Genomic DNA, 57,671 nt, shown 5'->3' on the forward strand with positions numbered 1-57,671 from the left:
GAGCAAATCCATGGTCACCGTATCCAAGACCACCTGATCAGCGGTTTGGGGGAGTTTTCCCTCTTTCAGCTCCATAAAATTCATTTTATAAAGGATTTCGTCGATCTGGGACACGTTCACCGCCATACGGGTCAGTCTGGGATCGGTTCCGGTCCCTACAAAGCGCATGGCGCCCACATCTTTAAAAGCGGGATTTTCCATGATCTGCTCTGCTTTTTTCTGGGGCATGTACTTGAGAGAAACCATGGCCTGGCTTCCCGATTGGCGGATGGTCTGTTGTTTATAGCAGTACATGCTGCCCTGGAGCACAGTCGCCACGGAAGTAAAGAGCATGGTCGTAAGAATAATGGCGATGACAGCGATGATATTCCGCGAGCGGCTGGCCTTGAGGCAGCTTTGGGAAAGGGTCTTAATAAACCGCTTATTATTATTTTGCAGCATCTTCCCCACCTCCCAGTTTTTTACCAGGCTGCGTCCTTCCGGCGATCCGTCCGTCCTCAATGCGGATCATGCGATCTGCCATCAGCGCGATTTCAGGATTGTGGGTGATCATAACCAAAGTCTGGTGAAACTGTTTGCACGAAAGCTTCATCAGGCGCAGCACATCCTGACTGGTCTTAGAATCCAGATTGCCCGTCGGTTCGTCGGCGAGAATGATAGCCGGTTTGCTGGCTAAAGCTCTGGCAATGGCCACTCTCTGCTGCTGCCCGCCGGACAAATTGCTGGGCAGGTTGGAAAGTTTTTCTTCCAAATGAAGCAAACGGATGATCTGATCGATATGATCCCGATCCACCGGATTGCCGTCCAGCTCAATGGGAAGGATGATGTTTTGATATACATTGAGAACAGGAACCAAATTGTAGTCCTGAAAGATAAAACCGATATTACGGCGGCGGAATACGGTCAGCTGTTCGTCGTTCATATGTTCGATTTCTTTGCCGCGAATGGAAACGCTGCCTGAGGTGGGCGTGTCCAGACCGCCCAGCATATTGAGCAACGTGGATTTTCCCGAACCCGAAGTCCCGACGATGGCGGCGAATTCGCCCTGTTCAATATCCAAGCTGACACCGTCCAGTGCTTTTGTAAGGTTGGGTTCTTTTCCATAATATTTTTTTAAATTCTTTGCCTGTAAAATACAGCTCATTGTGATACCTCTCTTTATTTTAATACCTGTAGTATACAAAAAGATTATCACAAACACTTCTCAACATTGTTACAGGTTTGTGATAATCTTTCCATCATGCCAGGCAGGGCAAATGTATGGAAAAGACGGAACCTTCTCCAACAACAGAGGTTACGTCCAGAAAGCCTCTCTGGCTTTCTATGATCTTCCTGGTCAAAAACAGGCCCAGGCCCACCCCTTCGATCTGGCGAACATCGTTCTCCCGGTAAAAACGCTGGAAGATCTGATTGAAATGGTCCGGCTCAATACCCTTCCCGTCATCTCTGACTGCGATCTTCACAAAGAAATCGGTTTCTGAAACATCGATGTGAATATGCCCGCCTTCCCGGCTGTATTTGACCCCGTTGTCCAGAAGATTGAAAACCGCCTCCAGGGTCCATTTGCTGTCGCAGAGCGCCCGGATCTCTTCGCTGCAATTCACTGTGATATTGATCTTCTTTGCCTCGGCCTTGAGGGCAATATCGCAGACCGCCTGCTGAATCATCGGGTAGATGGAGGAAGGTTTTGGCGAAACATCGATCAGCCCCGTTTCCAGCCGGGAAAGCTTGATCATGCTCTGCATCAGGGAATCCAGTTTTTCCACCTGGGAGTCGGCTGCCTGGAGGAATTCGGTTCGTTTTGCTTCCGGCATTTCCCGGCTCATCAAAATCTGATGATACATACGAATGTTGGATATGGGGGTTTTCACCTGATGTGAGATGTCGGAAACGATTTCCTGCAGCTCGCTTTTCTCCTGGTGAAGCTGCTGTGCACGCATTTCAAAAATTTCGTAAAGCTGCCGCATTTTCACCTGAATCTTGGACATTAAGGTATCGGTTTCTTCTTCTAAAAACAGGTCTTTTTTCCCTGTGATCATCCCTTCCAGGCTCTCCATGATCCGGGACGTATATGTGACAAGCTTTCGACGCATCCAGATGACGATGCCAATGTTGATCAGCAAAAGAAGGATACCAGCAGCCAATAGGATCCGTTCCATCAAAAGCCGCCTCCTGTCCATTGATATCCCATGCCGTACAAGGTTTTGATATAGGAATGGTTCTCATCTTCGATCTTTTTCCGCAGCCGGTTGATGTTCACCGCCACCACATGTTCATCGACAAAATTGCCTTCGCTGTCCCAAATCTTTTCCAGCAGCAACTGTTTGGTCAAAACCCTGTCTTTGCTTGCGATTAAAAGATTCAGTATTTTAAATTCCGTGGGCGTGAGGGATAAAATCCGTCCTTCCTTTTTTAAAACCATCTTTCCGAAATCAATCATCAAATAGCCGTCGCTGTATCGGGTATTCTGGGCCTTGGGCGCATGTTTTCGCAAAGCGACCTGGATCCGCTTGTGTAAAACCTCCATGTTAAAGGGTTTTGTAATATAATCATCGGCGCCGCAGTCAAAGCCTTTCAGCTCGTCCTCATCCAAGTCGCGGGCAGTGAGAAAAATGACCGGTGTACCCATCTGCGCTTTCACGCCCCTGCACAGATCATAACCCTCCCCGTCGGGCAGGTTCACATCCAGGAGAATCAGATCCACTTGATTTTTGTCTAAAAGCTCCATTCCTTCCGCCAGCGAATAAGCCGAATAGACCCGGTAATTTTCCGCCTCCAGGTCATAGGTCAGCCCTGCGTTCAGCGCCTGGTCGTCTTCAATTAGTAATATTTTTTTCATAGGTTCTCGCCATCCTTTTTTGCTCATAACGCATATGCCCCTATACTAACAAAAAAAAGGAGGTTTGTGAACCTCCCCTTTCATGATTCTCCGCACAGCCTTTCCAGGCTCCGGCCGGGTTCTCTTTGCCATCGCCCTACCTTGCAGATTCTGGCGACAATCGCTGCCGGAATCGCGGTCAAAAGGCTCAAAAGGGACCCCATCTTGGCCGCATCCGTCAGCTTTGAATCCATAAAGGCATTTTCTGAGACGAACAGGGCCACGGTCAGGCCGATGCCGCTGATAAAGCCCACTACGGCCACATCTTTAAAGCTCATGCCTTCCGGCAGGGCAGCCTTTAATTTTACAGCCAGCCAGGTGAACAGCATTACGCCTCCGCTCTTGCCTACGAGAAATGCGAGGAAAATAATCAGGCTTAAAGATGACAAGCTTCCCAGTTCTACCCCTGCGTTGGTAAAGCCAAAGAAAAACAGACCATAGTCGACCATGGTGCCGATCCTTTGTTCAAAGGTATGAAGGGCGGATTTTCCCTGGGTATGGTCCGGGCCATGTTCATCATTTTGATGTACGCTGGTTCCTGATTTGGGAAGAAAGGGAATAATGAACACAAGTGCCAGAGCCGGGTGAAGGCCCGATTGGTACATTCCCAGCCAGCTGATGGTTCCGCAAAGGAGAACATATGGTTCGAAGTAACGGACGCGCAGCTTTCGAAGCCCCAGAGCAAGGGCCATTGCCGCCAATACCAGCACCAGCCACAAAGGCTGAACGGAGCTGCCCGGTTCGGGGTAAAAAATGGCGATAATGACCAGGCCGATGGCATCGTCGGCTACTGCCAGGAGCAGCAGAAAGTTGACGGCAGGATGAAGCTTGCCGAAAATTACTCTGGCTGCCAGCCATGCCAGGGCAATATCCGTAGCCGTGCAGATTCCCCATCCCGAAGCGTAAGCGGTGTCGCCGGCCGCCCAGTTGATCAGCAGAAAGACTGCCGCCGGAAACAGCACGCCTCCCGCCGTGGCCATCAAGGGAGCGACGGCTTTTTTCAGTGGATTGAGCGAACCGCCTTTGGACAGGCTGTTGACGATTTCCACTCCCGCGATGGCAAAGAAAAACACCATGAAGATATCATTTACCAGCCAATGGAGACTAACGGTATCTCCCCACAGCGGCTCATGAATCACATGGTGGTATAGATTTGGAAACAGGTTGGCGCAAAGCATCGCGCACGCCACACCCAAGATCAATGGAATTGAAAATTCCCTGCATATGTTGTTCAGTTTTTCTCGCATCTTTAAATGTATTACCTCCCCGCTTACACTTTCTCACATTAAAGCAACAGTTAATTGTATACATTGTACAAGAAAATATTGGTCATTGTCAATATCGGATTATTCAGAATTTAATCTTTTTTCCCGGCAGCCCTATTTGGTGAAGATGAGTTCCTGGGGCTTGAGGATGCCTGACTTATGGGAAACGTAGCTGTAATGGGTGAGTTCCTCTCCATCCTCGCTCTTGCTCCAATCATAAATGCTGCGTTTCTTAATCTCCTTGCCTTTTTGGTCTTTGGCTGTCTCTTCTACGATCACATACTGGGTCTGAGGCTTTAGCTTGAGATGATACCCATCGTCTTTAAACTGAATTTCTGTGGTTTTCACCACCTGGTCACGGCCGTCCATCTCCTTTGCAGCCACGCTGAGGACAGGATCTTCTTCCTCAAAATTCACCTCGTAGGCAAAAGTTTTGGTAATGCGGCTGTTGTTTTCGGTTACAGTCCAGGAAGCTTCCCCGCCGAGGCTGCCTCCTAAAACTGCGTCGATCCCTGCGGTAGCCTGCTCTCCCAGGTAATAGCCTTTCTTGTCTTTGCGGATAAAACAGCAGAGGAATTCACTTTCAGATCCCCTTACAAAATGGACCGTTCCGCAGACGACATTTTTTTGTTCTTCCAGGTTTTCCGCTCCCGTTTGTTCATTTCCTTCCACCCGAAGCCCGCTGTCCGCCATGGCCTCGCTTTTAGTTACGCTTGCGGCGCCGTCCGCCTGCTGAACCAGCAGATATTCACCGTCCACTCCCTCAAAATTGAACAAGGTGCCGTCTCCGGTATTTTTCATCTGCGCGTAATTTTTGATGAAATCTCCTTGTTCATTGTACCGTTTTTTGTCCAGCGCTTCCTGCTGGGACCGGCGGATCACATAAACCCCACAGGCATGATCATCTGCGCTGTCCGCCTGCATGGTTTCGTCGGCCAGGCTGCATCCGCAGAGCGTCCCTGCGGCCAGGAGCAGCGTCAGCAGCAGAGCTGCCTTTATCCTTCTTTTATTCATTTTCTTCCTCCAGTCTTCCGTCACAGCTGAGGATTTCCCCCACATCACACTTTAAATAGCAGCAGATTTTATTCAGCGTTTCAAAACGCACCCCCTTTGCCTTGCCGCTGCGCAAAATGGACAGGTTGGCTTCTGTGATGCCGATCTGCCGCGCAAGCTGCTTGGAGGTCATTTTATTCCGTTTCAAAACTTCATCCAGATGGATCTGTATCGCCATTTCTGACTCCTTAAATGATGGATTGTTTGTCTTCGTACAAAGCATTGTGTTCCTGCATGTATCTTGCCAGGATCATAGCCGCCAGCGCCAGGATCATGGGCAGGAAGGGAAAGTCGATGGTGATTTCCACTTTGCTGATCCAGGTTCCCGCCAGCAGCTGGACTGCTCCGAGAAAAAGGCCGCAGATCACGGATGCGATGACCGTATTTCTGGCGTTTTGCGACAGCCGCCTGGTGTTTTCCACGATGGCTTCACTGTAGGGCTCACCGCTCATGCTGTCCAGGATCGCCACTGCGGCAAATATTGTTTTGAGGATAAACAGGACCGGAATCAATCGCAGCGCGGAAAGGCCGATGGCCAATGCTTCAGATATGGCTTGCCCGCCCATGTCCAGTCCCTCATATCCGTAAGCTGCGTTTGCCCCGGCGGACTGGGCCAGACAGGCAAAGACGGCTCCGTATACGGCGAGAAACGTGTAAAAGACCGCCAATGCCGTCAGAATCCCGCTCATCCATTTCATCAGACTTTCGGACTGCCTGCTCTCTATTTTGTGCATGAGCCGCAGGGCCAGATAGCCGATGAGGAAACTGTAAAGCAAAAGGGATAGGGTGACGCTGCCGGCTGTCTGCATGATGCTTTCCGGGATGGAAAACAGCAGGGTCATTCGCCCTGGGTTGATCATCATATAGAGCAGGAACAGCAGCCATATGCTCATGAAGGCCAGCAGAATGTCGGCAGCAGATGCCCGCTTTTTTATGCAGCGGCGCACCAGAAATCCGCATGGGATCAGGCAGATGACAAGGTAAAGGACGATTGCCGCCACGTTGCCTGCGTCTCCCGATAAAGAGATGGTTCTCAGGCCAGCGGCGATTTTGGTAAAGGGCCAGGCGACCGCTTCCAGTCCGTTTTGGACCCCTGCCCCGTAAATGAGCAGGAGCGCAGCAATCAGAGCAACGATCGCTGCTGCCGCGGTTAGTTTTTTTACACTTCTTTCATTCATAAACACACCTCTTAATTATTGTAAAACGATAATTATATGTTTAATATACTGCGGATATTATCGTTTGTCAATAATTTTTTGGGATTTATGGATGCAGATAAGCGGCCGGGTTGCAAAAAGCTAATCCTTTTTATTTTTTGTATCAAAATTACAGCCTGGCAAGGGCTGCTACTGTGGATTTTTGAGTGGAAAAGGCGCTTTTGATGAATTTTCACAGGTTTTGAGAAAATTAGCCTTTATATGTGTTGAAAACAGATACAGAAAACAAAAATTTTCCAGTTTTTATACCCGCATCAATGAGCCTGATGAGCGGGCCAGCCCCTGGCCCACACTCATCAAGCATTTGCCAGCTCATACATGGCCTGTGCCATGATGCGGGTGTTTTTCAGCAGATTAGGGATGGATATATATTCGTTTTTCTGATGGATCACATTGTCCTGTCCCGGAAAAATCGGGCCAAAGGCAACAATATTTTCCATCGTCTTGGCGTAGGTGCCGCCGCCGATGGCGATGGGCTCGGCCTCAGTCTGGGTCTGCTCCTGGTAAATCCTCTGGAGGGTCCGCACCAAAACGCTTTCCTCCGGCACATACAGCGGCTGTTCCAACCGTTCCAGCTTGGCATGAAGGCCAAAGGATGCTGCTTTTTCTTCCACCTTTTGAAAGTCTTCCTTGAAATCCATTCCGTAGGGATAGCGGCAGTCAAAGGAAACGGCAATGTGTCTTTCATCGCCTTTCAGGAGGCCGGCGTTGACTGTCACTGCGCCGAATTTTCCTTCATCCCGGCCGATGCCCAGATCATGGCCATCCGTTTGGCTTCCTGCGCAAGTATTGAAAAAGTCCACAAATGCCATCAAATCTTCCGGGAGCTGATAATCCGCAAGCTGCTTCATCAACTTTGCAATGGCGTTTTCACCCTCCCAGGGCGTGCTGGCATGGGCCGATTTTCCCCGAGACTCCAGCTGTTTTTCCGTTCCATCTGCAAAGCGCAGTTTCGCTTTTGCAAGAGCCGGCACCTGATTTACTGCCTCTCCCGCATCAGCTGCGGCTAAAACGCCGGAGTCCAGCGGGCATTCGATTCGAAAGCAGGCCAGCCCTTTTTCGGAAAAAATAACCGGATAATCCGCATCGGGCGTAAAGCCCATGACAGGCAGTTCTTCCGTTTCTTTATAGCGGTCCACATCCTCATCTCCGTTTTCCTCATTGGTTCCAAAGATCAGGCGGATTCTGCGCTTCAGAGAAACACCGGATTCCTTGATCGCTCTCAGACCATACAACGCGCCGATCATAGGACCCTTATCATCCAGCGTTCCCCGGCCATAAATGCGGTCCCCGCAAAGCTCGCCTAAAGGAGCATGATCCCAGCCCCCGCCCAGCGGCACTACATCCAGATGGCCGAGAATTCCAATCATTTCACTGCCCTCCCCATATTCGGCGTATCCGATCATATTGTCAAGATTGCAGGTACGAAACCCCATGGATTCCGCCAGATTAAGGGTATATTCCAGCGCTTCCCGGGGTCCTGGGCCGAAGGGCGCTTCAGGTCCTGCCGCTCCACGCACGCTGTTGATAGCCACGCACCCCAGCAAATCTTTGATCAAATCGTCTTTATATTCTTGTATTTTCGCTTCAAACATGAATATTAATTTCCTTTCTCAGTCTCTTTTTTCCCGCTCTTACGTTTGAGGGATATGAACACGCCGGCGGCGCAGATTCCTGCAAAGATTAGAAAAGCAGTATGCATGGTGCGGATCAGAAGCTCCGGCTGTGCATCGGAAAGAGCCTGGCTGCCCATGTATCTGGATACGATCACGGTTACGATAACCATGCTGGAAGTATGGCCAATAGAGCGCATGGTCGCCAGAATGGACGACGCTACCCCGTAATCCTTGGCTTCCACGCAGGCCATGACCGCATTGGTGTTGGGCGACGAAAAGAAAGCAAAGCCGATGCCCGTAATGACCAGCGCTCCGATGATGACCCACAGCGGCGTATTCATACCCACAAAGGCAAAAATCAACACGCCGGCGGCGCACAGACCCATGCCGAAGGAGGCCAGCTTAAAGGGCGATATGCGGTCGGACAGCCTGCCGGTATAGGGCGATAGGATGGCCATCAGGGCCGGCTGGGCAATGAGGATAAATCCGGCAGCCTGCGAGCTGTATCCCATGACCACCTGCAGGTAAATGGACATGAGATAGCCGATGGCAAAGGTCGCTCCGTAGTTGAGCAGCGCCGCCAGGTTTGAAAAGCTGTAAGCAAGGTTGCTCTTAAAGATCCGCACCTGCACGACCGGGTTTTTTATTTTCAGTTCATGGCGCACAAAGAAAACGCCCAGCAGCAGCCCGCAGGCCACCAGCGCGATGGGAAGCAGTTCCATTTTGAAATCGGATAGTCCGTACATGGTGAGGACGATCATTCCGATGTAAAGGAGATTTCCCAGAATGTCGTAGTCGGCCCCTTTGCTCTCGCAGCTGTCTTTTGGCAGCTTGCTCCAGGCAATGATCAAAACAACGAAACCGATGACCGCCGTCAAGGCGAAGATCGACCGCCATCCAAAATTGTGATTGAGAAAGCCGCCGATCACAGGTCCCGCCGAAAGCCCCACATACGTTGAAGCGATGGAGTAGCCCAGAACCTTGCCCCGATCCTTTCCCGGAAAAGCGCTGATGAGGACAGCCGTATTGGTGCTGAAGATCATGGCGCCGCCCAGCCCCTGTAAAATCCGCAGGCCGATCAGCATCCACATGGAAATGCCGAATACCGATGCGGTGGAGCTCAAGCTGAAAATCAGAATCCCGATCACCAGAATGCGCTTGCGGCAAGTCAGGTCAGCGATCCGCCCAAAGGGGACCGACAGAGCGGCCACTGTGAGCATATAGGCCGTCACCAGCCAGCCGACAAAGCTGGCGCTCACGTTGAAATGATGCCCCATATCAGGGATGGACAAGTTGAGCGCGCTGCCGGTAAATGTTGTAATAAACGCTGTAGTAATTACTACAAAGATTGTTGTCCTTTGTTCTTTTTCGTATTTCATAACCTTATTATCTGCCTTTTCCCATAAATATACTGTGTTTTTCTGCATTTTCTAATTATAACAAATCCTGGCTTAAATTGACAATGTTCGCTCCACACTTTATAATTAAGATTAGGGTGAGTGGAGGAAACGTTATGGACAAAAATATTTTCCATGATTTTGAAAATAACAGACAGTACACGGCTGAACTTTTAGATGGAATCACTTATGGAGTCAGCCTTTTCATGTTGTCCGACGAATTGAAGTTCCTTCATTTCAACCGGGCTGCCGACGACATGTTCGGATATGAAAAGGGCGGCCTTTTGGCTTTAACTTGTGATGATTCGCTGAGTATTTTTCACCCTGATTACGTAGATCGCCTTTACAGTCAGATCATCGCTACCATGCGAGACGGAAAATTATTTAATTATGACTGCCGCATCCTCTGCAAAGACGGAACTTATAAATGGACTAATCTATCTGCGGAACTGGTTCAGCAAAAAGAAGGCGGACGCCTTTATTTTTACTGTGTGCTTTCGCCCATCGAAGCGCCTCGTCATTCATTGTTGGAAGGGTGCCATTTCCTCGTTGCTGCCGGCGATTCCTGGGATCGCCATATTCTCACCGATCTGATCGAATCCATGGGCGGAACCTGTGAAACGTCTGTCAACGGGCTGGAGGCTTTGGACTTGTTCAGCGGTTCGGAGGAGGATCCATATTGCGCAATTTTTATCGGCTCCAAACTGACCGGAATGAACGGCTTTGAGCTTTCCAAGGAGATTCGCCATTCGGACCATCCGGCCGGAGGTGAAATTCCTCTGATCTTGTTGATTTCGGAGGACGATCAGGAAACGATCCCCGCCGCAGAGGAAATCGGGATCAATCTCTTTTTGCAAAAGCCTCTGGAGCAGGCGGCAATCCGTTCGTTTTTAAACCATCTGGCTCATTCTGTCTTTTCACACACATAATTATAGCGCGTTTTTTTGTGACCAATTCCTCCCCTTCCGCATAAACTGCAGATAGGAGGGTTGAAGTATGAGCTATTTTTCGCGCCTTGACCGGGCGTTTTCCGATGTACCCCATCTGCCCCTTTCCGATGAAACCAGATATGTTCTTGTCAGCGACTGCCATCGGGGAAACGGCACTTCCAATGATAATTTTCTCAAAAACCAGAATCTTTATTACGCTGCTTTGGAATATTATTTTCGAAAGGGCTATACCTACATAGAATTGGGCGACGGTGATGAGTTGTGGGAAAACCGCGATCTGCGGCAAATCATCCAAATCCACAGCCAGACCTTTGAGCTGCTCTTTCAGTTTTATCAGCAGGGGCGGCTTTATTTTTTATACGGCAATCACGATAAGGTGAACCAGCACCCGGCTCCTATCGGCTTTCCGGCAATCGAGCATTACTCCGGGCTCATCCTCCAGGATTCGGAAGGCGACGGCGATCTCTATCTGATTCACGGCCATCAGGCTGATTTTCTCAACTGCAATCTGTGGCGGCTCTCCCGCCTGATGGTGCGCTATTTGTGGAAACCGCTGGAGCATTTCGGCGTTTTGGATCCCACCAGCGCTGCCAAAAATAATCAGCGCAAGAACAAAACGGAAAAAAAGCTTTCTCTCTGGGCGGAAGAGCGGAGCCGCCTTCTCGTTTCGGGTCACACCCACAGGCCTCGCCTCGGGTCAAAGGATTCGCCTTATTTCAATACGGGCAGCTGCGTCCACCCTTACGGCGTCACCTCTATTGAGGTTACTGGGCGCTGTCTCACTTTGGTCAAGTGGTCCATGCGGACCCGGGAGGATATGAGCCTGTATGTGGCGCGGGAGGAACTTGCCGGGCCCGTGTGCATTGACATAATAAAAGAACAGGCAAAATAAAAAATTTTCGCCATTTCTATTCGAAACCGGCCTTTTAGCTGTCAATGTCCATAGAAAATTAGACTTTTGGAGTCAAAAAAGGGGAAAAAAGAGGAACCCTGGCTAGACGTCAAGGATTTTGGAGTGAGTTAGTGCAAACTTCTCCAGATGAGGCACGTAATATCCAGCAAGCAAATAAGGCCCCTCCCAGCCGGAAGGAAAAATCTTTAATTTTTATATGGACAAGCATTATGATTTTGGCCATTTCGAATATAAATCAGCAAAAAAGTGAAAATAGGACCGCTTTGCCGCGTTGGGCAGCACAGGCTGCGCCGGCCATCATAATGTTTATGAAAACGTTTTAAATTTGATAGTTTTTCCAAGCCCCAGTTTGCTCAGAGCCTGGCGGCGCTGGCCGGACCTGAAATGGTGTGGCCAGGATGGTAAAAAGTCGGATTTCATTCTAATTGTCCTCCATACCGATACCTTCTTCCGGCCGCCTTCTGAAAAGAGACGGAAACGCGCCCGCTTATTGCGAAATCTGACCCTCTTCTATGCAGCCAACCGGTGCATCTTGGCAAATAGCCGTCAAACGATCAGATACCCAAAAAAAGCAGCTTCATTCTGATCGTGTCTCTCCGCAGCCCCGGATTGCCCGAATCTTGCAAACGGCCGCAAGGTTACTTCTGTCAAGGGGCAGACAAAATGAAGAAACCTCTTTTCAATCAAATTTAGAGAGGTTTCTCCGTTTCGTTCCTTTGAGATTTAGATTCGGTTATTTTTCCAAAATAGCTTCAATCCGCTCCTGCGCCTCTTTCACAGATGCGTTGTCTGGAATCACAACATAAAGTTGTCTGCTTCCCATACTGTAAGTCGAATCATAAGTTCCTTTTCCAGTAATTGAAATGCTTTCAATATTCCAATCCCCCAAATCCGAAAGCTGCATTCTGACAAGAGACGAGATATCTTTCTGCGTCAGATTGGTCTGGATTTCGTCTCCAACCGCATTCAACAGCTGGGTATATTTTGTTAAGATCACGCTGCTACCTGTTAGTTTTTCCAAAATTGCGCTTAATACACGCTGCTGGTTCTTAATCCGTTCCTGGTCGCCATCGGAAAAAGACTTTCTTTCTCTAGCAAAGAAAAGAGCCGCTTCGCCGTCCAGATGGTTCTCTCCCTCCTTATAAGAATACTCCGATACGGAGGATTTGAATGCGCGCGGTGAGGTTACGTCAATTCCACCGATGGCATCCACAATATCTTGCAGCGATGTAAAGTTAACCCGGATGTAGTAATTAATGTCCAGATCCATCCAGTCTTCGACTGTAGAAACAGTTTCATCTATTCCATAAATCCCGGAATGGGTCAGCTTATCCAGCTGTCCATAAGAATGGAGCGCTACATAAGTATCCCGCGGAATGGAAGTAAGCAAAATTTGCTTTTTCTGCGGATTTACCGTCATAATCATATTCACGTCGCTTCGCGAAACCTTACCGATTCCTCCATAGGTATCAATGCCGCTGATGTAAACGTTAAACGGTTCTTTGGTTATCCCAACCCGCTTTGCTAGATCTTTATTCTGGATATCGATTTTAACCTGATGAATAATTCTAGTATTATCTTCAAATTCTTTTGCATATTCACAGATCATATCATAATTGCTGCTGCTGAGAAAAATGATCCGGTCATGTTCCTTATCTTTTCCATCAATCAAAGTTGTCTGCAGCTTCATATAACCGCCGACTTCTTTATAATTTACATCCGCCTCTTTTTTCAAGGTTTCCTGCGCTTCCTTATAGACCGAAGAATTACTCTCGTATGTAAAAACGGTCTGCCCCTTAATATCACTGAGTTTTTTATAATCGCCATGCTTCAGCGCCACTACATAAAAGGATTCATATTGTTTGTCCTCATCGCTCATATTGTGAAAGACCGCGTAGGTGGTAAACAAATAAAAGCACCCTATACCAAGAAGCAGAATCAGCAAAACGGATAAAACAGCGCCTGTCTTTCGCTGTTTCGTTCCTTCCTTTCTACTGTTTAACAATTTGAAAATCAAAGCGGTCAGTATGATCACAATCGCAAAGATCGCAATATTGGCCGCCATCGGCAGAATGTCCAGCACTGCCACAAGAGTCAGAAATACGATGTCCGCGATTAAAACAATCAGCTCCAGAATCAGCAGTCCGATTGAGTTTGGCAGGATATGTAGTTTTCGGTTATCGTTTTGCATGGTAGGTTCCTCTTTTCCTGATTAAATTGATTTCAGCACCTCTACGATTCTACGGCTGGCATTGCCATCCCCATAGGGGTTGCTCGCCTGACTCATTTTCTCATATTCAGCCCTGTCGTCCAGAAGCTGTCTGAAATTCCTGTAAATCGTTTCTTCCTCTGTTCCTACAAGGCGCAGGGTTCCGGCTTCGATACCTTCCGGCCGCTCTGTCGTATCCCGCATTACCAGCACGGGCTTTCCAAGAGACGGCGCTTCCTCCTGAACGCCGCCGCTGTCAGTCAGAATCATATAGGAGCGCGCCAGAAAGTTATGAAAATCAATGACCTCCATAGGTTCCGTCAGACGAATTCTGGCATTGTCTCCGAACACGTCCTGCGCCGTTTTTCGCACGACCGGATTCAGGTGTACCGGATAGATGACTTTTACATCCGGCGTTTCATCTACAATCCGTTTGATGGCCCGAAACATGCTGTAAAGATGCTCGCCCAGGTTTTCTCTCCGGTGGGCGGTTAGCATGATCAGGCGGCTGTCTTGGGCCCATGTCAGAAGCTCATGGTGGTATTCTTTCCTTACAGTTGTTTTCAGCGCGTCGATGCCTGTGTTTCCCGTAACATAAATGCGCGAATGATCTTTTCCTTCCCGAAGGAGGTTTTCTTTTGCTGCCAGAGTCGGGGCAAAGTGATAGTCGGCAATGATGCCGGTTGCCTGCCGGTTATATTCCTCCGGGAAGGGAGAGTAGAGGTTGTAGGTCCGCAGGCCTGCCTCAACGTGTCCCACCGCAATCTGCTGATAAAAGCAGGATAGAGCTGCTGCGAAGGTGGTTGTGGTGTCGCCGTGGACAAGAACCACATCCGGCTTTGCCAGCTCCAGTACTTCCTTCATCTTCATCAGTACGCTGTCCGTTACATCATAAAGGGTCTGCTTTTCTTTCATAATGGAAAGATCATAGTCCGGCGTGACTTCAAAAGCATCCAGTACCATATCCAGCATCTGTCTGTGCTGGCCGGTGACGCAGACGATTGTTTCCAATTCTTTTTCTTTTTTTAACTCGTTTACTAAGGGGCACATTTTGATCGCCTCTGGGCGCGTGCCGAAAATTAACATTATTTTTTTCATTGTTTTCTACTTTTTTTATTTTTTATTAAAGGGAAAGGATCCATTGGTAAATTTCTTCTAAAAAAGCCGTCTCTAAGTTGTTGACTGATATCGTCTCCATAATCTTGTCAATATAGTCTGCGATACCTTCCCCCTGATAAGAAAGTTTCTGTATCGCAGACTCGTCCATCTGATTCCACTCTGCTCTGGTCAGCCTGTCTTTAATTTCTCTTGTATATGAAAAATACGGCGTATTGAGCAGCAGGTGCATCGGATGGATATTGATCACCTTCAGCCCTGGCGACAGCAGCTGTTTTTTCATAAGGGAAAAGTCAAAGTCCTTTGAATAATATAAGAAAGCTCCGTCCTCCCAAAAGATCGGAAAACTGATGGTTTTTGAGCGATGAAGAAACGGCGGCACGATATCCATAAGGGTGCATACATTTGATTCGTAAAGAATGCCTCGTTTTGTAAGCTTGTCCATCGTGTCATTAACATCATAGTAACGATGCGCCCTGAAGCAGTCCGCCTCCGGCACTAGTTTGAAACAATAATCAATTACCTCATCATAACTTCTTCCCTGGCTGCTTCCATGCATAAAGTTAGGATGAATGCCCAGCCTGATTGTTCCTTTTTCTGCGTATTCGTCCACTGCAGGGTTGGGGTTGGTCACAAATGCCGTAACTTTCACCTGATTCTCATCAAAGTATTCAAAGGCTTTACGAGCTGCATATTCTGACGCCCAATCCAAATCCGACGTGATGCAGATCATATTTTTGGTTTCTAAAATTTTTCTTGCTTTTTCGAGTTTATGTAATAATTCTTTCATCAAAACTTACCTGCTGCTCTCTCAAATTATAGTAAAAGCACCAATGCTTCTCCATCTAAAACACATTCCTCCAATTGGTTTATACAGTCAAATGCAACCAAACATTGGTTTTTTGCTGGTCGAACCTCTTTGATCTCACAGACGCATTGGATTTCGTCACCAATATAAACCGGTTTTTTGTAATTAATCCGTTCTGTTAATAAGATCGCCCCCTCTCCAGGCAGCTTATTGCCGATCACGTTGGAAACGAGAGCTTGGCAAAACAAGCCGTGTGCAATTCTTTCACCAAAAACCGTTTTTTCCGCATACTTAATATCCATATGAATCGGATTTCTATCTCCAGATAGATCCGCATAATCTTCGATTATCTGTTTTGTCACCTTTTGTTTAATAGCAGCTTTATCGCCAACACGAAAATTCCTGATATCACCCATGCCCCTGCTCCGTTACTCTTGCAGGGACTCCCATAACCGTTGAAGTCTCTGGCACATCTTTTGTCACAACAGCACCTGCGCCAACCACCGCATTCTTGCCAACGGTTACTCCTGGTAAGAGGGTGCTTCCTGACCCTATCTTGCACCCCTTTTTCAGCGTGATGATGGCCGCTTCACCTACTTCGCTTCCCTTTATCCTCATAGTATTATCGTTTGCAGAGCAGACCCCTACACCCACAAACACATCTTCCTCAACAACTGTCCGAGCGGTAATATGTGTCATATCCATTATTTTGGAATTTTCCTTTACTATGACATGATGGTTCGTTGTACATAGCCGCGCGATCAATGCATTGTCACCAATATCCCCATGCTCTCTTAGCTGCGCTCCGTCTCCAATTAGTACATTATTTCCCAGTCTGTTTGCCGCATATATCACTGCATTGCTTCCAATTACGCAGCTTGTCCCTATTTCTACCGGTTCGAAGTTGGATTCCAGTTCATGCACCAGATTCCCGGCACCTTTGGGCGGCCTGCCAATCACGGCGCCGTCAAAAATCTCTGTCCCGGCGCCAACCTTTGTCCCCGGATAGAGTATGACATTGTGGTGTATCACTACATCCTTGCCTATGATGCAGTCTTTTCCTATTTGCGCAGTTGCCGCAACATATGCAGCTTCGTTCTTTTCCATATTGCTTTGCATTAGTCTCTCCTCAGTGTTCTTTTATCATAATCCGCTTAAAGCTATACATTTGATTTTCACCCGAGCCTGTCATAATGTAGTAGCTTACTGTATAACTTCCGGCTTTTTTGAAATAATATGTAAATGTATTCAGATTTTCCGTTAATGTAACAAATTCATATACACCATTTCGATACACGTACCATTTTATTTTGTAGTTGAGAGAATACTCAATATCTACGATAAAGGTATATCCCTCCTCTTCAATTTTTTCTATATGTTGTCCTTTATAAATCAAATTTAAAAATGGATAATTAGAGGTGTCTAGGTAATGTTCTTTTAACTTCGAATCATATTTAATATAAGCTATCATTTTTTTGCATATTTCTTTTCCATTCCTTCTTAGTTTTCCTTTTACTAAGACATCATTTTCTGGCAGTTCCGAGATACATTTATCATTGTTTGAATACACCTTTTTATAAAAAATCAGCCCTGTATCTGCCCGGATCAGTTCATATTCATATTCGCAGCCTTCATCAATGCTCCTCTCCATATCATGAATCATGATCTGACGCTCTGAAATTTTCACTGCGACCGCATCCAAGTTTTTTCGTTTTCTTGCATCAAGCTTGATCTTATTTTCTCCAAACAGCAAACTATGGCTCTCTTCGTTGTAAACAAACTTATCATAGCTAATTTTTTCTATATATTTATCATATGGATTATGATAAATACTCTTACCTTCTTTATCTTCAACCGTAATAACGGTTATAAAGTCCACATTGTCTCCCGAAATAGAGAAATGTAATGTTGTCGCAGCTGTCACCTCATTTTGCGCATAGGATATATATCCTCCCTGTATTTCTCTATCTGCCATGTCTTCATTTTCTTCTCCCCGAATCTCTTCTAACATGCATTTTTGTTTCCCATATTGTTTGATTCGAACCATATATTCTGTATCTTTGATTTGCATCAAAACCTGTCTGTTGCTTTTATCCACAATTTTCATGTGTTCAGATAGGTGAAACACTTGCGTATAGGTGTGCGTTCCTTTTGCCATTATGTTGTCATATAGTACGGTTACATCATGAAGTGAGTAAAAATGCCGGTCTATCGAAACGTCCTCATACATATCGTTATATCCGATGATGTGATCATATTGATCAGTCAGCTCGTAATCATAAACTCCCACTTTATATGTATTTTCATTTTCTGTAGAATAGGAACCACCATCCACAATCACTGTATTATGCGCTTTTGAGGATTTGAAATAATCGCAATAAGCATTCCCGGGATTATAGTTATAGTAGCCAGTATCGGAAAAAATATCATACCCTCTTGAATACATTGCAAACGATAAATCATCCGCATGCTTATGTGTTCTGGAGCTGTATCCCGATTTAAACATTTTCCATGTTGCATCCGTAAACCTTACGCATGAATTATGGTCCTGTTTGTAAAAATAATATCCAGATTTCGGATATATAATAGAAGCACGTTCTGGCGGCTTCCCTTCTTTTCCTTGCGTTGCAGAAAATAAGTAAGATTCGCTCCCAAGTTTTCTGGCACGGATACCATACTTTCTACGATTGTTATCTATACTGGAATCTCCGGTATTTAAAAGATTTCCGGAAGGTCTGCAAAGGTACGCACAAAAATCGGCTGATGCCTTAATATTAGCCCGTACATAAGAGGAAAAATAATCCTTCATATTTTCCAGGAGGTCTGCAATATCATCTAACATATAGAGCAGCGCAATATGATACATTGCTGAATTTTCCACATGTACCTTTTCCTCATTGAAAGCAAATTCAATCTGTCCGCACAATCTTTTTTTTGCGAGATCCGCTAAAGTTCTGTCATTAAGAAAATAGGCACAATATAGTAAGGACTGATCTTGAAAAATACCGTGATTATGATTTTGCGTATAATTCACTTCATCGGCAAGAAATTCACTGTGCTGTCTGACTATTCCGCGAATAAATTCAGCAGTTGCCTCATCCATAATGCCGGCGTCTTCCGCTGTCAAAGCAAAATAGATAATCGTATTTAATCGCAAAGCACTGCCATGATCATGCCACACCATTGTATTTTCATTTGAACGGCGGCTCTCCTCGTACTCAATCCAGCTCAATAGAAATTCGTTCGCTGTTTTTAAATATGTCACACGGGGCTTGAGTTGATATGCCCTTACCAATATTCTTATCATTCCCAAAGATTGCAGCCATAGCTGATAGGTTCCGGGAGATTGGGAAAAAACGATATTCCAGTCCAATCCATCTCTGATGTTGGGCGCTGATTGAAAACTTTTATGTATATATAGATTGCCCTTTACAATTTCATCTGCCCACATCAGATTGGTTTTATCCTCTGGCAAAGCCATGTCACAGTTAAATTGATTTATCGTCATCCCAAACATCCCTTTTTCAAAAAAACCTACACGTACCCCTTTAGTCTTTATGATTTTTTTATATCCTGAAATATCCCTCGCATATATCTGAAAGTAGTACGTACTTTCCGCATCGGACGGTATAAATGAAAAAGTTGGTTCAGGAGAAAACCCTTTGCTCTTATATATAAGATGTCTGTAATCGTTTTCAAATATATACCATGCATATTGGAGTGGGGCATAAGCATCAAAGGTGACATCCACTTTCATTGATATCGTATCGGTTATAAAGCTTACATGTTTTCTGTCCAAGTCGTCTATAGCAAGGCCTTGCACGATCCATTCATGTGAATTGGGAGACCGTTCAATTCTTCCGGCAATCCGGTTGACTCTTTTATTATCATTTGCGAATTTCACATATGCAATTAGCAGGTAACTTGTATCAATTTCTTCCGCCCTGTATTTAAAAGTATTGTCTTCAGACCAGGAACTGCTCTTGAATACATTTTCTATTTTATTTTCTTTTATTGTGTTCACATACCAGGAATATTGTGTCTTTCTCTTTAGTGGTTTAAAATGATTGATCGCTGTAATTATATTGCCGGCAAGTTTTATTTCAACGTCATCCGCAGAGAATTCATCCAGCTCTCTTTTATGAATTTGTTTATCTCCGCCCTCACTCAAAATCTCATTCAACCTATTCAAAGCTTCATAATAATAATCATCCTCATAATGCATGGGGGTTAGCCCCCATAAATGATTTTCATTTATCAAAAACTCCCTTTCGTTGAATAAATTCATTACATGTGCTCCTGGGGTATAGTCATATAGCATTTTATACATATATCTCAGCATGCGGTTTTTCTGTTTTACGTCATTACAAATATGCTGCGGAAACTTTTTTAATTTTCCATCTTTAGATATATAGGTATCTCTCATATAAGCTTCATGTATGATGATTTGCTCTTCTTTATAGCGTGATTTCAGCTCATGCGCAAATGACTTTATATAAGGTTCAATATCTTTCCCTTCAAAGGTATATCCCCATCCCACCGTTTTAGGAACTTTATCTAACAGCTCGAATCCGCGTCCTTCTAATAGTTGGCTGTTCACCAGTTCATTGGAATAAGTCGCATATTTATTATCCAGCTTTGCAATTCGAAATCGTTCATCAATAAAATCAATCATCAAATAATCGGGGTCCTCACTCGCCATATCTGCGTATACATGTTTATTCAAATCACGAATAACTGCTTCTTTTTGGAACTTAGAATCGAGTAAAAGTTGATCCCCCCTCCCGTCTATTTTCCAACTATTCATCTGCAAATTTGATAATAAAGATGAACGTGCAATATATACAGGGACTTCATATTCATTATTCTGATCAAATCGAAAGATATCCCGAGATACACAACTCCCAAATATATTTATCTTTGTCATTTTATTTCCCTTTTTATCAGTTTCAGCTCGCTATTTATTGTATATTCAAAAGAGCACTGACTCCTCACCCTCATCGCAGCCATTTCACTCATTTCCAGGAATTTTTCCGGGTTATGGTACAAATCCTCGATACCTTCAGCCATTTGCAAATAGTCTTCTTCTGGCGCGAGGATACCGCATGTTTCATCTACAAACTCCGGTATGGCAGCTACTGCATTTGTAGCTGGAACAAGTCCGCTGGACATCGCTTCATCTCTTGATACACCTTGTGCATCCATTCTAGTTGGAACGATAAAAATTCCATTTTCTTTATGCAGTCGAGCAATATCGTCTTGATGCAAAAATTTGTTTTCAATCGTTACATTCTCAAATTGATCCAGTTCTTCCGTAAGTGGTTTGAATAAGTCTCCTCTGCCAATTATATGGAAGTTCAGATCTTTGAAGTATGCTTTTTCTGAAAGTTTCTTTATACATTCAACTGTCAAATCATTGGCATATTTCCTTGATCCAAATGGACGTATTGATAGAATATGTTTCCTCGCTTCCACGGACTTTGGTACATAGTTAAATAATTCTGTATTTATGTAATTATGTATGATACTATACTGTTCTTCTGTCAGTTCTATTTTATAATCCTCAAAAATTTCATCCCTAAAGTATTTTGAAACAAAGACAAAATGAATGTCGTATCTACCAATATTTTTAAATACATCTGTCCAAAACTGTACTCTATCTTGCGATAATATTTTCGCCTGCGCCAACTCTTCTTCCGTATTATAGTTAAACTCACGTCTCCACCACGGCTGTATCTCTGACCCATGACACCATACAATAATTCGGAGATGGTCTTTAAACTTGCTCAATACATTCCACATATTTCGATCCAGAAAATGCACACATACTGTATCGATTTTGCCGGATGCGAGGATCATTTCCAGTTTATCCGTAAATCCAGTTATAACGTCAATTCCTTCAAACTCTCTGTATCCCGGCTTATTTACCTTATTGAAACAAAATACATCAACATTTAAGTCTCTTTTCTTGTACTCCTTTACCCTTTGATGCACAAAGGCATTTCTATATAAATCACCATACGCCGGATAAATATTCGTAAGAACCAGGGTATTTGATTTTGACAGGAACAGATTCTGACAATCGATTTGTGAACGATTTATTTTTATTCGGTTGACATTCGCAGTTCCCGATCCTTTTATCCGAAGCGCCAGCTTCATATATTTTGTTCCAACTGGTAACTCTATTTTTTTTGACAGACCGGAGCTTGCATATATGGTTTGTATTGCTTTCATGGACGCATCATGGCATATGATTGCCGCCATCACATCTAAGGTCGTATCTCCTTCAAAGATCAGCCATGCAGGAGCATCCATCTCAATATCATACCGAAGAACCTCTTTCGCATATATATACGTATGAGTATCTTCCGCAAGTTTCGAATGGATTTTAATGCCTCTCTCATTCTTGGAAAGCTCCACCTTTCCGCCATAAGTATCTGCTTTAAAAAATCTGGAAAGCTCTATCATATAACCCCTGTCAGCAGGGTCAATCCGAATTTCTTCAGCCTCCCGCTCCAGGTCACGATACAAAATTCCTGCATCTACAATTGAAATGCATGAATCCGTTTCTTCTAATATCTCACTACCGGTTTCAACATAGTCAAACTCATGTACCGAAACCAGATTCAAATCTTCTCCGCAGATGATCCCATCGCTGTTATAGTCAAGGCATTGTGCCACCTTACTGGAAAATACCGCTCTTCTTGCATTCAATGCAGATACGAAGTGATATACGGGCTCATCAAGCATAAACCCACGTATTCCGTTATAATAGGAAGATTTTCCTATGGCATCATACTCCCCATATCTCAACATGAGCATCAAATCCAGCAGATAGTTCTCACCGTAATAATCCTGCGGATCAAAATAAGCGACAAACCCATCTGCTATGTGTTCTTTTATAAACTGTTCCAGATTCAGTTTGCCTGGCAGAATGTCCTTCCCATCAGCCTGACAGTCATATAAAGGCTCTATATGCAGGCTTATAGGTTCATAGCTCTGATTCTGGAACATCATCCGCACTTTATTAAGCTGGTCCTCATTCTGCACTTTACTTAGTACCGTCACATGTGGTAATTCCCGTTTCAAAGACACTCCAAATACCTTCTGTACAATGTAATCGAGTCTGTCTTCATACAAATGCTCCTGGGTCACTCTTCTATGCCCCTGCAGTCGATATCTGTGCATCTCCATTTCATCCGAGCAGTACGCATTCAAATAATTTGCCGCCTCATCCACGCTATCGGTAGCAATTGTCAGTTCTCCGAGCAGATTCCGCAATCCTCTCGAAAAATTACCTACCGAAACGGTATTGCTAGCCAAAAGTTCGAACACTCTCCTGGCAAACATCGTCTGAGTCCAAGTTCCGGAATTTGCATTGATATTATAAGCATAACCTTTATAGGCTTTATCGATCTCATCTGGTTCCAGAGAACCCAAAATAAATGGTTTGTAGTATTCGGGGAACTGGTGATCCGACTCAGGAGCGTTATAATTTCTATCATAGATGTCCAGTCCTTTTGTCCGCATCGCATAATGGGCAAGATTCTCAAAGCATTTTCTTCTCTCCGGATAGTTGGTATAATATGCCCCTGCAAAGCAAAAGCAGTCTTTCCGTTCCATCGTTTCAATGGGGTTATGTAATACAGGCTGAGCCGCAAAGTGGAGCAGATACACGCTGTCATGTCCCAGACTTCGTTTATACTGTGCAATACAGTCTACTTCTGTGGTAAAGACAACATCACACAGGCCCGCAGCAGCCATAAATGCTTCATTATGGCCCGGGTCTTCTTTGTTCCAGAAAATCACAGGAATCCTATTCTCATGACAATATTCGGTTAACGCACAAAACTGCGGCGCTGTTTTGACAACCATGCCGTACCACAGGCCTTTATTCCCATTCCATGCCGACTCTACAAACAGAAGATCCGGCTGGAATTGTTCCAGTTCTTCCTTCCAATTATCCGGGGTCAACTGCAGCAAATTGCATTCAGGTGAAAAACAGGAGAAGGTAAAGTCATCCATAATACATGCAGCTTTCAGTTCTTTCAGCGTTTTACATTCCGGACGAAGCTCAAAGCTTTTACGCTCTTTCACCTCCAAAGCTCCTGCCACAATAAAATCGCTGAAAAGCATGTCATACTTTATTTCCAGGTCTGATTGCTTTTGGTTTGTTTGGGACTGGTCTGACTGTTCCTCTATTGTAGAAAGATTCTGCACGGGCAAGTCAGCGTCAGCATGATCCCCCTGGGAAGCAATAGTGTCTTCACGCTTTTTTAATTGCCTTGCCCAGTTATACAGCTTGATACTTGGAAATCTTTCATAAGCAGCATTCTGCTTTCTCGCCTGATACAGCAGTGTATTGTACTCATTAAAACGCTTTTGCAGTTCTTCTTTTTCTTGGATCAATCTTTTTTTCTGCTGCGTCTGCTTCTCAAATTTTTCCTCTGATGCCTTTAGCTTTCTATTTCTTGTCTCAATCCCAGCTTTTGTAACTCTTAATTCCTCAGTCAGTTTTTCAATACTTGCAAACGCTTCCTCCAGCTTCTCATTTAGAACATCCTTCGTTTCTGTTGTTTCAGTGTTCTCCGTATCCTCATCTGTCAATATAGCTGCAGCTTTCTGCACTTCCAGAGCTGTCCTTACATCTGACAATTCCTTTGCCATCAGACGAAGCCTTTTTTCAGCCCGCTCCAGTTCTTCATAAAGCCCCGCAAGCTTAACATCCTTTTCCTCTTTATCTTTGTTGAGGTCTTTTATATAAGTTCTTGCCGTTTCCAGTTCTTGATTCATGATCGAAAGAACTGCCTCCTTAGAAGCGCTTTCATTTTTATAATGCTCCGCTTCCCAAGACACTTTTTGTAATTTGGAGGCTAATTCGCTTACAGCTTCCGTTTTTTCGTCTAACTCAGAAGCCTTCTTTTTTAATTGTTCCACCTGTTGATTTGCTGCTGCCAGCTTTACTTTGATTTCATCATACTGCGATGCCAATTGATCAATCCGAATCTGTTTTCTGTTTTCCACGTAAAAAAAGCTGTTCTCCAATTTTCGGACCAAATCACGATTAATGTCTATACTATTACCCTGGATTTTTTTATCTGCAGCAAAACCTATCCATCCGCCAAAAAAGCACACATTATTGCAGAACTTTCAACTTATAACAGTTTTGTTTTTCTGTAAAGTTCCGCTCTGTATCGGAATGTGGAAATCGGCATTCCACATGCTTTTGCTGCTGCACTGCAGGTTATAATACCTTTTTTCCATTGCTGATAGATTTGATGGAAGTTCTCCGGCAGCGCCTGCGGCGGTCTTCCGAATTTGACTCCTCGGGCTTTAGCCGCTGCTATTCCTTCTGCCTGTCTCTGGCGTATATTGTGGCGTTCATTCTCTGCCACAAAGGATAGAATCTGCAGGACAATGTCGCTGAGAAAGGTTCCCATCAGATCTTTTCCTCTGCGTGTGTCCAAAAGCGGCATATCCAGTACGACAATATCAACTCTTTTTTTCTTTGTCAGAATCCGCCACTGCTCCAGAATTTCCGAATAATTGCGGCCAAGCCGGTCAATGCTTTTGATATATAGCAGATCGTCTTTTTTTAACCTGCGAAGCATCTTTTCATACTGAGGACGCTCAAAATCTTTTCCGGACTGTTTGTCCATAAAGATGTTTTTCTTTGGAATCGAAAGTTTGTCCATTGCCATCAATTGTCTGTCCTCATTTTGCTCCCTGGTGCTGACACGAATATAACCATAAAGATTTCCCATACTTCTCCTCCTCGTACTATTCTACTGCTCATCTAATGTGAGGCCTTATCGTATTCCCGCTCATTTCTAAGGCTTCTGTCCTGCGTATTAGTATAATCCACATTTCGCATCCATCCGGGCTGTTTTTTCCCGTTAGTCCGAACAGATTTCGCCAATTGAAGATGATTTTTATAAAATAAAAGAAAAAGATGGCAGCAGGATTCTTGATCCTTGCTGCCAAATATTATGTTTCCTATATGCTTATACCCGCATTCCCATGCATTTAAATCGAAAAACTCTGGTGGGGGTATTTTTTCTGATAGTTTCTCTTCACCAGCCCGGCACCTCCACGGCCTCGGGTCGCCCGTCGGGCTTTGCAGGCGCCCGCAAGGTTGCTGTTTCTAGGGGAAAAGTTTATTGAAAAAGTTTGTTTTTTACGCAAAGTTATGGACTCGCGGGGCCTGATCACGCCAACTTGACGGCCCGCACGGCCTGATTGCGAATTTGAAAGCGCTCGGCCGTTGAAACTTGCGTAAAAAGTGAAATTTTGTTTTACTTTTTTCCCGAACCCCCGCATCCCATTTTCAAACCGCCGCCGGTTACTTTTACCAAATCCGATAATTTTCACCCAGACCCGGGCTCTTTCAGCCCTTTACTCTCTCGCCTTTAAAAATAACCGTATCCACTTTTATTTTTCCGATGTCCATAGGAGCCACGCTGGTGATGTCAGAGTCCAGTATCACCATATCGGCGCACTTGCCCGCCTCGATCGTCCCCGTTATCTCCTCTGCAAACATTTGGTACGCCCCCGAAAGGGTATAACTTTCTATCATTTCTTCAAGCTCCAGGCAATCTGACCGCGGATCCTCTTCCGGCCCGGAGATGATCCCTTTGTACTTTTCATAATCAGGCGCTTCCTTAGGTATGGTCCTGGTCATGCCGATCTGCATTCCCATCATAGGGTTTAGATCGGGAACGATGGGAAAATCCGTGCCCGCAGCTGCAGTTACACCCGCTTTCACCAGCCTTCCGATCGGGTACTGCTCATACGACCGCTTTCTTCCCAGCAAGGGAATCATCAGGCAGTCTGTAAAAGCATCAATCACCGGCCACGTTGGCTGCACAGAACCCACAATATTCAAATCTGCCATACGCTTTATGTCATCTTCTGCGATGCACATAATGTGAGCGATCGTATTTCTTTTTCCGTTCACGCCGTTTTGCTCGATATATTCATAACAGTTGAGAGCCTGTTTTACCGCTCCGTCTCCCATGCAGTGCATATGGATCTGATATCCCCCTTTTGCCAGGACCAAACAGGCCTCTTTCATTTCCTCCTCCGGCCACTGGGGGAACCCGCGGTAATCTTCGGTCAAACCTGCTTCAGCCAGCGCCTCTTTTTCAAAAGGCTCATTCATATAAAAGGTAAAGCCTCCGCCGTCGCAGAAAAATTTCACTGTTTCGATTTTAAAAATATCTCCAACATCGTACTTGCCTTTTTCATCCACCATCTGCTGAAACTGGGAAAAAGGTTTTGATAAATCAGCAAGATGCGCTGTTCGAACCCTTATTTTCAGGCTGCCGTCCATGGCCATACTGCGATACGCTTTTATGGCATTCGGTGTCGCATAAGCATCGAAGATTCCTACGAGCCCGCAGGGGAAAGCATGTTCTTCCTGAAATTTTCCGATTCCTTCGATGTATTCTTCTACGGAAAAGTCGGCTTCTTTCAGCGAATCCAAAAGCAGGCACGTCGCCGAAAGCTCCTGAAAAAGCCCTATCGGCATTCCCTGTTCATCGCGGGGCATTTCTCCCATCCGCGGGGTTGGCGTATGGGCATCGATACCGGCCATTTCTAAGGCTTTTGTATTTACCAGAATGCTGTGGTGATCGTAAGACCGCAAAATGACCGGTCTGTCAGAACAAATTTTGTCCACATCCTCTCTGGTCGGCGGACCCTCCGGATCGGTCTGAAAAAAGGCAGGGTTCCAGCCCGTCGCGCGCACCACCGGCATGTCAGGGTTTTCTTCTGCGTAAGCTTTTACCGGCGCAAGCATTTTCCCAATGTAGGCCTCACGGGATTCTTTTTCTTCTCGCGTAATGTCATAGATCAGCTTTGTCAGATATAGCTCGGCGCACATGGTCGCGTGCAGATGAGAATCGATAAATCCCGGCAAAATACTGTTGCCATGGGCGTCTATCACCTCCGTATCGGGGCCGGCAGATGAGACCGCTTCCGCATCTGTACCGACTGTAAGGATCTTTCCATCAGAAATCACTATGGCTGTATGTTCCCAGAGCGCTTCCTTGTTAAACACTTTTCCATTTTTGATAATCAAATCAGCTTTCATTTTCTGCCCTCTCTTAAATGTTCTTGCTTTTATTATAATGCTTTTTCAAATCCTTCGGTGGAATATTCTTCGCCGGCCTTCTTTTTCTGCAGCGCTTCCTTGATCGCGTCGAACTCTTTCTTATTTATTGGATACTTGGAAAAGATCAGCATACTGATAAAAACGAATACTGCCGGAATAATAGTTGCCATCAAAAGAATCCCATGGATTGCGGTTTCGCTTTCCGCTCCGCTGCCCGTGTATCCGAATGCGGTCAGCATCCAGCCGGTTGCGGAAGTGGCAAATGCTCCGCCTGCTTTTTGGAAAAATTGCGCAACTGCGACAACGCTGCCTTCTCTCTGTTTGCCATTGATGAATTCATCCAGTTCGCAAACATCATATACGGTTGCATAATAAAGACCCCAGAACGCACTCGTGGACAGTGCGATCATAAATCCGTTTATCATGACATGGGTGAAACAAGTCATTCCCAGAAAATACATCACAATGCCATTGGCAACAAAGAGCAAACTGAAAATGAATAATGTGATTTTTTTGCTTCCGATTTTGTTCGCAACGATGATGGATACCGGTGTGCAGCAAATCGCCATGACCGTATAGACCGACCAGAAGGTTGCCTGCTGTCCCGGTGTCAGCTTTGCGCAGTAGGTCATCAGATAGACGCCAACGCCGCTGAACAGCGTGTATCCAATGATGTAGAAAATCCCTGTAAAGATCAGATTTCTGTAAGCTTTGATTTTGAACAGCTCTTTGTATGTCTTTATAACGCTTTCTCTCGGCTTGTTCTTTTCAATATTCTGCAGATAGGTCATATCTTCTCTGCCTTTGGTCGCAAAGTATAAGATGAGTCCACAAAGGATGATAACGACTCCAGCTGCCGCGCCTGCGATCCCCCAGCACGTTTTGACATCAACGCCCTTTGGAGCGAGCGCCGCGATGATCCACATGGGACCGGAATTACATAATGCAACGAATGGATAGGCTGCCAGACCTACGATCATTCTGATGGTGTTTCTCTCGTTGTAGTCACGTGTGATCTCTGCGCCCAAAGCCGCATAAGGTACTGCGTAAGTTGTGTAAAAGGTCCACAGCAGTATGGCCATCAGTATGTAGTATACAGACTGGGCCACGCCGGCAAATTCATTTGGTATGAATAGCAGGAACGTCACGATGGCAAGCGGCCACATGCTCGTGAAGATCCACGGCCTCCTTCTGCCGTTTGGATTTCTTGAATTGTCGGACATAAAGCCCACTGCCGGGTCTGTTACAGCATCCCACATAACTGCTATGAAGGAAATGATACCTGCCAGCGCCGGGTTTACACCGGCTACGTCGGTTAAGAAAAATTAAAAGTACGTAAAAAATAAGTTGTACGGTACAGAATCACCTGCAGTACCGATTCCATAGCCGATTTTCACTAACAATGGTACCTTTTGATCAGCCATAAGTTTTTCCTGTGTCATATCAAGCCTCCCTTTCTCACGATTTTCGAGTATATACATACTATATGCCAATTAGCGTTTTTAGAAAAGTATGAATATTGTTAATTGTATGTCTTGTGTTGCTTTCCTTATTTTTTGCTTTTATAATTAAATCGCAACTAAACCGTTTTCTTATAGCAACTAAAGGAGGGTGTTATGCTACTGAAACAGTCCACCAAGTGCAATCAGCAGACCCCGCTCCACATGGAGCTTCTCAACATAAACGAACATCCATGGCATATGCATGATGACAAAACCATGGAAATCATCTATGTGCTGCAGGGAAGTCTGCGCTGCAGCCTCTCCATATATTCGTCCATTTTGCAGGCAGGAGACATTGCGGTTGTCAACACCGAAACCCTTCACCACTATAATTCAAGCGATGATAATATCGTACTGATCTGTCATTTATATCTCAATCATTTCAGTTCCCTTATGCCTGAAATCGAAAATACGCTCATCATCTGCAACTCCGCTTCCGCTGCGGAGTTTGACAAACATTATGAGCTTCTGAAAAACGCTTTTGCAAAAACTGCGGCTCATTACTTCAATATCAAGCCTCCTGCTCAGGATGAATTAATGGACAGCTGTATAAACTTTCTCTCCACCCTGTATAATCATTTTAACTACCTTGCTCACGACGGAGCTTCCATACGCAATGAAAATACCATGAAAAAAAGGCCGCTTCAGGCGGAACGGATCAAACGTGTCATGCACTACATTTATGAAAACATTGCGGGTAATATCCGCTTAGAAGATATCGCCGCAAAGGAATACATCAGTAAGTATTATCTTTCCCATCTCATTTCCGATTTTTTAAGCATGCCGCTCAGAGATTACCTGGGTATGGTTCGTGCGATTTGCGCGCAGGATTACCTGTATGCTACCGACATGACGTTGGGCGAGATTGCCGCCGCTGTTGGTTTCTCCAGTACCGAAATCTTCCGAAAGGCTTATCTGAAGAACACTGGCTTCACCCCTACAGAGGACAGAAAAAGGGCCTGCGGCCACACACTGAATGATATTCCTTTAAGCGATTCTGACGTACTCACATATATGGATATCTCTGACATTGCGCCTTTCATGCACCTAAAAAACGTTGGCAATGCGTCGGTCAACAGTCTTGAAAACAAATCCTATCATACGGAAGCTGTCTCAATCAGCTTTTGTGAAACAGCCTCTAGGGCAGTAAACGCCTCATGGGATACGGTTTTGATCGAGGACCCCCGTCAGCTGCTCTCTTTTCATACTCTGGGGGCTCTGTCGATGCTGAGGGATCATCATTGTTTTTCAAAGATATGTGTGCCGAAAGACTCCCTGCTTTCTTTTTATTCAGCCTTTGGAAGCTGGGATATGATCGGTACGGTTCTCAAGGTGATCAAAGAAGATGGTTTTTCGCTGCTCATTCACGGCAGCGATGGGAATGAATTCGAAAGCCTGACTGCTTTTTCCAGGCAGTTTGCCGGTCCTGAAATCGTTTTTTCGCCAGAGAGCATGCCATCCCCGGGCAACTTTTCAAATCCTGCTTGTCCAATTTCAATCACAGCGGATCATTTGCAAAACACAGTGTCGTATCCGACTTTATATCAAAATAAGCTCAACGTGCCATTCATGTTTGACAGCAACAACCTGAAAACCAGCGCATTTTATGCATACACCTTTCTTAACCGCATGCTCCCGGAATTCCTGTACGCTGATGATGGCTGTTATGTGACCCGTGCGGAAAATAAAGCCGCGATATTATTGTACAACAACCGTTCTGCCGGCGAGGATGGGAATGGTATTCAAAAATATATGTTCAACTTAAAGCACTTGGAAAAGAAGTACTTGTATAAATCCTTTATCATCGACGACACCTACGAAAGCGCCTCTGCAATTTTCCAAAATCTCGCTCTGGGCAAACCTGCGGATTTGAAGCTTCAGCGTCAGCTCAACATCGCTGCGGAGCCTGCCATGGAAGTGGATGTCATTGAATCCCTGCTGGAGTATAACCTTTTTCTTTCCTCCATACCAAAAACAATCCGGCTGATCGAAATCGAATAGGCCGTGTTTATGCAGCGGCCCGGCTTCTGGTGCCTGGGAGGCATTGGCACCGGGGCCGGGCCTAGCCGGACTAGCAAGGATCGGTATCGGGTCCTGCCGGGCCTGGCCAGCAGGGATCAGCACCGGGGTCTGTCGAGTCAGCCCGGCAGAGATCTGCATCGGAGGGGCTGCCGATCCGGCCAGGCAGAGATATGCGCCCGGCCCGGTTGGAAAAAAACTTTTTTTGCTGATTTCTATTCGAAACGGCCTGATTTGGAAGCAAAGTCCATAGAAAAACAGAGCATTTTGCTGTTTTCGCAACAAGGGAGGTCGAGAAGAAGGATTTATTTGCTGTATATATATACTTTTTCGTATTTATATGCGGTTAGTTGGATGTAACAATCGAATTAAACTGGTCCGCCGCACCCTTTTACGTGACCTTTACGTGATTTTATATGGACATTGACCGTCAAAAGGCCGGTTTCGAATAGGTTTTGCGAAAATTTTTGTTTTGGGGAGTTGTGTGGAGCTTCAAGCCCCAAAATAAACCTCTTCATTCTGATGGTTTCGCACCACCAGCCTGGCCGCTACACGGCCTCGGGCCGCCTGAACCTGGCAAACAACCACAAGGTTGCTGCTGTCACGGGGTAGACGAAGTTTAACTCCGCTCACCGTTTCACATCCGGCAGCACGCCCCGCTCGCAAAGCGACCGTATCTGTCCATTCAGCATTTTCGCATGGTCCATCGGTTTTGGAGGTATGTACTTATACGCAGAATACCGTTTTCCTGAGCGCAGGTGGAAGATATAGCGGTTCGAATTTTCACGGATTTGGAAAATCGCACCCGCTTTCAAGTGAACCGCTTTTCCACTATAAAAAAGTTTCCTCTGGAAACGTTATTCGCGCTTCGCGCTCACTTTCACAAGGTAAACTTTTTTGAAATACAGGAAATGCTACGCAATCGATATTTCCTGTATTATAAAAACAGATGCTCAACCGATCTTCATCTTCCGATATGCTCACAATCTGCCGATTAAAAAATACATATAGACTAAGGCCCACCACAAGAATGAGAACCCCTGGTACAGCAAAAAACATGCTCTCCCCAAAACTGAGGGCTTCCGGTTCTCCGAACAAGAAAAATCCGCACATCCATATAATCAAAAATACAATGACGAAGATATAAAAACCGTTTACAAACCGCTTCTTCTTACCTAAATATGGCTGTTTCATAAATCCGCTTTCCTAATTATCTCAGCAGCGCCGCATTTTCGGATAAGGTGTTTTCCCATTCCTCGCTTGTGGCGTAATCGTAAGGTGTTTTTCCATTGCTGTCTTTGTCATTTTCCGTTTGCAGGTTCTGGCTTTTGGGGAAGCATCCCATCATCAAAAATGTCATGGCAATCACACCTCCTAGTAAGAGTCCCTTTATCATGATACCGGTTTTCCTTTCTTCTGAACTTATTTCTGTCTCCTGTTTCGGCCGGGTTCCAAAGTGTATGCGCCTTAAAATGCTGATTCTATTCAGCCGAACGCTGTTCGGTGCTGCAATTATGGTCACCAAACTTTGTCTTTTATTTTAGCATGCGGAAACATTTGCCGGATCTCCTGTTCGACCAGCGGCTTTTGCTTTTTGAATACCGCTGTTGGAGAAGAATGCTGGTAATAAGAAATTCGTTTTCCTTCTCTGGTAACAAACACATATCGGCTGGGTGCTCTCACAATTTCTGTGACATCGCTTATCTCGCATCTATAGGTTGTCCCGCCTGAGAGAACAAACTCAACTTTTGTGTTTTCTATCGCATTTATCTGGACCACTTGCCTTTGAAAAAAGAGAAATAGCGCTATTGCAATTGTAAAAAAGATCGCCACGCCGAGGGCCAGCAGCCCGATTTCCAGTATCGACAGCCCTTCCTGTGATTCCAATACCAGAAACCCAATTATCCAAAAAACTGCAAATATCGCTACAAGGGAAAGTAATATTCGCTTTAGCATGCGCTCCTCCTTTTATGTAAAGCCTCTATTCATTTCCATTATACCGGATCGCCCGCGCCTTACAAGCGGCGACAGGGCTGCTGCTGTCATGGGAAAATTTTATTAAACAATTTTATTTTTTACGCAAATTTATAGGTTTGCGAGGCACGATCACGCCAACTTGGCGGCCTGCACGGCCTCATTACGAATTTGAGAGTGCTCGACCGTTGAAACTTGTATAAAAAGTGAAATATTGTTTCAGTTTTTTCCCGAAACCCCACGTTCTTTCTTCCAACCGCAGCCACCTCGCATTCCGGTAGGCTTCTGTAAAACGCTATACCGCCTGGAATTACACTAATTTCGCAGCTTTGCGCGAGATGTAACCCTGCTGCTCCATCCAGGTCAGCCGAACAGTTTTTTTATCCTGCGGCGGGAGATATTCCAACTAACTATGGTCGCGATTAATACAAGACCGCCCGTTAAAAGCAGGAAAGGCAATGTAACCGCAGACCAATACTTGAGGCATTCATCCAGAATCAGCTTATATGCAATCGTTCCTATGAAAATGGCTGCAGCCCATATTCCCCATCGCCATGGGTTATAGAGCAATACCAACGGAATAGATAAAAACCAGAACAGCAAGAATACACTTTCTTTTGCAATAAACTGCGGCCCTATTTCTCCCCATTGATTGATTACTTTCGAAGCCTCGCCTATTACCATAGCAATGAAATTCCAACCGTAAAGATAACCTATTAAGCTGGTACATCGTTTTTTTAATTTGTTGTTTACATAGGCACGATTATGGAATGACCGCATAGAAATTATCATCCCGGCTCCTAGAAATATTGCCGTCCTTGAGCTGGGACTCAATATTTCGTCTGCAAACACAATATCAAAAAGCACAATGATTCCAACGAACCATATAATCCAGATAGTTAAAACTGGATGTTTTGGGATCGGAGTATCATCACCAGTAGATGAGAATTCTTTTATTGTAGAAAATATGGATTTCATAGCTGGCCTCCAAATCGGATTTCTGGGCATCTGGATAGAAGATCAGAGAAGTTTATCCCCTTCTGCTCCGCCCCAAAAGTCACTTCTTCATTCTCCTGTGATTTATTTTCCTGACCGCTGAACCTGCCAATATAAATCGGTAATATAACTGAAAATGCAACGAATAAACCTAATTGTAAGGTTTGGTCAGTAATAAGCAGCAATCTGCTTTGGAGGCCCTCCGGCCACAAATACATAGATAAGCCTACGGCACATGAAATGGGAAGCATCCAAATGGTTCTGTTACAATTTTTCAAGGAAAATTTTTTGCCCGCAGCTTTTCCGATATATGCCAACAAAATAATGCACAAAATCACAAGTGCAGAAAATTGCACATAGGATCTAAACAGCACCGCTTTGTCTGCCTGTGGTGTTAGCAATCCTAATAATAGAAATACTATGAGGCATGGAATCAAAATTGGACCTCTGCAAGCTAAAGCAAAGTTCTTGAGAGCCATTATTACAATTGTCAGAATCACGCCAGCAGCAAATCCTGCTTCTATATCGCCAATATCCGCACAAATATAGTCCAGGCATCCTAATAAAAACAGTCCGCCCAACCAGCTCACGATTTCTACAAATCGCATTTTTCTGGAACTCCATCCTTGCATTTTTTGTCCTTTCACCTAAGATTCTGTTGCAAATAATTTCTGCGTAATTGTATTTGATTCATCATTCCTCTGCAGTATCATGCAAATCCAGCTCGTATTTGTAATACTCTGTCTTATCCGCCCATTTAGAAATTGCATTTTCCAGCGATGCTGCACATTCTTCCCTTGCAAAAACCTCAATTATCTCGCCTTCAGAAATGCTGACGAGTTTTACTATTTGCTTCTTTTGCAGATACAAAAAGACGTTTTTGACTTTATGCATCGCTGCATCTTTTATCTTATCATTAAGCGTATAAAGCGTTTTCATTTTTTCATTTTCATAAATTCTTTTATACCTATATGGCTTGAATCTAAAAATTAAATCTTCATCGCCTTCTTTAAGAGCCCATAATAGCTTAGCTACTTCTTCAGGGTAATCAACAAAAGTAAAAGATGTCTTGATTTCCCACAAACTTTTTTCGCTGAAGCGCTCCTGTGCATCGCCGATATTTATTTGGACCCAATGCTCCAGATTTAATCTGCATAGTTCTTTCTGCTCTTCACTTTGAAATATGCAGCTGGTCGGAACATAATAAAATTCTAATTTATACATCAAATAGTACCCTCTACATAACAAACTGTTTAATGGGGCCAGGAATTGGTGTGGCCCTGCCGGCCGCTTTCACGGCCTCGGATCGCCCGTGCCTTACAAGCGGCTATAAGGCTGCTGCTGTCATGGGAAAATTTCATTAAACAATTTTATTTTTTACGCAAAGTTGCAGGTTTGCGGGATACGATCACGCCAACTTGGCGGCCCGCACGGCCTCATTGCGAATTTAAGAGTGCTCGACCGTTGAAACTTGCGTAAAAAGTGAAATTTTGTTTCAGTTTTTTCCCGAAATCCCACATCCTTTCTTCCAACCGCAGCTGCCTCGCATTCCGGTAAACTTCTGTAAAAAGCTATACTGCTTTGAAATACACTAATTTCGCAGCCTTGTGCAAGATGTTACCCTGCTGCTTCATCCAGGTCTGCCGAACAGTTTTCTATCCTACGGCGGGAGATATTCCAACTAACTACTGCCGCGATTCATACAATCCCTACTGTTGAAAGCAAACTATATGCATATCAAACATCGATCCATGTTCCCTCTTCCAAATCTAAGATCAATAATTGCTCTGTATCCTGAAAATACAGCGGCGGTGAGAAAGTCAGGTCTATACGTACAGCAGCTTTAACTTCAAACGCAAGCTCCTTTATACTAAATATGACGATCTTTTTCGTGTGCTCCAGCGCCAGGCACTCACACTCCGGGATCAAAGTCGCTTCCATAGGACAATATCGATTAGGAGCCGGTATCCGTTTTATGATTTCGTTTGAATGATTGTCCACAAACACATACTGCATTTTAAAATGAGTATCTTCCATGACCAAAGAGAACCTTTCATTTGGATCAACATAATACAGCACTCCCGGTTTACGAACCATCATCTGATCCGCACGAAAGATTGAAATTGCAATCTCAACCGAAAAAACATCGGAATAAAACTGTTTTCTTTCACAGGAGATCGTATTTTTGTCACTTTTCGGCCGGTACTCGTCGTTTTTGATAATTCGCAGCCCACCGCACTTATCGAACCACATTGAATGATCTGTATCTTCTCTATACACCAGATCCATATAGGCAGAATCCGAATCATATAAAAAGGCGTAACGATCACCGTCGTCTCCCAGTACGAGAATTATTAACAGGAACAGATGCCCTTCCAGATGATAACATCTCTTAAGTTCCCATTCATCATATTCCTCCGGAAGCCGTATTGTCACAATGTCTATGATGTCAAAAGATTTCAGTTCCACTAAATAAATCGACTCTGCATTAAATCCATACAGGATCTCCTCTTTCTCGTCTAATTCCAACCCAATTATTTCTTTTGCCGTCAACCTCTTTAGCGGTTCGTCCGTCCGCAAATCGTATTTTATCAAACACTGATCTTCTGCAATGACAAAAGAATTTTGTTTGTTCGATACGACTCCTGTTATTCCCGAGGTTTTTAAGGTGTGTTTTTTCTCCATATCATTCGCCTCCTGCACCATTTATCTTATCATTTCAAGCATAAATCAGCACTCATCAGAAAACAAAGTCTTCATCCTCTTCTTGGATAATTCATAGCTGGAAACTGCAGAAGCTACCACTCCACCCACAGTCAAACATAGTGAAACTAAGGAAATTTCATCCCAGCTTCCTATATACCATTTCAGAAAATAATAGTACCCAGCTGTGATACCTATGATGCCCACAGCCTGTATTCCCCACAACCATGGTTTATAGACCAGCACTAAGGAAATTGACAAAAACCAAAAGGATAGAAATACGCACTGCACTGCTAAATAAGATGACGTTACGTTTCCATAAATGGGATCGTTTTCATATGAGGCTCGATTATCTCCATATAACAATGCCCACCGACAAAGAAGTTCTCCAATGACGTACAGGATTATCCAAATCAAATTCAAACGGTAGAGCCACCGCATTAAATTTCTCACAGATTTCTTTAACGATTTAACATATTCTTTACTACAAAATATCCAAATGGACGGCACCATCCCAACTACAATTAGCATAATAGTTGGTGCTCCTTTCGTTAAAAATTCACCTGTCATTAGTTTTTTAAATGCTAAAATCGCTCCTACAATCCATACAGACCATATAATGGTAAATTGACGTTTTGGAATAGGTGGATCCGGTACATCTTCCAGAATAAAAAGATTTTTCTTTATTATAGATATAGCCCTAAATAAGACTCGTTTCATGTTTGCTCCATTCTCCTCAGGGACCAATTGAATTCCACACCTCGCACTTCATCTTCTGCAAACCAATCACTCTCATTTATCTTTTCAAATTAGGAAATGCTCCCGCCTGTTTTAATTTATCAATTTTATTGCCCAGCAGGTCATCTTTTTTGCAGGGAACCATTGACATATGCTTGTAAGCTGACAGTTTTTTGCCCCCGCACAGGATAAAGACATATCGGGCTGCGGTACTGTTGATCTCTTGCACGTCTTCGCATGCGACACGATGCGCTTTTCCACCATTTGAAACAAAGACCAGCCCCTCTTCCTCCCATCTTATGTCTACGATCTGTTTATTGAAGAAACTATATAAGCAGGCGCCGATTGTCAAAACAAATATCATGCAGGCCAATCCCCAGTAAAGATTCGCTTCGTTGTCAGGGTCCTCTCCTTCCCCAAACAAAACGATTGCAAGGCAAATTGCTGTGAACACTATGACGTATCCGAAGAAAAATTTGTAAGAGCGGTTTTGGGGAGTCAGCGAATCTTTTTTCTCATTTCAGGTTCCTCCTCTGGAGTTTTCTATTATTCTCATCCTATTTTGGACTGCGGCGGCCTCATTACAAATCCGGAATCGTTAAAAGATCAGACTGTCATTTCGCTTTTTGCATACCTTGATCCCAGCTATGGATAAGCCACCCCTTCATAGTAATACCATTTGCCTTCGATTTTCTCCGTATAATATCTGGAATATTTTTTATCTGAAATATATGACCACCCTATTCCATCTTTTTTCAATAACTTTCCTTGAAAACCTTCCACGATCAGAGGCTTTCCTCCCAACGCGTAATAAACTCCACAAAACACTTCCCCATTGGGCTCCGTCAATCCACCAGCTTTAAAAACGACTGCCTTATCTGCCTTTTGAATTTCCGTAATGCCTTCCAGTTCAAACGCCTTGCGAATCAACCTGCTTTCAACCGGCTCTTCTCTATAGTTGTCTGGATCCTTATCCGTATTGTAGACAGCATATAATCTTCCTGTCATTTCGCTGTTCAAGTCTGCACCTGTGCTTGATAAATAGAAACTTGTGTTGGCGTCATAGTCCTGTAAGTGTACTGCTATGTCCTCTAAGTCCCTATAATTCTCGGACACTTCCTTTACTAGTCTGTCTTTGTTCTTAAACATATCACTTTTTTCAGAAGCTAATATACATAGTACAACTATACTGCTGATTAGTATTAAGGAAATCAATACGACCTTTTTTCTCATATTGCCGGACTCCTTCCAGTTAGTGCTTTAATGACATCTAAAAAATATCCTTTATATACGCTTTACAATTGCGTATCTAATTTTTTTATAGTTTTCTTTATAATGCGGAACCCACCCATTTTTTTGTCCATCTGTTCCGACATTCGTAAGCCACGCAGAGTAATCTCTAGTATGCTGTGTTATTTCTAAATTATAGACCTTTCTCCCCTTTACGATCCTCTTTTTACCACTCTTATTTGAAACATATCCAACATGGTCCCATGAACCATCACCAGTTCTATCATATGCAATAAAATCACCTTTTTGAGCTTTCTTTGTCATCCTATATAGTTGCGTTGTCTTTTGATTTTTCTTCCTTTTGAAAATTTTATATGTTCCCCACTGTTTAACAAACTTGTCTGCAAGCAACCAAGCTTTAGAAGCTTTAGCTTTTCCTACTGACCACCAAGTCTTATCTTGTTGTACTCCTCCTGCAAGTAAGATTTGTGAAGCGAAATTCGTACAGTCATGATCACAGGATTTGAATAGTGGGTTTCGTTTCGTCGCGTGTCTCTTTGCATACTTTGTTCCTTTAGCAACATCAAAACTTCTATGCCCACTCGGATCCGTATAATTCACCGGATCATTCGCACAATACGTATACAAATTCCAAGTCCCCGGATCCATCTGCTCCCCACGATACGTATCCTGGCTCACAAACCGACCATCCTCCGGATCATAAAACCGCGCGTTATAGCATTTTTATCGACTTATACGGCGTTGCCGTAATGTAAAAAATGCTGAAAGATGCTCGACACAGCTCGCATCTTATAGTAATACAACCCCGTACTCTGATCATACACCTGCCCAGTATAGCAAATTTCATTGTCAAAGCTTTCTTCGGCCCGGATCGTCGTATTTCCGAATTCATCGTACTCGTAGGCGGCCGCCAGTTTTCCTGAGCTGCCCATCATGCTGGAGGTGTTTTCTGGATGTCCTTGTTGTACAGGTTCTAATACCGAGTCCCCTGCATCTGCAAGAGACTCGGTTCTCATAGACAGTACTCTCCTTCCTCAGTCATATTCTCCCTTCCAAGGATCCACAGGTGCCTTTATATACTCCGGAGGCTCATCCAGAAATATAGGGATCGTCCGTTTCATCACACTGGGGACCTTTTCTCGGATTAACTGAAACAGTTCAGGGTTGATAATCGTGCTGCGTATGTTACCCATTGCTTCGAAACTGTCGCTGACATAGCTCAAAACATCTAACCCCTCTTTTGTGATCGTAAGGATTTGGAACTCCATCTGCTCCCCACGATACATATCCTGGGTCACAACAACCGCATTGTCTTTCTTGGCCTCATACTTGCTGAGACGGCCTGCGGCGTCATACGTGAGCGCCGCCGATTCTCCCGTGACACTGTCGCTTTGGCGGATCTGATATATCGCCTCTTACCTTTCCACATTTCAAGCCACGGACACCTTACATGCTATCCGTTTCTTTGTGCACAGAAATATCAACTAATTTTGATTCTTCATCAAACCCATAATAAACGATCACTGTTTTGTAACGAATAAAGAGTATTCCATAGTCTCCCATGTAAATGCATATTGATTTCTTTCCGATTTCATCATAGAAGTCATCGTAGTAACCACTGGGATAACCGTCCTTCCCCATGCCATAACCAAACTCATCGTTTATCCACACAAGCTCCCATGAATGTTCTTTTATGGTTTTTTCCACATCCGCCATGCTTGTGTCAATGGGCGTGAGAGCCAGCATATTCTCTCTTATCTCTTCATTTGAACTTCGCAGAGGGTTTAAGATATCCATGATTATGGCACCACAAGCAATCACAATTATAGCGATTAGAATAATCTTCTTCATCATTTCCTCCATTAAACCCCAAAATATTTTTTAGGAAGCGGTTTATCCCAACCGGGAACAAAGAAACCTGCAAACCCGCCCATATCTGGTGTATAAAATCCAGAAGCATTTAATAGTCTGGTGTAAACGAATTGAAATGCTTATATGTTGCTCCATATTTTTTCTTTTTGGTGGAATTAGAGAATCTCCCATCTCTATAATACTTGTTCCTATAATTCACAAATATCAGTATGCTGGTGTGAAGAAATGGGGTTACGTTACCAACCAGCTTATGATTTCTGCAAATCGCATTTTTTTGGCATTCCATCCTCGCATTTTTTCCTTTCACTTAAAGCCCTGTTGCTCATTGCCTCTGTTCATGGTATTTAATTTAGCTCCTATTTCTTTCATTTTTCTTCTGCAGTATTGCGAATCAAAACATCCGTCGCATCTTCATCTTGAAGATCATATATAGCTGCTCCTTCTAAAAAATCTTTGATAATTTCACCATTTTGGGGCATTAGGATTTTATTGTTCTCTCCTAAAATAAGGTTCTCTTCTGCGCTTAAGGCCAGGATATCCTTCGTGTCTTCAACTTGTAAACTTCCGCCGGGCTTCAGATTGATCGTGATCTTTCCCATTGCCCAAATTCTGGCTATTGACGGTTCCTTTGTTTGACCAGACATTCTCTTGGCTGTGATGACAGATGCGCCAGTAAGGTTGATATCCTTATTCGCTGAAAAGCGTGCTGCGGTAACATTGGCCTGGTCAATATTTAAAATTTCCCCTGACACATGATCATGAAGCAAAAGCTGGGCGTCCTTCTCTGCACCACGTATTGTCATTGACTCCAGCCCTTTGATGGAAGCAAGTTCACTGTTTCCCATCAAGTTCAGAGTAAAATCTTCATATGCTAAGATGTACATCTGATTTTCGCCTTGTTTTAGATCCGAAATCGTTAATTGGGAAGCATCCGTACATTCGATCTTCAAGTCCGCTTCAGCAATTCCACGAATGGTTATTTGATCGCCCATAATTAAAAGAATTCGCGAATTTTCATACGCCCAATCCTTTCCTTTTTCCCCTCCGGAAATAATGAGACCCTTTTCATGGTACTCTTGGCCCGTATCTGACTGCGAACGGTCACCGCATGCCGAAAGCACGATGCCGATCACAAGTATCAACATTGTAAATCTACAGATTTTTTTTCTCAAGAACTGCTCCTTTCCTAACGCTTTGAAAAGCTTACTTAGGGCACAGAAATCAACTGTGCCCTAATATTCACTGTTCTACGTCTCTGCCTTATCCAAAGATTTAAGTTTCTTTTATAAAATTATTCAGTACTTTTTCCCATATTTTTTTATTGTTTCATAGTATTTTTTTACCACTCCATATTGAAGGTTCCAAATCTCCGCATAGTCCGCCAACTTTTTTCTTTTTTGATACGCTAATCCTGCAATCTCTATTGCTGCATCCCCCCCACCTACATAAAGCCAAAATAAGGGAACCAGTTGTATATATTCCCGTATCGTACAATAGCCATTGCATTTCATTGAGGTAATTATTACAAACACTAATAGCATTCCTGTAAACATTACAATTATATTTTTTCTTTTTACTCAATTTCCAATATTTTATGTAATATTTTGCTTTACATCCAATTCTGAAATATTTACGTATTTTCGTTTTCTTTGATTTTTTTTGCTTAAATATTTTTTCCCTATCTGGCTCCAATACTTTCCCTTTAGCTCTTCATATACTTTCTTCCCCCATTTAATTTTTGCATGCCCACTCGGATCCGTATAGTTCACCGGATCATTCGCACAATACGTATACAAATTCCAAGTCCCCGGTTCCATCTGCTCCCCACGATACGTATCCTGGCTCACAAACCGGCCATCCTCCGGATCATAGTACCTTGCATTGTAGCATTTTTATCGATTTATACGGCGTTGCCGTAATGTAAAAAATGCTGAAAGATGCTCGACACAGCTCGCATCTTATAGTAATACAGCCCCGTACTCTAATCATACACCTGTCCTGTTTAAAATTTTTTTATCATATTCCTGCAATGAATTTCATTAAATATTCACTTTATCTTAATTCTTTTACAAATTTTCCATTATAATCAAATACCCGTATTTTTCTTTCTTTTTTGTATTGATAAATGCAGACAATATAATCCTTACAAAAAGTAACATAGGAAAAGGCTTCGTCCTGTTCTTCTTTGTTTTTATAAGGATCTTCCTCGATCCCATCTAGAATCAATTCTTTTTTTCCAGATTTTAATTCCAATTTATAAAGTTTCGGATACCAGCCTTTATCACAAAAATACAAGTTTCCATCATGTGTGGTTGCTTCATACCACTGATCCATTCCATCTGTATTTTTATTTATTACACCTGAATCACTAAAACTTATAATTGTTTTTTGCTTACCTGTTTCGATATCTAAGCTCAGTATCCTCTCATTTAAAATAATGACTGCGAGATTTTTATTATCGGGTTGTACCACATTAATATCTTCCTGATTATCGGCCATATGGATTTTCCATTTTTCCATTTTTCCATCTTTTATTGAAATTTTAACTAATTCTGTATTTTTCTGATCAAACAAATATAAATATTTGTCAATAACTGTTAAATTCCCCCACAATCTCCCTTCTACAATTTTCTCTTGGCTCCCTTTTTTTAAATCATAACAATAAACATTTCTTTCTTTTGCATCTGCGTGAGTTTGATAGTAATATAAATGTTCTCCGGCGATCCCATATGTGATATCCTCTCTTTCATCAGATATTTCATTCCACTCACCTTTCTTGCTTTTCAAATTAATCGATTTTAGGGAACCATCAGTTTGTTCACCTAAAAATTGTCTATAATACAGTACGTTATTTCCTATTATCGCTGATTCACTCACGCCTCTAAATGGGTTAATGTCCTCCATTATGATTTGCTTTGTTTCATCTTCAATGGACTGCAAAATAACTTTGCAGCCCATTATAAAAGGGATATCCTTTATTCCGTTCTCTTCACGGTAACAGATGTAATTATCCTGGGAAGTCTCGCCCATATTTACAGGGTCATTTACCTTCTCCCAGTCAATATTGATTGGGTACCATCGTGTTATAGCGTACTGCCCTATATTTATCAGCATAATTGCTATAAGAACAGCCCCGCTGATGAGGATTATCTTTCGTCTTTTTTTCATTTTATGTCCTTCACTTTTGCACTAAGAATATTGGCAACCGGCTTATATATATCATTCGGTATCAATGTGCGTTTATACTTTTGTTTTCCTCTTGCTGTCTTACCCCATTGTAAACTATATAATCTTTTTTTTAAGCTTTACTTATTTTTCCCTTACGCAAAAGCTGAATTGTAATCCAAACACAATTAACAGATGTAAGTTTATACTTCTTGTAATGCTTTCCGGCCCGTATCGTCGTATTTCCGAATTCATCGTACCCGTAGGCGGCCGCAAGTCCTCCTGTGCTGCCCACCATGCTGAAGGTGTTTTTCCGGATGTCCTTGTTGTACAGATTTCTAATACCGAGCCTCCTACATTTGCAAGAGACTCGGTTCTCACAAACAGCTCTCTTCTTCCTCAGTCATATTCTCCCTTCCAAGGAGCCACAGGTGCCTTTATATACTCCGGAGGCTCTCCCAGAAATATAGGGATCGTATACTTCATCACACTTGGCACTTTTTCCTGAATTAAATCAAACAGTTTTGGGCTGATAATCGTGCTGCGTATGTTCCCCATTGCTTCGAAACTATCGTTAACGTAAGTCAGGGCCTCCACTCCTTTTTTTGTAATTATAGGGAACAATGGTTCGAGTTGTCCGTTAAAGCAAAACTCCCAATGTTCCATATCTTCACCATCGTCATCTTCATCACGGACCCACTTCACATATCCTGTATCCGGATCATAACACCAGGCATCATCATAATCTTTATTAAATGGGAAGAAGCTTTCTGCTGGAAGCACATGCTCCCTTCCCCACAGCCTATATGCCACAATCTCATGTTCTTTACCCTTTTTATACGCTTCTTTGAAATACTCCGCGCTTATACCACAACTTATCAAATACTCATACAGTTTTGGTGAAATGTAGTTTTCAAGAGCGGGGGTGTTCGCCCCTTCCATGCGATCAAACGCTTTTCGTGTTTTAGTTGGAAGTTTAATATAAATTGGCGACATGGGATACCATTGCCCCAACGCAGCACTTTCAAGTTTCATGCAGTCGTATTTCTCACAGTCATAGCCTTCATCATAATAATAGCATTGGTTTTTAAATCGAAGTTCAAACGCAACTGCATTCACATAGTCCTGTTCTTCATACTCTGTATATGCGTAGACTACAATATCTAATTTCCTCTTATAGGTTTCATGGAACTCCATAAACCGTTCATAGTCCTCGTCTGTATTCTTTATTTTATAGGAATAGTAATGGCGTCTGCGGACTCGATACTTGTTAAATTCTATATCAAACTCATCAACGACTTTTCTCATTGACCTGGAGAACCTGTCCATTTCGTCATCGTCAAGGGCATATTGGGGTCTTATCTCAATATCTAATAGCACATACATAACTGCCTCCTTTACCGCCGTCCTTTCTTTTTGTTATATAATGGGTTTTCAGAACTTTTAACATAGTAATTGTCTATTTGTTTTAAAGCGACCGTTCTCAAAATAGACATATCACGATACACTGCTTTTACAATGTTTCTCATCTTTATTTTGCTTAAATCATAATGTTTGCTAGAATTCTTATAATTATAACCATGCGCTTTCCTAAAACAATTCGTTATCGTCCGATGCACAGGTTTTGACATAGCAACTGCTGGCCAGTAATCAGGAGAGATTCTAAATATTGGTCGAAACCGCTTTTCAATAACATGATGAATTTCAATGTTACTTCTTCTGTAGCACTTTTTCATCAGTTTTGTCATTGCCCTATATTTTCCCACCGTTAATAATTCTTTCTTCTGCAGATCTCGAACAGAGGTCGGGGTCTTTCCCGCAGGGACAATTGGCAGGCGCCCTTGACTTACAATTCTTTAACAAATTCCCCATTATAGTTATACACGTCAATGCGGGTGGATTTTTTATATTGGTAGATGCAGGCGATATAATCGCGGCAAAAGGTCACATAGGATGAAAACTCGTCTTTAGCTTTATAATGCGCATCTTTACTTCCATCTACAATCAATTCTGTTTTTCTTGTCTCCAGATTTAACCTATAAACATATAGGTATCGTTCATTCTCATACACATACAAACTGCCCCCACGTGCCATAGCACCATACCATCGATCATCATTCTCCTTTTGTTGTTTTGCGCTTTCCAGGTTATTTAAACTCAGTATCGTTTCTTGTTCTCCAGTTTCAATATCCAATTTCACTATTTTCTCATTGAAAATAATGACTGCCAGATTCTGTTCATCCAAATTTGTAATATCTACAAGTTCCTGAGGATTTTCCATTTGAAGAAGCCACGTTTTCCTTTGCCGATCGTTTATTGAAATGGCGACCAACTCACTCTTTTCCTGATCGAACAAGTACACGTATTCCCCGAGGACTTTCAGAGTTTCCCACTGCCTTCCTTCAGCAATCTTTTCCTGCTCCCCTGTTTTCAAATTGTAACAATAGACCTCTCTTTCTTTTGGGCTATTATTACTCTCGTAATAATAGAGATGGTGTCCCTCAATTCCGTAATTGATTAAGTCAATATCTTCTGGTAGTGTCTTCCATTCACTTTTTTTGCTTTTCAAATTCATTGCTTGCGGCGGTCCATCATACTGCTCACCCATAAACTGTTTGTAATACAAGATGTTATCACCTATGATGGCCGATTCCGCTACGCCTTTTAGTGGATTTATATCTTCCAAAACAACATGCTTTTTCCCGGTTTCAATGGACTGCAAAATAATTTTGCAGCCCATCATAAAAGGAATATTTGTTATCCCGTTCTCTTTCCCATAGCAGATGTAATTGTCCTGAGATACCTCTTCCGAATTGACAGAATCGTTTATTGTCTCCCAGTCAATATTGATTGGGTACCATCGTGTTATGGCGTACTGCCCTATATTTATCAGCATAATTGCTATAAGAACAGCCCCGCTGATGAGGATTATCTTTCGTCTTTTTTTCATTTTATGTCCTTTACTTTTGCATTGAGAATATTGGCAACCGGTTTAAATTCATCGTACTCGTAGGCGGCCGCCAGTTCTCCTGAGCTGCCCGCTATGCTGGAGGTGCTTTTCTGATTCCTTTATTGTACTGAAGCCTTTATATCAATTCTTACATCTCTATCCATGCAGATGCAAAATTACTTGTAAGCAAATAAAAATGCATTACGACATATAGTTCAATCCCCCATAATTATAAACGAGCGTGCTAAATCACTTTTTTCCATGCAATATAATTTAATTCCGCCACATAGAAAGATAATGCTTAATATTGATATGATTATAAGAGGACAAAGCGAATAGACTGTCGCTACCGCTGGAAAAACCGAAAAGATTTGCAGCATCATTCCAAATTTTTCTGCTTTTTTAAGCCTAACACCCTCTCTTTTAATTTGTTTCACATAATCTTTATTTAGAGAAATCACTAAAAACAGAATCGTGAATATAGCCGTCTGATACAATAACAGCATTGGGAAAACGTGAAAATTTATCGCCTCTAATTCCATACTTGAGAGTACAATTCTAAATTCAAAATACGATAGTACAATTGATGTCAGCCCTCCCAACAGCAAGAACACAAATATCCTTTTTAATGCGTAATGCTTCATTTTATTTCGGCTCCTATTTTCTATATGGATACTGTCGGATAACGGTTATTTGGGGCGGTATTTATCTTTCATTTCACTGTCTGCGTAACTTTAACAATTATGGTTTGCCCTTCGAAGTGATGTGAATACTTTGGATTTTTTCATTTTCCTAGCACCTCCAATTGACGTACCTTCCCGTCACCTTGATGAAAAAGTGAAAGTGGTTTTGTAGTCCTGCTCTGTTTTAGCTCTTGCTAAATCCGTTTATTCAGTACCTGTTTCCCATCGTAATCAAAGGAAACGACTCTATGGTCGTAAACATCTTTTTCACTGTCATAATATTCGACTTCCACTGCAATATAGTCGGGGCAGTAAAAATAATCCATTGCTAAGTTTGTTGTATCGTTGATATATTCCCTGACGTTTTCTACTTGCGACCAATTAATCAATCGTTCCTTCTGGCTTGTTTTCATGTTCAGCTTGTAAAGTGTATATGTTTTATCATGATAGTACAGGTTATCCTTGACCAAGTGAAAATTATACCTTTCCCGATAACCCCATGCACTAGACAGGTCCCCCAGTTCTACCACAGTGCTCTTTTCTCCACTGGTGATGTTATACTTAAAAATACCGCTTTTCCCCGTAGCAATCAGCAGTTCCTCGTTGTTCAGAGTCTTAACCGCGCCAATCCAGTCTTCGGGCGTGTCTATAATATGATACTCCTTTATCTGTCCCATACTCAGCGGCATAATATAGAGTACGCCATTTCCACTATCGCAGCAGTACAAATTCTCATCTTCTATATGCAGGTAGCCAGGCATTGCCAGCCCGTTTGCCTGGATCAGCGCCTTTCGTTGGCCTGTTTTCAGATTTTGGGAATACAGCAGCACAGTATCATCCCCGTTCGTATAAAACATTTGCTCACCAGAAATGGCATAATCCTCCACATCTTCCAAGATCAAAGTTTCTTTCGTTTTCTTTTTTAAGTCCGAAACATATAAGAATTGGGGACTGCCGTCCCAGCCATCAAAATAGTATATCGCGTCTCCTTGCAGCACAGGATATACGAATCCTCCCAGAAAACTCCTATCATTTTTTATTGTATAAAATTTCCCCGTTTCCAGGGAGAGCAGGCTGAGCCGCCCTCCCAATACAAAAGGAAACTGCCGCAAACCGTTTTCCTGACACACAGCAATATAGTTTCCCTGGCTGGCACAGTAGGTATCAACGCTTTGATTTACCTCACCGAAGTCAATGTGCAGCGGCATAGTTGACTTTGCAAAAGATACGACTACGTTCAGTAAAATGATGGCAGCTGCCGCGCCTAAAATAGCGCGCCGCTTTTTTCTGTTTTTCTCTAATTGATTTTTCATCATTCCTCATTAATTCTTAGATTAACTTTACCCTGCTGCCAAATATTTTAGCTATTTTAGGATTAACGTTATTCGGCTGAATAACTCTCTTTCCAATTTTATATTGTCTGCCTCCACCAACCCGCTTTTTTATATATTGGAGATTCCATAATGCTTTTCGTTTTTGCTTTCCAATCGCGCCTTTTTTTAATACTTGAATTGCCATCCATGCGCAATTAGTCGTACCTAAACCATAGTCTTTATACTTCGACTTACCATTTTTAATCTTGCACATATAATGATAACTATTGCTGAAATTTCCCTTTATATATATCGATGTAGTGTATGGCTTTGTAGCAGGCCTACTTGCTTTATCCTTTCTTTTTTTATTTATTCTTTTGTATACCTTTTTCTTGGATTTACTTACAGCGTTTCTAATCCATCTACACATTCTTGGCGATTTATATCCACCTTGTTCCCATGAAAAATATCTCCATTTCTTTGCATATTCTATCAGCAACGCAGCATGTCCTAATCCAGCAGCACCTTTTTTTGAGTTAAGCCAAATCGCATCATGTCCACTCGGATCCGTATAATTCACCGGATCATTCGCACAATACGTATACAAATTCCAAGTCCCCGGTTCCATCTGCTCCCCACGATACGTATCTTGTGTAAGGAATCGGCCATCCTCCGGATCATAGTACCTTGCATTGTAGCATTTTTATCGACTTATACGGCGTTGCCGTAATGTAAAAAATGCTGAAAGATACTCGACACAGCTCGCATCTTATAGTAATACAGCCCCGTACTCTGATCATACACCTGCCCAGTATAGCAAAGCTCATTGTCAAAGCTTTCTCCTGCCCGTACTGTCGTGTTTCCGAATTCATCGTACTCATAGACGGCAGCCAGTTCTCCTGAGCTGCCCACCATGCTGGAGGTGTTTTTCCGGATGTCCTTGTTGTATAAATACCGAGTCCCCTGCGTCTGCAAGGAACTCGGTTCCCATAAACAGTACTCTCCTTATTCAGTCATAAGCTCTCTTTCAAGGAGCCACAGGTCCCTTTATGTACTCCGGTGGCTCACCCTGAAATATGGGGATCGTTCGCTTCATCACACTGGGAACTTTTTCCTTGATCAGCTGGAATAACTCCGGATTAATAATCGTACTGCGCATGTTTCCCAGCGCTTCGAAGCTGTCACTGACATAACTCAGGGCATCTATCCCTTCTTTTGTGATCGTAGGTACCACTGGTTCCAGCTGCCCGTACAAATTAAATTCCCACGGTTCATACTCTCGCTCTGTATCATCCTCACGGACCCACTTCACATATCCGGTATCTGGGTCATAGCACCAAGCAAAGTCGTAGTCTCTATTAAACTCAAACAAACTTTCTGCTGGAAGTACATGCTCCCTCCCCCACAGCCGATATGCCACAATCTCACGGTCTTTCCCCTTTTTATAGGCTTCCTTGAAGTACTCCTTGTCAATCCCGCAGTCTATCAGGTATTTATACAGCTTTGGTGAGATATAGCTTTCAAAATCAGGCGTGATTGCGCCGTCCATGTGTTCAAACGCTTTTCGCGTTTTTGTTGGCAGTTTGATATAGATCGGCGGCATTGGGTACCACTGTCCTAACGCAGCACTGTCAGTTTTTAAGCAGTCATATTTCTCAAAATCATAACCGTCATAATAGTCGCATTGATTCGTAAACTCAAGCACAAACGCAGATGCCGCCTCATAATCCTGCTTTTCATATATGGTATATGGATAGATTGCAATATCCAACTTTCTTTTATAGGTCTCATTGAACTCCATAAACCGTTCATAGCCCTCGTCGATAGCCTTAATTTTATAGGAATAATAGTGTTTCCGCCGGACCCGGTATTCCTTGAAATTTATATCGAACTCATCGACAACCTTTCGCATTCTTTTAGAAAACTTATTCATTTCCTCCTCATCTATTGCATTTTTAGGTCTTATCTCAATATCCAGTTGCACATACATAATTATCTCCTTCATCGCCGTCCTTTTTTATTATATAATGGATTTTCTGACATCTTTGAGTAATGTTTATCTATTTGTTTTAAAGCGACCGTTCTCAAAATAGACATATCACGATACACTGTTTTTACGATATTCTGCATTTTTTTCTTTGTTAAATCGTAATGGTACTTTGATCCTCTATAATTATACGGATGCGCTTTCCTAAACCGATTCGTTATCGTCCGATGCACAGGTTTTGACATCGCAACTGCTGGCCAGTATTCAGGCCTTATTTTAAATATTGGCCGAAACCGCTTTTCAATAATATGATGGATCTCAATGCTGCTTCTTCTATAACACCGTCTCATCAGTTTAACCATCGCATTATACTTCCCAACGGTCAGTAGTTCTTTCTTCTGCAGGTCTCGAACAGAGGTTGGGATCTTTCCTGCGATCTTGGTTGCAATTTTTGTGCCCCGCACTTTTCTAGCGGCCTTTGCCACGTATGAGCCAGGTACGAATGGCAGGAAGGTCGCTCCGATATCCCAAGCCAGATACCCTACATTCGTCCAGGAAGGTTTCTTAGCCAATTCTTTAACGCTCCAGCCGATGCTCGCCACATCTAACACAGTTTCCCATGCGTTCCCACTCGGATCCACGAGATTCACCGGATCATTCGCACAGTAGGTATATAGATTCCAGGTCCCCGGCTCCATTTCTTCCCCACGATACGTATCCTGTGTAAGGAATCGACCATCTTCCGGATCATAGTACCGCGCGTTATAATAGTAAAGCCCTGTACTCTGATCATATACCTGCCCGGTATAGCAAATCTCATTGTCAAAGCTCTCTCCGGCCCGTACTGTAGTGTTTCCGAATTCATCGTACTCGTAGGCTGCCGCCAGTTCTCCTGAGCTGTTGATCATGCTGAAGGTGCTTTCCCGGATGTCCTTGTTGTACAGGTACCAGGCTGGGCTGCCTTCGCCTTTGCGCTGAGTGGCGATCACATTGCCTTCGCTTCCCATCAGGTTCAGGCTGGTCAGCTTGCCTCCGTCGTCCGATGTGTAAAGCACGGTCCCACTCTGATAATAATAGTTGCGGGTCTTGGCCTGGGATCCTTGGGTTTCTTTTTTCTGAATCCTCTGTCCATTTCCATTATACCGGTTTTCCTGGGTCACAACAACCGCATTGTCCTTCTTGGCCTCATACTTGCTGAGGCGGCCAGCGGCATCATACGTGAGCGCTGCCGATTCTCCCGTGACACTGTCGCTTTGGCTGATCTGGTTGCCGTTGCGGTCATAGGTGTAAGCTTTCTTCGAGGCAGCGGCCGTTTCGCCGGATTTCATAGTTTCCGATGCGGTCAGCTGGTTCAGCCCGTTATAATCATACGTTGTGGTTTCATCTCCGACTTTCTCGGTCTTGCGGTTGCCCACTTTATCATAGGTGTATTCCGCATTCTTGTTTTCTGCTGTGCCTTCCGCTTTGTTTACCACATTGGAAGTCACCAAACGGCCCACGTTGTCGTAAGTATAGGTTTTGGTACAGTCTATGCCCTTGCCGCTTTCCATAGCATACCTGCTGACGATTTTTTCTTCCGTGACATTGCTGTTCTTGTCATACGCATAGGCATAGGTTTCTTTAGCCTGATCTCCGTCCTTGCTGTCGGTGTAGGTCATGGCCGTCACACGTCCCAATGGATCGTAGGTGTAATTTCTAGTGATGGTCCCGTTTCCGCCGTCGGCAAACCCATAGTGATCCACCATTTTGGAAACCCGTCCGAAATCATCATAGGTATACTCCCGCAGGGTCTTGTCCAGCAGGCCGCCCTTGGCGCTGATGCTGGTCAGCCACTTGTTGGTGTCATAATGATAGCGAAGGCCGGTGATGCCATCCTGTGCGAAGGCATAGTCGATGTCCGTTACCAGGCCGTCCTTGTCATAAGTGTAGGATACCTTGTGCTTGTCCAGGGTTTCCTGGCTGGGCACATCAGGTCCGTCGCATTCGGCGTAAGCGGCCAGGCGTTTCTGCTTGTCATAGGTGTAAGCCGTATAGCGCGATAAAGTCTCTTTGCTTCCCGATACGGTATAGTCACACATTTTGGTCACATTACCGGAAACATCATAGTCATAAGTGGTTTTCAGAGTCTGCTTTTCCGTGCCGTCCTCTTTTTCATAATAGCCGATCTCCTTGATCCGGTCCCCCGCGTCATAGTAATACAGCTTGTAATTGCCCTTGGACTGATATTCTTTCTCCAGGCGTCCCTTTTCGTCGTATTTGTATTTGGTCCAGATGGATTTGTCGGTATCACCTTCCGTATAAAGGTCTTTGATCTCCAGCTGTTCACCGCTGCCGTTTGTACGGGTCAGGCTTACCTGATTCTTTGCGTCGGTGGTCGTCATCTGGGTCTCCAGATCCCCGTTTACATAGGCTTCTTTCGTCTCATAACGAGTGGACGTTCCATCGGGAAGGGTTACCTTGTTCAGCTCTCCCTTCTTATCATAACCATAGGTCGTCCGATTTCCCAGAGCGTCGATGGAAGCAACCTCTTTTCCGGCCGCACTGTACTCGGTGCTTTGGCGGATGGAGTCCGGCCCCACGTAGAACCCGTCTTCCCTGGTTTCCGGAGCCGTGATGGTGTCGGTCTGATGACCGTTCTCATTAAAAATGTTCAACGTCAAAAGGCCGTCTTTGGCATCCGGTTTTTTTCCTGCTTCGTAAGTACCGATGGCTTTGCCGTACTTGTCGTAAAGGGTATCGGTATAGAGGCCGCCCTTGTATTCCCGAACCGTATTCCCCATGTTGTCCTGCCAGGTCTGGGACAGAGGCGTGTTGGTCTGCTGGTCCACCTCTTTGACCGTATAGGCGTTTTTCACGGTTCTGGTGCCGCTGCCTGTGCTGTTGTGTACTTGGATATCCTCGTAATCCCGGGTAGTGGTTACTGTTTGGGCCTGGCCGTTATCGTCGGTGGTCTTGCTGGTCAGGTTATTCATGGCATCATAGGTATAGGTGGTGGTCACCCGATCGGTCCTTTCTTTTTCCGTGGTGGTCACCGTCTCTTTTGTCAGTGTGCCGTTTTTATCATAAGTGTTCTCGGTCACCGTGGTGCGGTTTCCGTCTTTTGCCGTCACTTTGACTTCCTGGCCAAGACCGTCGTATTCGGTAGCGGTTTCGCTGTCCAGATCGGCTTCTCCCAGGGTCTTGTCCGCTGCTCCGGATCGGATGGATACGGATGTTTCGTTACCCATACGGTCGTATTTGGTGATGGTCTCGGTCTTTTTATCGCCGCTGATCTCCGTTACTGTTTCCATCTTATTGCCCGCATCGTCGTAAGCGTAAGCATAGGTGGTGGTGCGAACGACCTCCTTCAATACGCCCTCGTCCATGTCCACATCGTAATCCAAATCGCCTACATAGTACTCGATCTCGCTCAAAAGCTCTCCGTCATCGTCGTAGTCGCTGAGGGTGGTGATATCTTCAAAGTCGTCATAGTCCTCAATCTCGTTGCCGAATTCATCATACTCATAGTAGTCGTCTTCCTCCAGGTCCTGATCCTGATTGAGGGTCCAAACGTGGCTGACCAGATCCTGAATGTCCAGATCAGAAGTATCCGCATAGTAGACATAGGTGGAAATACTTCCGTCTTCACTGACCTCTTTGGTGGTATTTCTTCTCTCTCCCAGCTCGGTCAGCTCGTGCCTTTCGGTTTCGCCTCTGTTTTTAATAGCCCCATCTTCGGCCACATAAGCGCTGTCCGTTTTCCATGAGGAGCTTATGCAGATCCCATCTTTATAATCAAAGGTGGTGCTGTTGCCATTGACATCCGTGCTTTCTACGCAATAGCCCTTCTGATTGAACCGGTCTGTCTGGCTGCCAACTTCCCGATAACCCAGGAGGGCCCGCTTGTCCGCCAGCTTTTTGGTTACGGTCCTGCCTGCGCCGTTTGCTGCTGCTTCATATTCAAAGAGCAGCTTGTCCTTATTGGGATACTGGGTTTCCGTCACCTTTTCAGCATCATAAGTCAGCAGATAAGCGTTGCCCTCCGCGTCTTTGATCTCATTCACATTGGGCGTATCCGCCTTATCATAGCCGTACTCATATACGACCTCTTTGCCGTCGCTTCCAGTGGCTTTTACCTGGGTCAAAAGACGGTCCTCTCCCGACTCCTTGTAGGTGTACGCCCTGGTGCCGCCGTCCGGGAGCGTGACCTTATCCACCAGCAGCATATCCGCGTTGGGATCCGTGGAGTTGTAATCAAAGTGCATTGTCAAGTTGCGGTTGGTGATGATGTTTTCCAGCATGCCGGTCTTTTCCTGATATTCAAAGAGCAGGAAGTTGCCGTTGGGTTCGGTGAGGTATACCAGCTGGCCGCCTCCGTTAAAGCGGTATTCCTGATTGTCTTTGGTGCGGACCGTGTACTGGCTGGCGACCTGAACCGTTTTCATCTGGTTTTCGCCCGACGCTCCCGCCTTCTTTTCCTGGATCTGCACATCCTCGGTCTTTATTTCCTTCTTCATGGTGATGTATGCACCCTGGGAGGATATGTAAGTATTTGGGTCCTGCGAGTTTTTTATGAAGCGGAAGATGCTGCCGCTGCTGTCCTTGAAAACCACATTGTCAAAGCTGTGTGTTTCTTTATCATAAACATTGAGAAGCTCCAGATCGTAATTGTGGTTCCATCCCAGGCCAAAGGCCGACTTTTCGCTGGACTGGCTGTTGTAGGTTCTGGTTAGCTCTACTTCCAGTTTTTCGTTGGGCAGGGAAGCATCTGTCTGCTGATAGACAAAGTTGCCGCTGCTCTTTTCGATGCTGCCGCTTCCAACCGGATTGTTAAACTCCTCATACTGCCAGTATTCCTGCAGTCCCAGCCGCTTTGTATGCTCGTCATAATCCAGAATCCGGCCGCCGTAAACCTTGGAAGGCATGCTTTCGGAAAGGATCTTGCCGTTTGCGTCTCGTTTCACTGCTGTAATGCGGTAGTAGTAGTTGCCGCCGTAATTGACGTTGATTTCGCTGTAGTAGCCTGCCTGCACGTTCTCCGCCGCCAGATTTTCTTTTGCAGGTACGAAGTCCTTGTCCGCGCTGTGATAAACGTTATAGCTCAGGCTGGTGTCTCCGTCGGGCAAGCTGTTGTCCCAATACAGATAGACCCGATCATTGAGGCGGTGCTTTACGGAAGCAGTCTTGGGTATGTAGCCCGCCAGGACGCTGACGTTGAAGGATTCTCCCTCCAAAGTGTCCAGCTCCAGGGAGCCTTCCGGAAAGACGGTCTCTGTCTGTGCGCTGGCTTTTATGGTAAAGGTCCCTGCGTAAGCCTGTCCGCTGGTCAGCTGGGAAATTTGATAGGTTTTTCCCGGCTCCATGTCCATATACGTTCCATCCCCGACTCGAATCTGATAGGAGATGGCCTGTCCGCTTTCACTTTCTGTTTCTGCCGCCAGGCGCAGCGACGCCGCATCCTTGTTTATTTGTACCGTTTGTTCCTGGGTGACGGCGGCCGTCTGTCCGAAGGAAACCGGTTTAATGAGATCGTTCTTTGTGATCGATCTGCTGTATGCATATTCGCCTTTTTCATTTTTATGAACAGCCAGAATCCGGTGATCCTTGCCCTCTTCATAGGTCGAAAAATCCTTTGCCAGAGCAGCGCCTGTCCCTGCTTTCTGGTTGTCCAGGTACCAGGTGATCTCGCCGGAGGACAAAAAGTCTTTTTCCACCTCTTTCAGTTCCAGCTTTTCTGTCTGGGCCGCAATGGTAAAACTGCTGGTGGCATAATCGGTGTACCAGGGCGGCCGCTTGATGGCAAATTTTGCTTCTTTTACCTGAATGCAGGTTTCATCGGCTGGTTTGTAGATTTCCTTCAAGGCCTGGGACTGATTTCCCGCCTGATCGGTCACTACCAGCTTTAAGGCATATCTTTGGCCGGTCTTAAAGTAGGAATCGGTTAAATCCAGAATTCCCAGCTCGCCGTCCTTTACTTCCTGAGTACCTTTCAGTTTCTCGGTATATGCCTCGTCCGGCTGATCTGCTTCTTTGCAGAAAATCTTCCATTCCGCCAGCAGAGCATCGCTGGCAGTGCCCTTGATCCGGCCCCTTGCAAAGGATTTGATCTGGGCAGTCGGGGCAGTCTGGTCATAGATACAGGTTTGGGTTGTTACCTTGGTTGGCACCCCCGCCGTATCGATGGCCCGGAACTGGATGTCGTAGCTTCCTTCTTTAGGAAGGGTTATTGTAAACTGGCCGGATTCTTTCGCTGAATCAGGCACTTTGGTCCACTCCGTATCTCCCGGAAGCAGGTACTCCATCCCTTTGATCTTGATGCCGCTCTCATCGAATTTCCAAGCTGCCTGGAGCGGATTTTCCCGAATCGGTTTGGCAGTAATGATCGGGCCTCCCTGTGGGTTGGCAATCTTAATATCATAAGTGCCGCTTCCTTCCAAGTCGGAAGAGTCCTTTACGGCCGCTTTCAGCCGATAGTCGCCGTTTTCCAGCGCTGTTGTGTTCCACTCCAAGGATGTGGCCTGGGTGATGTCCTCTTCCAGCGTATTGACATATTCCTCTTTTTCTATTTCCTGGCCCGCTTCATCGGTGGTTTTGGTGATGCGGTACAAGTTTAATTTGGCTTCTTTCAGCGGGCTGCCGGTGCCACTCAGTTCTGCTGCGATGGTAACGGTACCCGCAACTTCTGTAATTGCCGCAGAGCCGCTGTGGGCCATGACTTTCAGTTTTGCCGTAGGCGCTTCATTGTCCCGGTTAAAGGCCAGCGTCTTGACCTCACTGTTTCCGGCTGTGTCTTTGACCCGCAGATGGATCAGGAACGCATCGGACTTCATGGCTTGTTCTTCCTTGGTCAGCCGGAAGGTTCCTTCAAAAGGTATGCCGGAAGAAATGGTCTCAAAGGCGATGGCATGGTACTCCTCTTCTTTTGGAAGGGCTTCGCCTCTTGTTATGGCATATTGGATGGAGGTCTGAGTCAAAGCGATGTTGTCCGTAATGCCGTCAAAG

The 57,671-nt window shown here is 44.2% G+C and carries 46 protein-coding genes and 4 pseudogenes (2 of these 50 cut by a window edge); 3 read left to right on the top strand and 47 right to left on the bottom strand.

Annotated elements, in window-relative coordinates:
• From NIA71_RS11290 to NIA71_RS11335, 10 genes are all read right to left on the bottom strand, one after another.
• Nucleotides 1-441, bottom strand: partial view of an ABC transporter permease gene (locus NIA71_RS11290; RefSeq protein ID WP_253020429.1) — the beginning only. The gene continues 2,073 nt to the left of window position 1, outside the view; only the first 441 of its 2,514 coding nucleotides appear in the window; the start codon lies at nucleotides 439-441; its stop codon lies beyond the left edge, outside the window.
• Nucleotides 428-1,144, bottom strand: a complete 717-nt coding sequence (locus tag NIA71_RS11295; RefSeq protein WP_148396091.1) for an ABC transporter ATP-binding protein — start codon at nucleotides 1,142-1,144, stop codon at nucleotides 428-430. The genes NIA71_RS11290 and NIA71_RS11295 overlap by 14 nt, the downstream gene beginning before the upstream one ends.
• 94 nt (nucleotides 1,145-1,238) lie before the next feature.
• Entirely contained in the window at nucleotides 1,239-2,159 is a 921-nt protein-coding gene (locus NIA71_RS11300) for a sensor histidine kinase (protein WP_253021304.1), read from the bottom strand.
• Complete coding sequence (locus tag NIA71_RS11305; protein ID WP_148396090.1) at nucleotides 2,159-2,839, bottom strand: response regulator transcription factor; 681 nt, start codon at nucleotides 2,837-2,839, stop codon at nucleotides 2,159-2,161. Before NIA71_RS11305 ends, NIA71_RS11300 begins: the two co-directional genes overlap by 1 nt.
• An 80-nt stretch (nucleotides 2,840-2,919) precedes the next feature.
• Nucleotides 2,920-4,125 carry a Na+/H+ antiporter NhaA gene (locus NIA71_RS11310; protein ID WP_253020430.1) on the bottom strand — a complete coding sequence of 402 codons (1,206 nt, stop codon included), beginning with the start codon at nucleotides 4,123-4,125 and terminating at the stop codon, nucleotides 2,920-2,922.
• 132 nt (nucleotides 4,126-4,257) lie between these two features.
• Complete coding sequence (locus tag NIA71_RS11315) at nucleotides 4,258-5,157, bottom strand: hypothetical protein (protein ID WP_148396088.1); 900 nt, start codon at nucleotides 5,155-5,157, stop codon at nucleotides 4,258-4,260.
• Nucleotides 5,150-5,374 (bottom strand): helix-turn-helix domain-containing protein, encoded by a 225-nt coding sequence (locus tag NIA71_RS11320; RefSeq protein WP_148396087.1) that lies wholly within the window; start codon nucleotides 5,372-5,374, stop codon nucleotides 5,150-5,152. The genes NIA71_RS11315 and NIA71_RS11320 overlap by 8 nt, the downstream gene beginning before the upstream one ends.
• Nucleotides 5,375-5,384: 10 nt before the next feature.
• The gene (locus NIA71_RS11325) at nucleotides 5,385-6,374 is read right to left on the bottom strand and encodes a hypothetical protein (protein ID WP_148396086.1); all 990 of its coding nucleotides are present in this window, start codon (nucleotides 6,372-6,374) and stop codon (nucleotides 5,385-5,387) included.
• Between the two features lie 335 nt (nucleotides 6,375-6,709).
• Nucleotides 6,710-8,008 (bottom strand): Sapep family Mn(2+)-dependent dipeptidase, encoded by a 1,299-nt coding sequence (locus NIA71_RS11330; RefSeq protein ID WP_253020431.1) that lies wholly within the window; start codon nucleotides 8,006-8,008, stop codon nucleotides 6,710-6,712.
• A gap of 5 nt (nucleotides 8,009-8,013) precedes the next feature.
• The gene (locus tag NIA71_RS11335) at nucleotides 8,014-9,408 is read right to left on the bottom strand and encodes an MFS transporter (protein ID WP_148396084.1); all 1,395 of its coding nucleotides are present in this window, start codon (nucleotides 9,406-9,408) and stop codon (nucleotides 8,014-8,016) included.
• Between the two features lie 134 nt (nucleotides 9,409-9,542).
• Here NIA71_RS11335 and NIA71_RS11340 point away from each other — a divergent pair, with 134 nt between their 5' ends.
• Nucleotides 9,543-10,355: a PAS domain-containing protein gene (locus NIA71_RS11340; protein WP_253020432.1), complete on the top strand. Its 813-nt coding sequence runs from the start codon at nucleotides 9,543-9,545 to the stop codon at nucleotides 10,353-10,355.
• Nucleotides 10,356-10,422: 67 nt separating this feature from the next.
• The gene (locus tag NIA71_RS11345) at nucleotides 10,423-11,268 is read left to right on the top strand and encodes a metallophosphoesterase (protein WP_148396082.1); all 846 of its coding nucleotides are present in this window, start codon (nucleotides 10,423-10,425) and stop codon (nucleotides 11,266-11,268) included.
• A 754-nt stretch (nucleotides 11,269-12,022) separates the two neighbouring features.
• Here NIA71_RS11345 and NIA71_RS11350 read toward each other — a convergent pair.
• The 11 genes and pseudogenes from NIA71_RS11350 to NIA71_RS11405 form a co-directional block, all read right to left on the bottom strand.
• On the bottom strand, nucleotides 12,023-13,480 hold the full coding sequence (locus NIA71_RS11350; RefSeq protein ID WP_253020433.1) for an LCP family protein: 1,458 nt from the start codon (nucleotides 13,478-13,480) through the stop codon (nucleotides 12,023-12,025).
• A 21-nt stretch (nucleotides 13,481-13,501) separates the two neighbouring features.
• A complete protein-coding gene (gene wecB / locus NIA71_RS11355; protein ID WP_253020434.1) occupies nucleotides 13,502-14,596 on the bottom strand; it encodes a non-hydrolyzing UDP-N-acetylglucosamine 2-epimerase in 1,095 nt (364 codons plus the stop codon).
• Between the two features lie 25 nt (nucleotides 14,597-14,621).
• On the bottom strand, nucleotides 14,622-15,404 hold the full coding sequence (locus NIA71_RS11360; protein WP_148396079.1) for a hypothetical protein: 783 nt from the start codon (nucleotides 15,402-15,404) through the stop codon (nucleotides 14,622-14,624).
• Between the two features lie 26 nt (nucleotides 15,405-15,430).
• On the bottom strand, nucleotides 15,431-15,838 hold the full coding sequence (locus NIA71_RS11365) for a MaoC family dehydratase (RefSeq protein WP_253020435.1): 408 nt from the start codon (nucleotides 15,836-15,838) through the stop codon (nucleotides 15,431-15,433).
• Complete coding sequence (locus NIA71_RS19965) at nucleotides 15,831-16,541, bottom strand: N-acetyltransferase (RefSeq protein WP_269478331.1); 711 nt, start codon at nucleotides 16,539-16,541, stop codon at nucleotides 15,831-15,833. Before NIA71_RS19965 ends, NIA71_RS11365 begins: the two co-directional genes overlap by 8 nt.
• A 10-nt stretch (nucleotides 16,542-16,551) precedes the next feature.
• Complete coding sequence (locus tag NIA71_RS11380) at nucleotides 16,552-20,349, bottom strand: DUF6270 domain-containing protein (protein ID WP_253020436.1); 3,798 nt, start codon at nucleotides 20,347-20,349, stop codon at nucleotides 16,552-16,554.
• A complete protein-coding gene (locus NIA71_RS20085) occupies nucleotides 20,346-24,446 on the bottom strand; it encodes a glycosyltransferase (protein ID WP_253020437.1) in 4,101 nt (1,366 codons plus the stop codon). Before NIA71_RS20085 ends, NIA71_RS11380 begins: the two co-directional genes overlap by 4 nt.
• A gap of 131 nt (nucleotides 24,447-24,577) precedes the next feature.
• Nucleotides 24,578-25,186: a recombinase family protein gene (locus NIA71_RS11390; RefSeq protein WP_253020438.1), complete on the bottom strand. Its 609-nt coding sequence runs from the start codon at nucleotides 25,184-25,186 to the stop codon at nucleotides 24,578-24,580.
• Nucleotides 25,187-25,448: 262 nt separating this feature from the next.
• On the bottom strand, nucleotides 25,449-25,793 hold the full coding sequence (locus tag NIA71_RS11395; protein ID WP_148396067.1) for a hypothetical protein: 345 nt from the start codon (nucleotides 25,791-25,793) through the stop codon (nucleotides 25,449-25,451).
• A gap of 16 nt (nucleotides 25,794-25,809) precedes the next feature.
• Nucleotides 25,810-27,516 carry an amidohydrolase gene (locus NIA71_RS11400; protein WP_148396066.1) on the bottom strand — a complete coding sequence of 569 codons (1,707 nt, stop codon included), beginning with the start codon at nucleotides 27,514-27,516 and terminating at the stop codon, nucleotides 25,810-25,812.
• A gap of 32 nt (nucleotides 27,517-27,548) precedes the next feature.
• Nucleotides 27,549-28,850: pseudogene (locus NIA71_RS11405) on the bottom strand (MFS transporter); the annotation flags it as partial.
• Nucleotides 28,851-29,153: 303 nt separating this feature from the next.
• Between NIA71_RS11405 and NIA71_RS11410 the strand changes: the two are divergent.
• On the top strand, nucleotides 29,154-31,040 hold the full coding sequence (locus NIA71_RS11410; protein ID WP_253020439.1) for a helix-turn-helix domain-containing protein: 1,887 nt from the start codon (nucleotides 29,154-29,156) through the stop codon (nucleotides 31,038-31,040).
• 849 nt (nucleotides 31,041-31,889) lie between these two features.
• Here the strand turns inward: NIA71_RS11410 and NIA71_RS11415 are convergent.
• The 26 genes and pseudogenes from NIA71_RS11415 to NIA71_RS11535 form a co-directional block, all read right to left on the bottom strand.
• On the bottom strand, nucleotides 31,890-32,252 hold the full coding sequence (locus tag NIA71_RS11415) for a hypothetical protein (RefSeq protein ID WP_253020440.1): 363 nt from the start codon (nucleotides 32,250-32,252) through the stop codon (nucleotides 31,890-31,892).
• 16 nt (nucleotides 32,253-32,268) lie between these two features.
• The gene (locus tag NIA71_RS11420) at nucleotides 32,269-32,418 is read right to left on the bottom strand and encodes a hypothetical protein (protein WP_253020441.1); all 150 of its coding nucleotides are present in this window, start codon (nucleotides 32,416-32,418) and stop codon (nucleotides 32,269-32,271) included.
• A gap of 158 nt (nucleotides 32,419-32,576) precedes the next feature.
• Nucleotides 32,577-33,014, bottom strand: a complete 438-nt coding sequence (locus tag NIA71_RS11425; RefSeq protein ID WP_148396063.1) for a hypothetical protein — start codon at nucleotides 33,012-33,014, stop codon at nucleotides 32,577-32,579.
• A 381-nt stretch (nucleotides 33,015-33,395) separates the two neighbouring features.
• Nucleotides 33,396-34,010 (bottom strand): hypothetical protein, encoded by a 615-nt coding sequence (locus tag NIA71_RS11430; protein WP_253020442.1) that lies wholly within the window; start codon nucleotides 34,008-34,010, stop codon nucleotides 33,396-33,398.
• Nucleotides 34,007-34,636, bottom strand: coding sequence for a hypothetical protein (locus NIA71_RS11435; protein ID WP_253020443.1), 630 nt, complete (start codon nucleotides 34,634-34,636; stop codon nucleotides 34,007-34,009). The genes NIA71_RS11430 and NIA71_RS11435 overlap by 4 nt, the downstream gene beginning before the upstream one ends.
• An 85-nt stretch (nucleotides 34,637-34,721) precedes the next feature.
• The gene (locus NIA71_RS11440; protein ID WP_253020444.1) at nucleotides 34,722-35,252 is read right to left on the bottom strand and encodes a hypothetical protein; all 531 of its coding nucleotides are present in this window, start codon (nucleotides 35,250-35,252) and stop codon (nucleotides 34,722-34,724) included.
• Between the two features lie 513 nt (nucleotides 35,253-35,765).
• Complete coding sequence (locus tag NIA71_RS11445) at nucleotides 35,766-36,713, bottom strand: hypothetical protein (RefSeq protein ID WP_148396059.1); 948 nt, start codon at nucleotides 36,711-36,713, stop codon at nucleotides 35,766-35,768.
• Between the two features lie 45 nt (nucleotides 36,714-36,758).
• Complete coding sequence (locus NIA71_RS11450) at nucleotides 36,759-37,451, bottom strand: hypothetical protein (RefSeq protein WP_253020445.1); 693 nt, start codon at nucleotides 37,449-37,451, stop codon at nucleotides 36,759-36,761.
• Nucleotides 37,452-37,527: 76 nt separating this feature from the next.
• Nucleotides 37,528-37,923, bottom strand: a complete 396-nt coding sequence (locus NIA71_RS11455; protein WP_253020446.1) for a hypothetical protein — start codon at nucleotides 37,921-37,923, stop codon at nucleotides 37,528-37,530.
• A gap of 191 nt (nucleotides 37,924-38,114) precedes the next feature.
• Nucleotides 38,115-38,702, bottom strand: a complete 588-nt coding sequence (locus tag NIA71_RS11460; RefSeq protein ID WP_148396056.1) for a hypothetical protein — start codon at nucleotides 38,700-38,702, stop codon at nucleotides 38,115-38,117.
• Between the two features lie 51 nt (nucleotides 38,703-38,753).
• Nucleotides 38,754-39,320 carry an amidase domain-containing protein gene (locus NIA71_RS11465; RefSeq protein ID WP_269478383.1) on the bottom strand — a complete coding sequence of 189 codons (567 nt, stop codon included), beginning with the start codon at nucleotides 39,318-39,320 and terminating at the stop codon, nucleotides 38,754-38,756.
• Nucleotides 39,306-39,425: pseudogene (locus NIA71_RS20090) on the bottom strand (RHS repeat-associated core domain-containing protein); the annotation flags it as partial. The pseudogene NIA71_RS20090 and the gene NIA71_RS11465, both read right to left, overlap by 15 nt.
• 26 nt (nucleotides 39,426-39,451) lie before the next feature.
• Complete coding sequence (locus tag NIA71_RS11470) at nucleotides 39,452-39,736, bottom strand: hypothetical protein (protein WP_253020448.1); 285 nt, start codon at nucleotides 39,734-39,736, stop codon at nucleotides 39,452-39,454.
• Between the two features lie 18 nt (nucleotides 39,737-39,754).
• Nucleotides 39,755-40,018: a hypothetical protein gene (locus NIA71_RS11475; protein WP_253020449.1), complete on the bottom strand. Its 264-nt coding sequence runs from the start codon at nucleotides 40,016-40,018 to the stop codon at nucleotides 39,755-39,757.
• Between the two features lie 148 nt (nucleotides 40,019-40,166).
• Nucleotides 40,167-40,574, bottom strand: coding sequence for a hypothetical protein (locus NIA71_RS11480; RefSeq protein WP_253020450.1), 408 nt, complete (start codon nucleotides 40,572-40,574; stop codon nucleotides 40,167-40,169).
• Nucleotides 40,575-40,957: 383 nt separating this feature from the next.
• Nucleotides 40,958-41,764 (bottom strand): hypothetical protein, encoded by an 807-nt coding sequence (locus NIA71_RS11485; protein WP_253020451.1) that lies wholly within the window; start codon nucleotides 41,762-41,764, stop codon nucleotides 40,958-40,960.
• Nucleotides 41,765-42,184: 420 nt separating this feature from the next.
• Nucleotides 42,185-42,466, bottom strand: a pseudogene (locus NIA71_RS11490) (RHS repeat-associated core domain-containing protein); the annotation flags it as partial.
• A 178-nt stretch (nucleotides 42,467-42,644) separates the two neighbouring features.
• Nucleotides 42,645-43,760 (bottom strand): WD40 repeat domain-containing protein, encoded by a 1,116-nt coding sequence (locus NIA71_RS11495; protein ID WP_253020453.1) that lies wholly within the window; start codon nucleotides 43,758-43,760, stop codon nucleotides 42,645-42,647.
• A gap of 396 nt (nucleotides 43,761-44,156) precedes the next feature.
• Nucleotides 44,157-45,143: a hypothetical protein gene (locus tag NIA71_RS11500; RefSeq protein ID WP_253020454.1), complete on the bottom strand. Its 987-nt coding sequence runs from the start codon at nucleotides 45,141-45,143 to the stop codon at nucleotides 44,157-44,159.
• A 460-nt stretch (nucleotides 45,144-45,603) separates the two neighbouring features.
• The gene (locus tag NIA71_RS11505; protein ID WP_253020455.1) at nucleotides 45,604-46,707 is read right to left on the bottom strand and encodes a hypothetical protein; all 1,104 of its coding nucleotides are present in this window, start codon (nucleotides 46,705-46,707) and stop codon (nucleotides 45,604-45,606) included.
• A 215-nt stretch (nucleotides 46,708-46,922) separates the two neighbouring features.
• On the bottom strand, nucleotides 46,923-47,351 hold the full coding sequence (locus NIA71_RS11510; RefSeq protein WP_253020456.1) for a hypothetical protein: 429 nt from the start codon (nucleotides 47,349-47,351) through the stop codon (nucleotides 46,923-46,925).
• A 233-nt stretch (nucleotides 47,352-47,584) separates the two neighbouring features.
• Nucleotides 47,585-48,703 (bottom strand): DUF5050 domain-containing protein, encoded by a 1,119-nt coding sequence (locus tag NIA71_RS11515; RefSeq protein ID WP_253020457.1) that lies wholly within the window; start codon nucleotides 48,701-48,703, stop codon nucleotides 47,585-47,587.
• 16 nt (nucleotides 48,704-48,719) lie between these two features.
• Nucleotides 48,720-49,388, bottom strand: a pseudogene (locus NIA71_RS11520) (RHS repeat-associated core domain-containing protein); the annotation flags it as partial.
• Nucleotides 49,389-49,414: 26 nt separating this feature from the next.
• Nucleotides 49,415-49,618 (bottom strand): hypothetical protein, encoded by a 204-nt coding sequence (locus NIA71_RS11525; RefSeq protein ID WP_253020459.1) that lies wholly within the window; start codon nucleotides 49,616-49,618, stop codon nucleotides 49,415-49,417.
• Nucleotides 49,619-49,730: 112 nt separating this feature from the next.
• Nucleotides 49,731-50,693, bottom strand: a complete 963-nt coding sequence (locus NIA71_RS11530; protein WP_253020460.1) for a hypothetical protein — start codon at nucleotides 50,691-50,693, stop codon at nucleotides 49,731-49,733.
• A gap of 11 nt (nucleotides 50,694-50,704) precedes the next feature.
• Nucleotides 50,705-57,671, bottom strand: partial view of a DNRLRE domain-containing protein gene (locus tag NIA71_RS11535; RefSeq protein WP_253020461.1) — the 3' portion only. Its footprint extends 2,108 nt past the window's final position; 6,967 of the gene's 9,075 nt are visible here — the last part of the coding sequence; the start codon falls outside the window, past its right edge; its stop codon occupies nucleotides 50,705-50,707.

The sequence above is a fragment of the Ihubacter massiliensis genome (assembly GCF_024125305.1).
Taxonomy (GTDB): Bacteria; Bacillota; Clostridia; order Peptostreptococcales; family Anaerovoracaceae; genus Hominibacterium; species Hominibacterium faecale.

Excerpts from the sequence above, each read along its gene's own strand:
- NIA71_RS11340 (WP_253020432.1), top strand. The coding sequence starts at position 9,543 with ATGGACAAAAATATTTTCCATGATTTTGAAAATAACAGACAGTACACG.
- NIA71_RS11530 (WP_253020460.1), bottom strand. The coding sequence starts at position 50,693 with ATGTATGTGCAACTGGATATTGAGATAAGACCTAAAAATGCAATAGAT.
- NIA71_RS11335 (WP_148396084.1), bottom strand. The coding sequence starts at position 9,408 with ATGAAATACGAAAAAGAACAAAGGACAACAATCTTTGTAGTAATTACT.
- NIA71_RS11320 (WP_148396087.1), bottom strand. The coding sequence starts at position 5,374 with ATGGCGATACAGATCCATCTGGATGAAGTTTTGAAACGGAATAAAATG.
- NIA71_RS11305 (WP_148396090.1), bottom strand. The coding sequence starts at position 2,839 with ATGAAAAAAATATTACTAATTGAAGACGACCAGGCGCTGAACGCAGGG.
- NIA71_RS11420 (WP_253020441.1), bottom strand. The coding sequence starts at position 32,418 with ATGACATTTTTGATGATGGGATGCTTCCCCAAAAGCCAGAACCTGCAA.
- NIA71_RS11380 (WP_253020436.1), bottom strand. The coding sequence starts at position 20,349 with ATGACAAAGATAAATATATTTGGGAGTTGTGTATCTCGGGATATCTTT.
- NIA71_RS11415 (WP_253020440.1), bottom strand. The coding sequence starts at position 32,252 with ATGAAACAGCCATATTTAGGTAAGAAGAAGCGGTTTGTAAACGGTTTT.
- NIA71_RS11325 (WP_148396086.1), bottom strand. The coding sequence starts at position 6,374 with ATGAATGAAAGAAGTGTAAAAAAACTAACCGCGGCAGCAGCGATCGTT.
- NIA71_RS11425 (WP_148396063.1), bottom strand. The coding sequence starts at position 33,014 with ATGCTAAAGCGAATATTACTTTCCCTTGTAGCGATATTTGCAGTTTTT.
- NIA71_RS11450 (WP_253020445.1), bottom strand. The coding sequence starts at position 37,451 with ATGAAACGAGTCTTATTTAGGGCTATATCTATAATAAAGAAAAATCTT.
- NIA71_RS11435 (WP_253020443.1), bottom strand. The coding sequence starts at position 34,636 with ATGCGATTTGTAGAAATCGTGAGCTGGTTGGGCGGACTGTTTTTATTA.
- NIA71_RS11445 (WP_148396059.1), bottom strand. The coding sequence starts at position 36,713 with ATGGAGAAAAAACACACCTTAAAAACCTCGGGAATAACAGGAGTCGTA.
- NIA71_RS11350 (WP_253020433.1), bottom strand. The coding sequence starts at position 13,480 with ATGCAAAACGATAACCGAAAACTACATATCCTGCCAAACTCAATCGGA.
- NIA71_RS11315 (WP_148396088.1), bottom strand. The coding sequence starts at position 5,157 with ATGAATAAAAGAAGGATAAAGGCAGCTCTGCTGCTGACGCTGCTCCTG.
- wecB (WP_253020434.1), bottom strand. The coding sequence starts at position 14,596 with ATGAAAAAAATAATGTTAATTTTCGGCACGCGCCCAGAGGCGATCAAA.
- NIA71_RS11480 (WP_253020450.1), bottom strand. The coding sequence starts at position 40,574 with ATGATGAAGAAGATTATTCTAATCGCTATAATTGTGATTGCTTGTGGT.
- NIA71_RS11410 (WP_253020439.1), top strand. The coding sequence starts at position 29,154 with ATGCTACTGAAACAGTCCACCAAGTGCAATCAGCAGACCCCGCTCCAC.
- NIA71_RS11515 (WP_253020457.1), bottom strand. The coding sequence starts at position 48,703 with ATGAAAAATCAATTAGAGAAAAACAGAAAAAAGCGGCGCGCTATTTTA.
- NIA71_RS11360 (WP_148396079.1), bottom strand. The coding sequence starts at position 15,404 with ATGAAAGAATTATTACATAAACTCGAAAAAGCAAGAAAAATTTTAGAA.
- NIA71_RS11430 (WP_253020442.1), bottom strand. The coding sequence starts at position 34,010 with ATGAAATCCATATTTTCTACAATAAAAGAATTCTCATCTACTGGTGAT.
- NIA71_RS11460 (WP_148396056.1), bottom strand. The coding sequence starts at position 38,702 with ATGAGAAAAAAGGTCGTATTGATTTCCTTAATACTAATCAGCAGTATA.
- NIA71_RS11295 (WP_148396091.1), bottom strand. The coding sequence starts at position 1,144 with ATGAGCTGTATTTTACAGGCAAAGAATTTAAAAAAATATTATGGAAAA.
- NIA71_RS11345 (WP_148396082.1), top strand. The coding sequence starts at position 10,423 with ATGAGCTATTTTTCGCGCCTTGACCGGGCGTTTTCCGATGTACCCCAT.
- NIA71_RS11500 (WP_253020454.1), bottom strand. The coding sequence starts at position 45,143 with ATGTATGTGCTATTAGATATTGAGATAAGACCCCAATATGCCCTTGAC.
- NIA71_RS11400 (WP_148396066.1), bottom strand. The coding sequence starts at position 27,516 with ATGAAAGCTGATTTGATTATCAAAAATGGAAAAGTGTTTAACAAGGAA.
- NIA71_RS11505 (WP_253020455.1), bottom strand. The coding sequence starts at position 46,707 with ATGAAAAAAAGACGAAAGATAATCCTCATCAGCGGGGCTGTTCTTATA.
- NIA71_RS11330 (WP_253020431.1), bottom strand. The coding sequence starts at position 8,008 with ATGTTTGAAGCGAAAATACAAGAATATAAAGACGATTTGATCAAAGAT.
- NIA71_RS11440 (WP_253020444.1), bottom strand. The coding sequence starts at position 35,252 with ATGTATAAATTAGAATTTTATTATGTTCCGACCAGCTGCATATTTCAA.
- NIA71_RS11495 (WP_253020453.1), bottom strand. The coding sequence starts at position 43,760 with ATGAAAAAAAGACGAAAGATAATCCTCATCAGCGGGGCTGTTCTTATA.
- NIA71_RS11300 (WP_253021304.1), bottom strand. The coding sequence starts at position 2,159 with ATGGAACGGATCCTATTGGCTGCTGGTATCCTTCTTTTGCTGATCAAC.
- NIA71_RS11365 (WP_253020435.1), bottom strand. The coding sequence starts at position 15,838 with ATGGGTGATATCAGGAATTTTCGTGTTGGCGATAAAGCTGCTATTAAA.
- NIA71_RS11510 (WP_253020456.1), bottom strand. The coding sequence starts at position 47,351 with ATGAAGCATTACGCATTAAAAAGGATATTTGTGTTCTTGCTGTTGGGA.
- NIA71_RS11525 (WP_253020459.1), bottom strand. The coding sequence starts at position 49,618 with ATGGTGGGCAGCTCAGGAGAACTGGCTGCCGTCTATGAGTACGATGAA.
- NIA71_RS11310 (WP_253020430.1), bottom strand. The coding sequence starts at position 4,125 with ATGCGAGAAAAACTGAACAACATATGCAGGGAATTTTCAATTCCATTG.
- NIA71_RS11470 (WP_253020448.1), bottom strand. The coding sequence starts at position 39,736 with ATGAGAACCGAGTCTCTTGCAGATGCAGGGGACTCGGTATTAGAACCT.
- NIA71_RS19965 (WP_269478331.1), bottom strand. The coding sequence starts at position 16,541 with ATGCAAAGCAATATGGAAAAGAACGAAGCTGCATATGTTGCGGCAACT.
- NIA71_RS11390 (WP_253020438.1), bottom strand. The coding sequence starts at position 25,186 with ATGGGAAATCTTTATGGTTATATTCGTGTCAGCACCAGGGAGCAAAAT.